Here is a 57,671-nt window from a genome sequence, read left to right as displayed (position 1 = left end):
GGAAGCCTTCCTCGGCGACGACGACTCGCTCTTCGCCTTCCCGGAGGTGGCTCAGCTCGCCGCGTTCGTCCGCACCGACGACGCGCACGACCTCGGCGACCATCCCGCGTGGCCGGTGGTGACCGACCTGACGGTCGCGGAGCTGACGCCCGAGGAGGCCCAGCGCTACGACATCATCGGCGTGCCCGAGCTGGCGGCGGAGGACACCGACCAGTGGACGGTCGGCGAGCTGGCCGAGATCGTCGGCATCGTCCGCTCGATCGCCGAGGTGTGCGACCTCGAGGTCGTCGAGGAGGTCCTCGATTCCGCGCCCGGCTTCGCTCTGCTCGACCAGGGCACGCTGCCGTTCGTCGGCCGCGAGGGCGGGAAGCTCTGGCAGCAGCTCGTCGACACGATCGCCGAGCGGTGGGACGACGTCATCGACGCCCTCGACGACCTGGTCACGACGCCCCGGGTCGACATGGCGGCGCTCGCGGCGGCCGAGAAGGAGGCCGAGGAGCTGGCCGCCCAGCAGGAGGCCGACGCCCTGGTGGGCGACGACGACGGGGTCGACGACCGCGAGCTCGACGCCCTGGAGGACGACCGGGACGACGACCGGGACGACCTGCCGGACGACGACGACACCGTGCGGCCGCTCGCCGCCGACGAGGAGCAGGCCGGCGAGGACGCCGAGGAGATTCCGGACGACGAGCCGGAACCGACGTTCTGGGAGCAGGTCGGCATCGACCCCATCCGGATCGTGACCGGCGACGGCGAGCTGCTGACCCTGCGCTGCTACCTCGACGACCGGCCGATCTTCCTCGGTGCGGACGGCGAGATCGACACGTTCCCGACCCGCGGGGCGCTCATGCGGTTCGTCGCCGACGGCGCCGAGGGCAACGACATGGCCACGGTCTCCACGTGGGCGGACGTCGTGGAGCGCGCCGCGGCCCGCGAGCTGGAGATCGAGGTCGACCCCCTCAACGTCTACGTGCTGCCCGGGCTGGACGACGACATCGCCGAGGGGCCGCTGGCGGTCGACCCGACCCAGCTGGAGCAGGCCGTCGAGCTCGTGCGCGACGTGGCCGACTGGGCGGGTGACGACGCGCCCCGCGAGGCGCTTGCCGAGTCGCAGAGCCTCGGGTGGCTGGTGTCGTTCGTGACCCGGCCCGATCCCACCCGCATGGCTCCGAGCCCCCCGTTCGACGCCGACGCCGCCACGTGGCGGGAGCTCGTCGACGACCTGGAGAAGCGGCTGATCCGCCGGTAGCGGTCAGCGGGGCCGGGTGTTCCCGCTCGGTCCGTCGCTGTGCGACAACCGCTTCGCGAAGCAGTCGCCGGGCGCCAGGGCCTTGGTGACGCACCACGCGTTCGCGGCCTCGGCGGTGTCGAACGGCTCGGCGGCCAGCGTCACCCAGTACCCCTGGCCGCGGAAGCTCGTGAACCGCTCCGACCGGGTCAGCACGCTGCTCGGCACCCGCTCCTGCCACGACTGGAAGTCGCTCAGCACCGCGGCGGCGTCGTAGCGGGTGCCGACGACGACGTCGCCCTCCCGCTTCGACGACAGCTGCGGGATCCACTTGCCGACGAGCGACTCGACGGTGGCGGCGTCCCCGTCGAGCTGCTGCTGCAGGAGGTCCGCCGGAGCTGCGGCGGCCGACGGCGGGATCGACGGCGCGGCCGACGGCAACGGTGGGACCATCGCGGGCGACGGGGCCGCGACCGCGGTCGGCAACGGCGCGGGGGTACCGGTCGCCACGTCTTTGGCCCTGCCGAGCCCCAGACCGACAGCCGCCGCACCGCCCCCGACGATCAACACCGCGAGCACGGCACCGGCGATGAGTGCCGGCCGCGGGCCGCGGTGTCCGGACCGGGGCGGAGGCGGAGGCGGGCGCCGCGGACCCGGACCGGACGCGAGCGGAGCCGGGAGAACCTGGGGCGGGGGCCGCCAGTCAGGCCGAGGGCCGGGGGCCGGAACGGGCGCGGGATCGAAGCCGTAGACCGGGGCCGGGCCAACGACGGGCGTCCCGCAGGCGCCGCAGAACTGGCCCCCGGGCGTCAAGGGGGCCCGACATCCGACACACGTCGCCACGACCTGCAGTCACCGCCTCGCCGCACCACGCCACCGGTCGGCATCACAATCGCGGCCCGGCCTCACGCCGTCAATGCGGCGTAGCCCGGCTTGATCACATCGTCGATGAGGGCGAGCCGGTCGTCGAAGTGGATGAACGCCGACTTCATGGCGTTCACGGTGAACCAGCGCAGGTCGTCCCAGCCGTACCCGAAGGTCTGCGCGAGCGTGAGCAGCTCGCTCGTCATCGAGCAGCCCGACATCAGGCGGTTGTCGGTGTTGACCGTGACCCGGAAGCGCAGCTTGGCGAGTAGACCGATCGGGTGGTCGGCGATCGAGGAGGCCGCGCCCGTGTGCACGTTCGACGTCGGGCACATCTCCAGCGGGATGCGGGTGTCGCGCACGTAGGCGGCGAGGCGGCCGAGGCGGGGCTCGCCGTGCTCGTCGAGGGTGATGTCGTCGACGATCCGCACCCCGTGCCCGAGCCGGTGGGCGCCGCACCACTGGATGGCCTCCCAGATCGACGGCAGCCCGAACGCCTCGCCCGCGTGGATGGTGACGTGCGCGTTCTGCTGGCGGACGTACTCGAACGCGTCGAGGTGGCGGGTGGGCGGGAAGCCCTTCTCGGCGCCCGCGATGTCGAAGCCGACCACACCGACGTCGCGGTAGCGCACGGCCAGCTCGGCGATCTCCCGGGACCGTGCGGCGTGGCGCATCGCGGTGAGCAGGCAGCCGACCCGGATCCGCCTGCCGTTGGCCAGGGCCGTCGCGGTGCCCTGCCGGAAGCCCTCGAGCACGGCCTCGACCACGGCCTCGAGGCTCAGGCCGTCTTCGACGTGCAGCTCCGGCGCGAAACGCACCTCGGCGTAGACCACCCCGTCGGCAGCCAGGTCCTCGGCGCACTCGGCCGCGACCCGGACGAGTGCGTCCGGGGTCTGCATGACGGCGACGGTGTGGCCGAACGTCTCCAGGTACCGCTCGAGCGAGCCCGAGTGGGCGGCACCGAGGAACCAGGCGGCCAGCTCGGCCGGGTCGCGGGACGGCAGGGCGGTGTAACCCACGGCGTCGGCCAGCTCGACGACGGTGCCAGGCCGCAGTCCCCCGTCCAGGTGGTCGTGCAGGAGCACCTTCGGGGCGTCCCGGATGCTCTCGACGGTCAGCGGCACGGACGCGGATACAGACACCCCGTCACCGTAGAACACCGCCGAGCAGGTGTTTTCGGCGGGCGAAACTGCTCCGATCGGGGTGAAGAGACCAAACGGGGACGCGCCGTGTGGGTGATTCAGCCGTGTCGCTACATTTTCTCCCGCTCCCCTTCCCGCACAACAGGAAGCTCCGTTCCCCATGAGTGCAGACACGGCCATGTCGTTCGACCGCATGCGCGGCATGCTCAACCGCGCCGCGGAGATCCGCGAGAGCGAACAGCAGCAGGTCTTCGACTCGCTCGACGAGATCCACGCACGTCTCGCTGCCCTCGACGCGCTCGGCACCATGCGCAAGCGGCTGTCCGAGCTGCCCGACCGCACCGAGGTCAGCGTGCTGGCCGAGCGGCTCGACGAGACCGTGGCCAAGCTGGACGCACAGGACGCCGCGATTGCGGCGATCATGCGGGCGGTCGAGGCGATCCCGGACAAGCTGGCGAAGCCGTTCGCGCAGCTTGACGGCCGGCTCGACGGCATGGCGGGGCGCATGGAGGGCATCTCGGGCCGGATGGACGGCCTCGACGACCGCCTCGGCGGCCTGCACAAGCGCATCGACGAGCTCGACCACCGCCTCGACCGGCACGAGATGCGGCTCGACGCCATGCCGACGTCGGTGGGCACCCCGATCCGCGAGAAGATCGACGCGGTCGAGCGGGTCGTCCGCGAGCAGCTCGACGCCAGCACCCGGGCCATGGACGAGAGCGCCGAAGGCGTGCGCAACCTGCTCGGCGACACGAGCATCGGGCTGCACCGCCGCCTGGAAGACCTCGCCGGGCGGCCCGCAATCGATCCCACCGAGCCGCTGGCCTCGATCACTCAGCGCCTCGAGGCGCTCGCGACCCGGCTGGACACGCTGGACGAGGGCATGTCGGGGCGGCTGGGCACGCTCGGCGGGTCCCTTGAGGGCCGGCTCGCCAGGCTGGAGTCGGAGGTGGGCGACCGCCCGGACCGCGCGACCGTCACCGCGCTGGTGGAGGGGGCACACTCCGCGTCCGAGCAGCGCAACGCCGGCCAGCTCGACGAGGCGATGGCGACCTTCGCCGAGATCATCCTCGGCCGGGGCTCGTCCGTGCAGAACCCGCCGCCCCCGCCGCGGCCGACCCAGCGCCGGACGCCGCGCGCCAAGGTCAAGTCACCGAACGGCTCGTCGGCGGCGCACACCGAGCTCGTGGGCGACGACCCCGACGAGTGATCGAGCTTCGATCCACAGCGGACGAGCGGCACAGCCGTCGGATAGGTTCCGACGAACGTGCCGCTCGTCCGTTTTCGGCGTCAGGGACGCAGAGTGTCGCCGATGAGCGCGGGGCGCCACGGAGCCGGGCCGTCGACCACCACCACGCCGCCGTCCAGCGCGGCGAGCGCGCCCGGTACGGCGTCCGGCGTGTCCGTGTGCAGCTCCAGCAGAGGCTGACCGGCCTCGACGGTGTCGCCGAGACCGACGAGCAGCCGCACCCCCGCCGCCGCCTGCACGGCGTGTTCCTTGCGCGCCCGGCCGGCTCCGAGCCGCCAGGCCGCGAGACCGACCGCCAACGCGTCGCACCGCCCGATCATCCCTGCGCGCTCCGCCCGCAGCTCCTCGACGTGCGTCGCCACCGGTAGCGGTGCCGACGGATCGCCACCCTGCGCGGCGATCATCGCCTCCCACACGGGGTAGGCCGCTCCCGACGCGAGCACCTTCGCGGGGTCGGCGTCGATCCCGGCCAGCGCCAGCATCTCCTCGGCCAGGACGACGGTCAGGGTCACCACGTCCGGGGGGCCGCCGCCGCGGAGAACCTCGACCGACTCGGCCACCTCCAGCGCGTTGCCCACCGCCCGGCCCAGCGGCACGGACATGTCGGTGAGCACCGCCGTGGTGCGCAGTCCGTGCGCCGTGCCGATGTCGACCATCGCCGCGGCCAGCTCGCGGGCCTGCTCCGCGGTCTTCATGAAGGCGCCCGAGCCCGACTTCACGTCGAGCACCAGGCCGTCCGTCCCCTCGGCGATCTTCTTGCTCATGATCGAGCTGGCGATCAGCGGGATCGACTCGACGGTGCCGGTGACGTCGCGCAGCGCGTAGAGCTTGCGGTCGGCAGGCGCCAGTGTCGGCGTGGTCGCACAGATCACCGCACCGACGTCGGCGAGCTGGGCCGCGATCTCGTCCAGGGAGAGCTCCGCGCGCCAGCCGGGGATGGACTCCAGCTTGTCCAGCGTGCCGCCCGTGTGCCCCAGCCCGCGCCCGGACAGCTGCGGCACCGCCGCTCCGCACGCCGCCACCAGCGGGGCGAGCGGCAGAGTGATCTTGTCGCCCACCCCGCCGGTGGAGTGCTTGTCCACCAGCGGCCTGCCGACGTCCGGCAGGGCGAGCCGCTCCCCTGAGTCGATCATCGCGGCGGTCCAGCGGGCGACCTCGCCGGGATCCATGCCGTTGAGCAGGATCGCCATGGCGAGCGCCGCCATCTGCTCGTCCGCGACGTCGCCGCGGGTGTACGCGGCGACGACCCAGTCGATCTGCTCGTCCGTGAGGCGCTCGCGGTCCCGCTTCGCGCGGATGACGTCGACTGCACTGATCATGCGGGTGCCCCCGGGCCCGTCGGCAGGTCGTCCGGTCCGAACGCGTCGGGCAGCACCTCGGAGAGCGGCACCACCCCGCGCGGGGTGTCGAGCAGGCAGTCCGGCCCGCCGAACTCGTAGAGCACCTGCCGGCACCGCCCGCACGGCATCAGCAGCTCTCCCGTTCCGGACCGGCAGGCGACGGCCGTGAGCCGACCACCCCCGGTGAGCCGTAGCTGCCCGACCAGGGTGCACTCGGCGCACAGACCGAGGCCGTACGAGGCGTTCTCGACGTTGCACCCGCTGACGACCCTGCCGTCGTCGCACATGGCGGCGGCGCCGACCTGCAGGCCGGAGTACGGGCAGTACGCCGCCGACGCCGCCCGGACCGCGGTGGCGCGCAGCGCGTCCCAGTCCGGCGCGGTGATCGATGCGGTGCTCGACTCAGTCACCTTCGCCTCTCCGGTACTCCTCGCCCGCCGTCGCTGGGGGACGCAGGTACTGCGCGGCGACGGCGAGCACCACCAGCGTCACCAGCTGCGGGGCGTACGACGCGAACTCCCGCGGGACGGTGTCGATCGACCAGTAGACCGCGTACACGACCACGCCGGCTCCCAGCGCGACGGCAGCGGGCACCCAGGCGCGCCGGGCGACCCAGTACACCGCGACGACCACGGCGATCAGCGTGGCGGTGTAGAGCAGAGCGTGCACCGCCTCCCCGCCGGCGCGCAGCTGCAACCCGTCGACGTAGCCGAACAGCGCCGAGCCGGCGAGCAGCCCTGCGGGGCGCCAGTTGCCGAAGATCATCGCCGCGAGGCCGATGTAGCCGCGGCCGCCGGTCTGGCCCTCCAGGTAGCCCAGCTGCCCCGGGTTCAGCACCAGCGCGGCCCCGCCGAGCCCGGCCAGCCCGCCGGAGATCAGCACACCGAAGTACTTGTACCGGTAGACGTTCACGCCGAGCGACTCGGCGGCCACCGGGTTCTCGCCGCACGAGCGCAGTCGCAGCCCGAACCGGGTGTGCCAGAGCAGGTAGTAGCTGATCGGGACGAGCGCGAACCCGATCACGACCAGCGGGGTCAGGTCCGTGACGAGCCCCCCGAGCAGGCCCGCGACGTCCGAGACGACCACCCGCTGCTGGTCCTCCAGCGCGGCCGCACCCTGGGACAGGCCCGGGATCGAGAACTCGGTGAACCCCTCGACCCGAGGAGATTCGCGCGGGTTGCTGGTGATCGGCACGAACACCAGCGACGCCAGGTACTTCGTGACGCCCAGGCCGAGCAGCGTGATCGCGACGCCGGACACGATGTGGTTGACGGCGAACGTCACCGTGGCGACGGCGTGCAGCAGCCCGCCCAGCGCACCGAAGACGATCCCGCCCAGCAGCGCCGCCCACGGTCCCCACTGGTAGCCGGCCCACGCCGCACCCCAGGTGCCGAGGATCATCATGCCCTCGAGCCCGATGTTGACCACGCCGGCGCGCTCGGACCACAGCCCGCCGAGTCCGGCGAGCAGGATCGGCAGCAGCAGCCGGACCGCCGCCTGGGCGGTGCCGCTCGACGTCAGCTGCACCTGGCCGGTCAGGGTCACGGTGACCGCCAGGATCGCGATCCCGATCGCCACCACGAGCGCCGAGCGCGCCCATCCGGGTAGGCGCCGGCCCCGCAGCGGCCCGGTCGGTGCTTTCCGCTCCGCCACCGCCGTCACGACCCGGCCCCCGTCGATCCGGCCCCGGCTGATCCGACTCCGGCCGGCTCCGCGGCACGGGCGCGCAGCTGCGCGGCGACCCGCCGCTGCTCGGCGGCCAGCTCGTAGCGCCGGACGATCTCGTAGGCCACGACCACGGACAGCACGATCGATCCCTGCATGATCAGCACGATCTCGCGCGGCACGCCCACGTTGTCCAGGGCCAGCGCGGACTTGTCGAGGAACGCCCAGAGCAGCGCCCCGATGGCGATCCCGACGGGGTGGTTGCGGCCCAGCAGCGCGATCGCGATGCCGGTGAAGCCGTAGCCCGTCGGGGAGTTGAGCGTGTAGGCGAGGTCGCGGCCGAGCAGCTCGGGCAGCCCCACCAGGCCGGCGACGGCGCCGGACAGGAGCAGCGCGATGATCACCATGCGCCGTGAGTTCACCCCGCCTGCCGCCGCCGCGGTGGGCGACTCGCCGGAGGCCTTGAGGTCGAAGCCGAAGCGCGTGCGTTCGAGCAGGAACCAGTACGCCACCCCGAGCGCCGCCGACAGGAAGATCAGGCCGAAGATCCGGCCGAAGTCGCCGAGCGGGATCCCGGGCACCTGGCCGCTCGGGGCGATCGGCTGGGTGGAGATGTTGTTGCCGCGCAGCACCCCGAACGCGTCGGTGCTGATCAGGAAGGCGATCAGACCCGTCGCCACGAAGTTCAGCATGATCGTCGAGATGACCTCGCTGACCCCGCGGTAGGCCTTGAGCAGTGCCGCGATCCCGGCCCACGCCGCACCGGTGAGCGCGCCGACCAGCAGTATCACCAGGGTGTGCAGCACCGGCGGCAGCGCGACGGCCCCGCCGACGATCGCGGCGACGCAGGCGGCCAGCCGGTACTGGCCCTCGATGCCGATGTTGAACAGCTTCATCTGGAAGCCGATGGCCACGGCGAGCGCGGCGAGGTAGTACACGGCCGCGCTGTTGACGATGTCGACCGCCGTGGTGCCCTCACCGACCTGCGTGATCATCACGGCCAGCGCGGTGAGCGGGTTGTCGCCGCTGACCAGCAGGGCGACCGCGCACAGCAGCGCCGCGAAGAGCACCGCGAGGGCGGGCGGGAGCAGGACGGTGCGGACCCGGTTCACGAGGCCGCCTCCCCGTCCGCCCCGGTCATCGCGGCGCCCAGCTCCTCGGGCGTGACCGTCGCCGGGTCCGCCGTCGCCACCAGGCGCCCGCGCAGGATCACCGCGATGGAGTCGGACAGCCCGATCAGCTCGTCCAGGTCCGCGCTGATCAGGAGCACCGCGAGGCCGGCGGCCCGGGCCTTGCGCAGCTCCTCCCAGATGCCGGCCTGGGCGCCCACGTCCACGCCGCGGGTGGGGTGCGACGCGATGAGCAGCACGGGGTCGCCCGAGAGTTCGCGGCCGACGACGAGCTTCTGCTGGTTGCCGCCCGAGAGCGCGGCGGCGGGCACGTCGACGCCCGGGGTGCGCACGTCGAACTCGGCGACGATGCGCTCGGTGTCGCGGCGCGCCGCGGGCAGGTCCAGCAGCCCCAGCCGACCGGGCCGCGCCACCGGGGGCCGGGTCTGGTAGCCGAGGATGCGGTTCGCCCACAGCGGCTGCGAGGCGAGCAGCCCGTGGCGGGTGCGGTCTTCGGGGACGTAGCCGATCCCGGCCTCGCGGCGGGCCAGCGTGCTCGCGCGGCTCACGTCCTTGCCCGCCAGCACGACCCGCCCCGCACCGGCGTGCCGCATCCCCATGATCGTCTCGACGAGCTCCGTCTGGCCGTTGCCCTCGACCCCGGCGATGCCGAGCACCTCGCCCGCGTGCACCACCAGGTCGACGTCCGCCAGCAGCGGACGCCCCGCCTCCGCGGCCAGCGTGAGGCCCTCGACGCGCAGCACCTCCCGGTCCGTGACCGTGGACTCGCGCGTGCCGGGGTCCGGCAGCTCGCTGCCGACCATCATCTCCGCCAGCTCGCGACTGGTGACGGTGCGCGGGTCCGCGGTGCCCACACTCGTGCCCCGGCGGATCACCGTGATGCTGTCCGCGATCGCGCGCACCTCGTCCAGCTTGTGCGAGATGAACAGGAACGTGTAGCCCTCGGCCTTCATGCCGCGCAGGGTGGCGAACAGCTCGTCGACCTCCTGCGGGACGAGGACGGCCGTCGGCTCGTCCAGGATCACGGTGCGCGCGCCCCGGTAGAGCACCTTGAGGATCTCCACGCGCTGCCGGTCCGCCACACCCAGGCGCTCCAGCAGCACGCCCGGCTCGGTGCGCAGGCCGACGACCCGGGCCAGCTCGCCGATCCGGGCGCGGGCCCGGGCGCCGATGCCGTGCGAGGCCTCGGCGCCGAGCAGCACGTTCTCGGCGACCGTGAGGTTGTCGGCGAGCATGAAGTGCTGGTGCACCATCCCGATGCCGGCCCGGATCGCGTCGGCCGGCGAACGGAACGCCACATCGGCCCCGTCGACCCGGATCGTGCCCTCGTCCGGCCGCTGCATGCCGTAGAGGATCTTCATCAGCGTCGACTTGCCGGCGCCGTTCTCCCCGCACAGCGCGTGCACCTCGCCGTGGCGCACCTGCAGGTGGATGTCGTCGTTCGCGACGACGCCGGGGAACCGCTTGGTGATCCCGACCAGCTCGACGGCGTACCCGTCGCCGTCCGCCGCTGTCGACTCCGTCATGCCTCCCCCGGCGCCCCCGTCGGTCCCCGCCCCGCCGCTACGGCGTGCTGGGCACCGTGACCTGACCGCTGATGATCGACGCCTTGTAGGCGTCGAGCTGCGGGGCGATGTCCGCGACGTGGTCGCCGGTGGTGGCGTAGCCCACGCCGTCCACCTTCAGGTCGAAGACCTTCGGCAACGTCGACCGGTCGCCCGCGGCGGAGGCGTTGATGTAGTCGTACACCGCGACGTCCACGCGCTTGAGCATCGAGGTGAGGATCCGCTCGTCCGTCGGCGGCGTGGCCGTCTTCGCCTGGTCCGAGTCGACGCCGATCGCCCACTTCGGAGCCTGCGCGGTGCTGGCCGCGGAGACGGCCTCGAACACACCCTTACCGGAGGCACCGGAGGCGTGGTAGATCACGTCCGCGCCGCCGTCGAGCTGGCCGCGCGTCACCTCCGTCGCCTTCGCGGGGTCGTTGAAGCCGGTGAAGTCGCCTGCCGGCGTGAGGTACTTGGCGTCGATCTGGATGTCCGGTGCGACGGCCTTGGCGCCCGCCTCGTAGCCCGCCTCGAACTTCTGGATCAGGGGCGTCTCGACCCCGCCCACGAAGCCGATCTTGCAGGCCGTGGTCTTCAGGGCCGCCGCGGCGCCGACCAGGAACGAACCCTGCTCCTCGGCGAACACGAGCGGCGTGACGTTCGGCAGGTCCACCGTGTTGTCGTCCACGATCGCGAAGTTCACCTGCGGGTTCTCGGCGGCGACGGTCTGGGTGGCGGTGGCGTACTTGAAGCCGACCGCGACGATCGGGTTGAACCCGTCTGAGACGAGCTGGCGCAACCGGGTGGCCGCGGCGTCTTCGCTCTCGTTCGGGGCCGCCGACAGCTCGCGGGTGTTCTCCTTGACCAGGTTGAGCTCGTTGATCGCACGCTCAAGGCCGGCCGCGGCGGCGTCGTTGAACGACTGGTCGCCCCGTCCGCCGATGTCGTAGGCGAGCCCGACCTTGAGCCCCGACGCGTCCGACTTCGCGGCCGCGGGGGCCGTACTGGCGGCCGCGCCTGCGGCTGCCGGGGCGGCGTTGCGCGTGCACTGCGTGCCGCCGGCCGTCGCGCCCCCGCCGGCCGAGGGCGTGCCGGTGTCGCGGGCACAACCCGTCACCACCAGGGCACTGGACAGCACCGCAGCCGCCAGCGCGAAGCCTCGTCTAGTCCGCACGTCACGCGCCTTCCGCTCCGGCCGACCCGCCACTCGGGTCCGGCAGACGACGGGAACGTAGCCGAGACCACCGACATCCACAGGATCGGCGCGAGAGCCGTGACCGAATCGTCGGCTTGTCCGCGCCCGCGTCGTCGACCGGTCCGCGTTGTGAACTGAACGCGGCCCGGCGAGACTGCGAGGCGTGGCAGTGGCGCGGATCCCGACAGCCCTGGCCGCCGTTCTCCTCGCGGTGCTCCCGATGCTGCTCGGCGTGTCACCGGCGGCCGCCGACGCGGGGTGCCCGGGCGCGCAGGTGCCACCTCCTCCGGCCGCGGTCGAGGAGACCGCTCCGGGCGTCGTCGTCCCGGCCCCCTTGCCGTGGCCGTTGGCTCCAGTAGGTGGTGCCGCGCTCGGCGCCTGCGGCGACGTCCTCGGGCCCGGCGACCCGGCCCTGCCCCCTGAGGTGACCGCCGCGGGCTTCGTCCTGGCCGACCTCGACACCGGCGCGGTGCTCGCCGCCCGCGCCCCGCACGCGCGTCAACGCCCGGCGTCGACGCTCAAGGTGCTCACCGCCATGGTCGCGATCGACCGGCTCGATCCCGAAGCCCAGGTGGCCGGCGCCCCGGAAGACCTCTCGATCGACGGCAGCCGGGCCGGGATCGGGCCCGGCGGCACGTACACGGTCCGGCAGCTGCTGACGGGCCTGCTGCTCAACTCCGGCAACGACACGGCTCAGGCGCTGGCCCGGGCGATGGGCGGCGACGCACCGACCGTGGCGGCGATGACCGAGAAGGCACAGCAGCTCGGTGCGCTCGACACGCGACCGGCCACCCCGTCCGGACTCGACGGGCCGGGCATGGCGACGTCGGCCTACGACCTCGTGGTGCTGTTCCGGCACGCGATGGGTGAGCCGCTGTTCGCCCAGACCATCGCGACGCGCGAGATCCCGTTCCCCGGGTACGGCGACCGGCCCGGGTTCGTGCTGTCGAACGCCAACCCGCTGCTCGCCCGCTACCCCGGCACGCTGGGCAGCAAGACCGGCTTCACCGACGCCGCGCGGCACACGATCGTCGCGGCGGCGGAGCGCAACGGGCGGCGGCTGGTGGTGTCGCTGGTGCGGGCCGAGAACACCCCGATCGTGAACTGGCGCCAGGCCGCGGCCTTGCTCGACTACGGGTTCGCGCTGCCGGCGGACGCCCCGAGCGTGGGGACGGTGGTGGACGCCGCGCCGCCCCCGCCGACGGCCTCCGCGGGCACGTCGAGCCCGTCCGGCACGTTCACCGGCCCGGTGGCCCAGGGCGTGAGCCTCCCCGGCGGCGTACTGGTGCCCGGCGGAACCGCGACGATCGTCGGTGCCGCGGGCGCGGCGGTGGCGGGTCTGCTGCTCGCCGTTGCCGTGACCCGCGGCCGCCGCCGACAACGCCCTGCCTCCGACCCGTCGGCCCGCCATCGCCGCCCGTGAGCGGGCAGTTCAGCGGCGGCGGCCGAAGGCGCGGAGGCCGAGCAGTGCGGTGACGGCGCCCATGCCGAGCAGGCCGACGGTCGTCGCGTTGTTCGGGCCCGACCGCACGACGACCTCGGGTCGGATCACCGCAGGCGCCGGGATCGGGGCCGGGGCCTCCTTCTCGACGCCCGGAGCCGTCGCCGCCCACGCCGTCACGAACAGGATGAAGCGCGACACGAAGTTGACGAACACGAGCAGACCGAGCAGCGACCCGAACACAGCGCCGCTCGGCGAGCTCGTCACGCTGCTCAGGTAGACGGTCATGACCTGCTTGAGGATCTCGAAGCCGACCGCCCCGAGGACCGCGGCCCTGACCGCGCTGCGGATCGGCGTGTGCTGGCGCGGCAGCCGGGCGATGACCCAGAGGAACACCAGGAAGTTCGCGACGAGGCCCAGCACGATCCCGAGCAGGCCCAGCAGGAACTGCGCCCAGCCCTGGTCGCCGAGGCCGACGAACTCCAGCACCGTGGCCGCGAAGCCCGACGCGAGGCCGGTGATCGCGAACGAGCCGACGAGCGCGATGCCGAGGCCGAACAGCGCGAGCAGGTCGAACAGCAGGCGCTTGGGCATCGCGGGCGGCTCCGGCGACTGCGCCCACTGCTCCGAGAGCGCCTCCCGCAGGTTCGTCATCCACCCGATGCCCGAGTACAGCGCGGTGAGCAGGCCGAAACCGGCCACCGTGTTCCGTTGCGCGATGGCCTGGTCGATGATCGGGTTGACCGTCTCGGCCAGGTTGGGCGGCAGGGCTGCATTGATCGCCTGGCGGATCTCGTCCAGCAGGGCCGGGTTGAAGAACAGCACGTAGCCGGCGACGGCGAACGCGATCATCAGCAGCGGTACCAGCGACAGGATCGAGAAGAACGTGATCGCTGCCGCGTAGTGGTCACCGTGGTGGTCGGTGTAGCGGGCGCCGGCCCGGACCAGGTGGTCCAGCCACGCGTAGCGGGCCCGGAACTGCTCGAGCTTGGTCGGCTTGGCGTCGCCGTCCTTCTGCTCTCCGGCACGGACCTCCGCGGCGACCCGTTCGGACGCGGCCCGATCGGCCTCGGCCCGGTCCGATACAGCGGTCACGGCGTACTCCTCAGGGGTGTGCGGGCGGCAGGAACCCGATCTTCTCGTGGACGGTGGCGAGCGTCGACGCAGCCACGCCGCGAGCCCGCTCGGCCCCCCGCGCGAGAATGCGGTCGAGCTCGGCCGGGTCGTCCAGATATGCCCGTACCCGTTCCCGCAGCGGCGACACGAAGTCCGCGACGACGGCGGCGAGGTCCTTCTTGAGGTCGCCGTAGCCGCGGCCGACGTACTCGCCCTCGATCTCGGCGATCTTCCGCCCGCTCAGTGCCGAGTAGATCACCAGGAGGTTCGAGATCCCGGGCTTGGCCGCCGGGTCGTAGCGGATCTCCCGCTCGGTGTCGGTGACGGCCGAGCGGATCTTCCTGGCCGAGACCTTCGGGTCGTCGAGCAGCTCGACGATCCCGCCGGGGCTCGACGCCGACTTGCTCATCTTCGCCGTGGGGTCCTGGAGGTCCTGGATCTTCGCCGCGCCCACGGGGATGTAGGGCTCCGGCACCACGAACGCCTTCCCGAAGCGGGTGTTGAACCGCTGCGCCAGGTCGCGGGTGAGCTCCAGGTGCTGGCGCTGGTCCTCGCCGACCGGGACGCGGTCGGCCTGGTAGAGCAGGACGTCGGCGGCCATCAGGATCGGGTAGGTGAACAGCCCGACCGTGGCCCGTTCCGTGCCCTGCTTGACGGTCTTGTCCTTGAACTGGGTCATCCGGCTCGCCTCGCCGAACCCGGTGATGCAGCCGAGCACCCACTCCAGCTGCGCGTGCTCGGGCACGTGCGACTGGACGAAGAGCGTGCACCGGTCCGGATCGAGCCCCAGCGCGAGGAGCTGCGCCGCGGCGTTGCGCGTGCGGGCGGCGAGGGTCTTCGGGTCGTGGTCGACCGTGATCGCGTGCAGGTCCGGGACGAAGTAGAACGCGTCGTGGTCGTCCTGCAGGGCCACCCACTGCCGGACCGCGCCGAGGTAGTTGCCGAGGTGGAAGGAGTCGGCGGTCGGCTGGATACCGGACAGGACCCGCGGTCGACGGTCGGTCGGCGTGCTCATGGCCCCATTGTCCCGCCCCCGGCGACCCGATTCCCCCGGGTCCCGGCCGTCGTCCTCGCACAGGCACAGGCCGCTCCGCAGAGGTCCCGTCGTCGGCGCAGGGGCGATCGCCTCTGCGAGGAGGTACGCCGTTCTGCGAGGACGGTGGGCTACTCCGCGCGAGGAGCCCGCGGTGGGCCCGCGACGTCCGCGTCGTCGGCCTGCTCGGGCTCGGCCCGGTGCACCTCGACCACACCCGAGTCGAGGTCGATCGGTCCGAGGCGCCAGCCCTGGCCGTCGCCGGCCTCGCCCGCCTCGGACCGCAGCTTGCGCGACGGGAACATCTCGCCGAGGACACCCATGCCGGCCACGCTACGCGCGGCGCGGAGCCTGCCGCACCGGCTCAGGCCACCCACCACCAGTCGTCGCCGAGCGGGAAGCGGGGCGTGAGCGGGTCGCCGAAGCCGTCGATCACCTCCGGGCGCCCGGGCGGGATGCGGGCGAAGCCGGCCGCACCGTCCGGGATGCCGACGTAGGCCGGCGCGAGCAGCACGGCGCGGTCGCCGACCCCGCCGACCCGCGCGAGCTCGCCGGCCAGGACCGCCGCACGACCAGCCGGCCCACCACGACCAGGGTCGCCGTCACCGCGACCACCCACAACCCGCCCAGCACGGGCCAGGCGGCGACCCAGAGCCAGGAGTAGAGCGGGAGCTCGAAGAACCAGCCGAGCGCGAGGCTGGCCCAGGTCGCCGCAACCACCGCGAACCAGACCGGGGCGACGCCTCGCGACACACCGGCCGGGGAAGCGTCCCCGCCGCTGGTCATCCCGGGGTGACCAGCGGCGGCCGGGACCTCGACATCAGGCCGTGTGCAGCGGTAGCAGGCGGGGCCGCGCCGCGGCCGCCGGCTCCAGGCGCGCGACCGGCTCCCGGTACGTGGTGCTGCGCTGGCGCACGGGCCGGCCCGCCGCGCTGGCGATCGCCGCCAGCTCGGTGACCGTGCGCGCCGACCCGTTCTCCGAGCCCGCCATCCGGCTGATCGTCTCCTCCATGAGCGTGCCGCCCATGTCGTCCGCACCGCCGCGCAGGACGTCCGCCGCGAGCTCGTCGCCGAGCTTGACCCACGAGACCTGCACGTGGTCGATCCGCCCGTGCAGGGCCAGCCGGGCGAAGGCGTGCACCGCACGGTTGTCGCGCTCGGTGGGCCCCGGCCGGGCCAGCCCGGCCAGGTAGATCGGCGCGTTGTGGTGCACGAACGGCAGCGGCACGAACTCGGTGAAGCCGCCTGTCTCGTCCTGGATCCCGGCCAGCGTGCGGAGGTGCCCGAGCCAGTGCCGCGGCTCGTCGACGTGGCCGTACATCATCGTGGAGCTCGACGGGATGCCGAGCCGGTGCGCGGTCGACACCACGTCCACCCACTGCGCGGCCGGCAGCTTGCCCTTGGTGAGCACCCAGCGGACCTCGTCGTCGAGGATCTCCGCCGCCGTGCCGGGGATCGAGCCGAGCCCGGCGTCGCGCAGCTCGGTGAGCCACTCCTCGATCGACACCCCGGCCTTGGCCGCCGCGGAGACGATCTCCATCGGCGAGAACGCGTGGACGTGCATGCCGGGGACGGCGGCGCGGACGGCCCGCACCAGGTCCGCGTAGAACGTGACGGGCAGCTGCGGGTCGATCCCGCCCTGCATGCACACCTCGGTGGCGCCCGCCTGCGCCGCCTCGACGGCCCGGGCGGCGACCTCGTCGAGCGACAGCCGGAACGCGTCGGCGTCGCGCTCGCGCTGCGCGAACGCGCAGAACCGGCAGCCCACGTAGCAGACGTTCGAGAAGTTGATGTTGCGGTTGACGACGTAGGTCACTTCGTCGCCGACGACGTCGCGGCGCAGGTCGTCGGCCGCCTTCGCCATCTCCTCGAGCGCGGCGCCCTCGGCGAGGATCAGCGCCATCGCGGCGTCCGTGTTCGCGGGGTCGAGCAGAGCGGCGGGATCGGACGACGCGAGGGCGAGCCCGGCACGGACGTCGGCGTCCAACCGCACGGGTGCACCCTGCCGCGTGGCGTCGAGCTGCTCGCGGAGCGAGTCCCAGTCGCCGTAGACCGACGCGAAGTCGCCGCGGCGATCCAGGGTGCGGCCGGTGGTGTCGATGCTCTCGTTGAGGTCGACCCGGCCGGTGGAGGCGAACCCGCCGTCCGGCTCCTGCCACGGGCGGCCCTCCGGGACGGCGTCCACGCGCGCGAGGCCGGTCTCGGGGTCGGCGAGCGCGGCCACGTGCGCCTGCAGCCGGGTGTCGATCCAGGGCGAGCCCGCCCGCACGTACCGCGGGTACACCGTTAGCCGTTCCTGGAGCGTGAACCCGGCCTCGGCCGACCGTGCGGCCAGCTCGTCGATGGCCGGCCAGGGACGTTCGGGGTTCACGTGGTCCGCCGTCACCGGCGAGACGCCGCCCCAGTCGTCGATACCGGCGCGGAGCATGAGCCCGAACTCGTCGCCGACGAGGTTCGGCGGCGCCTGCAGCCGCATCTTCGGCCCGAGCACCAGTCGGGCGACGGCGATCGTGGCGGCGAGGTCGTCGAGGTCGGCGTCCGGATCGTTCGCCATGGCGGTGTCCGGCTTCGCCCGGAAGTTCTGGACGATCGTCTCCTGGACGTGCCCGGCGGCCCGCGCCGCCGCGCGGATCGCGAACAGCGCCTCGGCCCGCTCGACGCGCGTCTCCCCGATGCCGATCAGGATGCCGGTGGTGAAGGGCACGCCGACGCGCCCGGCGTCGGTGAGCGTGCGCACCCGGACGGCGGGCTCCTTGTCCGGGCTGCCGAAGTGCGGGCCTCCGGGCTCGCTCCACAGCCGCGTGGCCGTGGTCTCGAGCATCATCCCCATGCTCGGCGCGACCGGCTTGAGCCGCGTGAGCTCCTCCCAGCTCATGACGCCGGGGTTGAGGTGCGGGAGCAGCCCGGTCTCCTCGAGCACGGCGATCGCGCAGGCGCGCACGTACTCCAAGGTGGAGTGGTAGCCGCGGGCCTCGAGCCACTCGCGTGCGGCCGGCCAGCGCTCCTCGGGCCGGTCGCCGAGCGTGAACAGCGCTTCCTTGCAGCCTGCCGCCGCGCCGGCGCGGGCGATCTCCAGGACCTCGTCGCGCTCGAGGAAGGCCGCGGGCAGCCGGTGCGGGACGGTGACGAAGGTGCAGTAGTGGCAGCGATCGCGACAGAGCCGGGTGAGCGGGATGAACACCTTGCGGGAGTAGGTGACGACGCCCGGGCGGCCCGCGTCGACCAGGCCGGCGTCGCGCACGCGGCCGGCCGCGGCGAGCAGCTCGTCGAGCTGTTCGCCCCGGGCGGCGAGCAGGACGGACGCCTCGGTGACGTCGAGTGCAACCCCGTCGCGGACCCGGCGCAGTGCCCGGCGCAGCGCCGAGGCAGAGGGGGTGGCAGCGGACGGTGACGTTCCGGACGAAACCGCCCCGGGGGTCGCGGGCGGCGGGGGGATCGGCTTGTCGGCCATGACTGCACCTTATGTCGGCCCACCGACGGTCCGCGTCCGGCTGATCATCGCCTCGGTCACGCAAGCCGGTTGTGGGATGGGCAAGGGTCGCCGGGCGGGCCACCATGGCGTCATGCGCGGACTTCGCGCGGCATTCCGGCCCGCGCGCGGCGCCGAACCGCAGCAGCGCCACCGACGGCGCGTGACGTGGCCGTTGTCGATCGCGCTGCTGCTCTGCCTCGCGGGCTGCGCCGCGGCGGTCGTGGCACCTCCGGCGCCGCCGGGCACGCGGACGGTCACGCTGCACACCCCGGACGGCGACCGCAGCGCGATCGTGCACCGGGCGGCGTCGGCCGCGCCCGGAGCTCCGCTGGTCGTGGTGCTGCACGGCGCCCGTGGCACCGCCCGCGACATGCGCGCGAAGCTGGGCTGGGACGCGCTGGCCGACCGCGAGCGACTCGTGGTGGCCTACCCGGACGGGCTCGACCACACCTGGAACGCGGGGCGGTGCTGCGGCTCGGCCCGCGACCGGAAGGTCGACGACGTGGGCTTTCTCGACGAGCTGGTCGCGACGCTCCGGCGGGACGACGGCGTCGGCGCCGTGTACGCGGTGGGGTTCTCCAACGGCGCGATGATGAGCTACGCGTGGGCCTGCGCCCGGCCGGGCGCGCTCGCCGGGATCGGGCCCGTCGCGGGTGCCCTGACCGTCGACTGTCCCGCCCCGGCGCCGTTGACGGTGGTGGCGGTGCACGGGACGCGCGACGAGCGGGTGCCGTTCGAGGGCGGCCGGGGGCCTTCCGGCGTCGACTTCCGCTCGTTCGACGCCTCGCTGGCCCCGTTCCGGACCGCCGCCGCCTGCCCGGCCACCGGAGTGCAGGCCGTCGCCGCCCCCGCCCGGGTCGACGACCGCTCCTGCGACGGGCATGCCGTGGTGAGCGACGTCGTCGACGGGTTCACCCACGTGTGGCCCGGCGCCGGCCCCGCGGCGGGGACGACGACCGGGCCACTGGACGCGACCGGCTTCCTGTGGGCGCACCTGCAGGGGTGACCCCGCTGCTCAGCGCGGCCCGGCGAGCCCCTCGGCGGTGTCGTCCTCGGCGATGGCGGCCCGTCCGGCTTCCAGGCGGGTGACCGGGACGCGGAAGGGACTGCACGAGACGTAGTCGAGGCCGACGTCGTGGAAGAAGTGCACCGACTCGGGATCACCGCCGTGCTCGCCGCACACCCCGATCTTCAACCCGGGCCGGGCGGCGCGGCCCTCCTCGGTGGCGATGCGGACCAGCCGCCCGACCCCGATGGCGTCGAGGGTCTCGAACGGCGACACCGTGAACACCCCGACGTCGAGGTAGTGGGCGAAGAACGCCGCCTCCACGTCGTCGCGGGAGAACCCCCACGCGGTCTGGGTGAGGTCGTTGGTGCCGAAGGAGAAGAAGTCCGCGGCCTCGGCGATCCGGCCCGCCGTGAGCGCGGCACGCGGCAGCTCGATCATGGTGCCGATCGGGATGTCGAGGCGCACCCCCCGCTGCGCGGCGACCTCGGCGAGCACCGTGTCGGCCTGGTCGCGGATCAGGTGCAGCTCCATCACCGACCCGACCAGCGGCACCATGATCTCCACCTGCGGGTTCCCGCCCGCGGTGATCCGATCCGCCGCCGCCTCGGCGGCCGCGCGCACCTGCATCGCGAACAGGCCCGGGATCGTCAGCCCCAATCGGACACCGCGCAGCCCGAGCATCGGGTTGGACTCGTGCAGGCGCTCAACGGCGGCCAGCAGCTTGTCGTCGTGGGCGGTGTCCTCACCGCGCTCGCGCGCGACGGCCACCTTGACTGCCAGCTCGGTGCGGTCGGGCAGGAACTCGTGCAGCGGCGGGTCGAGCAGCCGCACCGTCACCGGCAGCCCGTCCATCGCCTCGAACAACTCGACGAAGTCGCCCCGCTGCAGCGGAACCAGGGCCTCCAGGGCCGCGTCGCGCACCTCGGCCGAGTCGGCGAGGACCAGCCGCTCGATCAGCACGCGGCGGTCGCCGAGGAACATGTGCTCGGTGCGGCACAACCCGATGCCCTGCGCGCCGAGCCGGCGGGCGCGGGCGGCGTCGTCGGCGGTGTCGGCGTTGGCCCGCACCCGCAGCCGCCGGGCCGCGTCGGCGTGGGTGAGGATCGTGTCGACCGCGCGCACGAGGTCGGCGGTCTCCTCGTCGAGGCCGGCCCCGTTCCCGCCGCCGTCGGCGCCGGCGAGCGTGGCGTCCAGGCCGTGCTCCAGGTAGTCGACCACCGGCGAGGTCACCACCGGTACGTCGCCCAGGAACACCTCGCCGGTCGTCCCGTCGATGGCGATGACGTCGCCCTCGTTGATCACGACGTCCCCCACCCGCGCCGTGCGGGTGCGGACGTCCACGTCGATCGCCTCGGCGCCGCAGACGCACGTCCGACCCATGCCGCGGGCGACCACTGCCGCGTGGCTGGTCTTGCCGCCGCGGCTGGTCAACACCCCGTTCGCGGCGATCATGCCCTCGAGGTCGTCCGGGTTGGTCTCCCGGCGCACCAAAACGACCGACTCCCCCGCCGCGTGCCGCTTGACGGCCACTGCCGAGTCGAACACCGCCGCCCCCACCGCCGCGCCCGGCGACGCCGCAAGCCCCTTGGCCAGCAGCTTCTTCTCCGCCGCCGGGTCGAACTGGGGGAACATCAGCCGGGCCAGCTGCTCGCCGGTCACCCGGGTCAACGCCTCGTCCAGCGTGATCAGCTGCTCGTCGACGAGCTGCGCGGCGATCCGGAACGCCGCCCCGGCCGTCCGCTTCCCCACGCGGGTCTGCAGCATCCACAGCTTGCCGCGCTCGACGGTGAACTCGATGTCGCACAGGTCCCGGTAGTGGGTCTCCAGGCGGCGCATCACGCCGAACAGCTGCCGCGCCGACGCCGGGTCGCGCTCGGCCATGTCGTCGAGGGTCAGGGTGTTGCGGATGCCGGCGACGACGTCCTCACCCTGGGCGTTGGGCAGGTAGTCGCCGTAGTGGCCCTGCTTGCCCGACGCCGGGTCGCGGGTGAAGCAGACACCGGTGCCGGAGTCGCCGCCCAGGTTGCCGAACACCATCGTGCACACGTTCACCGCGGTGCCCAGGTCGTTCGGGATCCGCTCGCGGCGCCGGTACAGCCGCGCCCGCTCGGTGTTCCACGAGTCGAACACCGCCTTCATCGCCAGGTCGAGCTGCTCGCGCGGGTGCTGCGGGAACGGCCTGCCCGTCTGCTCCTGCACGATCTTCTTGTACGAGTCGATCAGCTCGTCGAGGTCGTCAGCGGTCAGGTCGACGTCGTCGGTGATGCCTCGGTCCTTCTTCAGGTCGTCCATCGCGTCGGCGAACAGCGCACCCTCGATGTCGAGCACCGTCCTGCCGAACATGGCGATCAGGCGCCGGTAGGAGTCGCGGGCGAACCGCGCATCACCCGAGATCTGGGTCAACCCGTGCACCGAGGCATCGTTCAACCCGACGTTGAGAACGGTCTCCATCATCCCCGGCATCGAGAACTTCGCCCCCGAACGCACCGACACCAGCAGCGGATCCTCCGGATCCCCCAACTGCCGCCCGATCCGGTCCTCCAACGCGCGCAACGCCCGAGTCACCTGCACCCGCAACTCCGGCGGCACCGCGCCATCAACCAGATACCGCCGACACGCCTCAGTCGTCACCGTGAACCCCGGCGGCACCGGCAACCCCAACCGCGTCATCTCCGCCAGGTTCGCGCCCTTACCCCCCAACAGGTCCTTCTCGTCCTTACCGCCCTCGGTGAACTCGAACACGTACTTCGGCATGAGACGACCCCGCAGCTCTGAAGTGGCGACGATGACAAGACCCGGGAGCGCTGCCCCAGCCGCGCTCCGTACTGCTGCGCGATCAGCCTAGGGCGCGGAGCAACGGTGAACGAGAGCTCAGTCACAACATCCGGCGCATCACCAGGCGCGGGAGCTTGCTCGCGACGGCGTCCGTGCTCCCCGCCACCTCGAACCCGGCCTTCTCGAACATCGCCCGCGTGCCGACGAACGCCATCGTCAGGTCGATCCGCCCCGATCCCGGGTCGACCGGATAGCTCTCGACGGCGGGCGCGCCCCGCGATGCGGCGTGGGCGACCGCGCCGTCGATCAGGGGCGTCGTGTACCCGCGCTTGCGGTGACCGCCCCGGATGACGACGCAGATGATGCTCCACACGGGCAGGTCGTCGAGCGGTCGTATCAACCGCGACCGGCTCAGCCGCGTGTTCTCCGACCGCGGGCCGACGCTGCACCAGCCCACCGGCTCGCCGTCGGCGTACCCGATCACTCCCGGCGGGTTCTCCCGGCCGCACAGTGCACGGAACGCCTCCTCGCGGCTCCCGCCACCGAGCTCCGTGATCTCGCCGGCGGTCAGCCGGTGCGACAGGCACCAGCAGTGGCTCGCGCGCCGGTTGGGGTTCACGACCGCGACGAAGTCGTCGACCCGGTCCGGTGTGACGGGACGGGTGTCGAAGGTCATCCGACGAGCCAAGCGAGAGCGGCTCGGTGGGTCAACCCGGAGCGGTCCGGTCACCGACTCGGGCGCCCGAACTCCGGGACGTCATCACGCAGCACGGGCGCGCCGCGCTACTCGGCGGGCGGGCGGCGCCCGCCGTGACGCTGGGGCCGGTGCCGGCCTGGCCCTCTGCGCCCGCCGGGCGGCTTCCGCCTTGGCGTTCGCGATGACCTTCTCGGGACTGATTCCTATTGCGTTCATCCAGCGCGCGCGCAGGCCGCGAAGCTTGCCGGCCGACAGGGTCGCGTAGGCATCGCGCAGCTGGGCCCAGCTCGTCTCGCCGGCCTCGCACTCGCGGCTGAGGGCGGCCAGGAACTGCAGCTCGGCGGACACCAGAGCGTCCACCAGTCGGTGCCGCTTGTCGTGCAGTAGTCCGATCTTGTCGTGAAGAAGTCCGATGTGCTGCGCGGACGCGCGCAGCGGCTCAGGCAGGGTCATGCCGCCACCTCCAAGGGTGTGCTTGTCGCCCGGACGGGCAGCCGTGAACAGGATGTCCTCGGTGTCGCTCCTCGCGGCTTTAGTTAACTATAGTTATCAAATCGGCATATTGCTAAGGATGGTAAGCAGTTCAACTCCGAGGGCGGCTCATGCAACGTCCGCGGGCTCACCGCCGGTGACCGCGACCAACTCGGTGAACGTCGTCGGGAAGACGGCGTGCGGGATGCCGCCGGCCGCCCAGATCTCGGGGTACTGCGCCAGGTCCCGGTCGACCAGCGTGCGCAACGGCGCGGGATGCCCGACGGGCGCCACACCGCCGATCGACTGGCCCGTCGCGGCACGCACGAAGTCCGGGGACGCCCGGCGTACCCGCCCGGCCCCGACCAGGGCAGCGATCTTCCCGGTGTCCACCCGGTGCGCCCCGGACGTGAGGACGAGCAGCGGAGCGCCGTCGGCGTCGAACACCAGCGAGTTGGCGATCTGTCCGACCTCGACGCCGAGAGCGGCGGCGGCCGCCGCAGCGGTCGTCACGGCATCGGGCAGCACCTGCAGGCCGTCGAGGGCCCGCGGCGCCGCACCTCCGGCACGCAGGTGGGCGAGAACCAGGTCGACGTTGCGGTGGGTGGAACCGGTCATCCCCGCATCAGACCACGCCCGGTCAAGCGGGTTCGCTACCCGCAGTTCGTGCCCGGCATCGGGGTGAGGAACTGGTCGGCGGCCCAGCGGTCGCCCTCCAGCTCACGGAACCCGCCGGTGACGGTGGTCGTGCCGTCGACGACCGCGCCCTCGGAGAGCACCTCGACCTGGGCGGCGTCCGTGCTCGGGGCCGACCGCACGCGCAACTCGGCGGCGGAGACCCGCAGCTGGCAGCCGGTGGACCCGTCCGCCGTGCGGATCGCGCTGGTGCTGTTGTCGGCCGGGGCGTCGAGCATCGCGAGGATCGTGAGGACGATCCCGCTGATGAAGACGAGCCCCCACCCCCGGATCTGCCACGGCTTCTTGAGGGAGGCCGTCCACTTCGCCGCCATGCCGCTTCGCCTCCCGGACGCAGGGTCGACCTCCGACGGTAGCCGACCGGCCACAGCTGCGTGAAGTAGAGACGGGGCGGGGCGGCGTACCGCCCCGCCCGGCCGTCAGCCGTTGGCGGTCTTGAGGTTCTCGTCCAGGGTGGCCAGGAAGTCCTCGGTGGTGAGGAAGGGCGCGTCCTTGTCGATCAGCAGCGCGAGGTCCTTGGTCATCTTGCCGCTCTCGACGGTCTTGATGACGACGTCCTCGAGCTTGTTTGCGAAGGCCGTCACCTCGGGCGTGTTGTCCAGCTTGCCGCGGTGCGCGAGCCCGCGGGTCCAGGCGTAGATCGACGCGATCGGGTTCGTCGAGGTCGGCTTGCCGGCCTGGTGCTGGCGGTAGTGCCGGGTGACGGTGCCGTGCGCGGCCTCCGCCTCGACGGTGCGGCCGTCCGGGGTCATCAGCACGCTGGTCATGAGGCCCAGCGACCCGAAGCCCTGCGCGACGATGTCGGACTGCACGTCGCCGTCGTAGTTCTTGCAGGCCCAGACGTAGCCGCCCTCCCACTTGAGCGCGGCGGCGACCATGTCGTCGATCAGGCGGTGCTCGTAGGTGAGGCCCTTGGCCTCGAACCGGTCCTTGAACTCCGACTCGAAGATCTCCTCGAACAGGTCCTTGAAGCGGCCGTCGTAGGCCTTGAGGATCGTGTTCTTCGTGGACAGGTAGACCGGGTACTCGCGGTTGAGGCCGTAGTTCAGCGAGGCCCGCGCGAAGTCGCGGATCGACGCGTCGAGGTTGTACATCGACAGCGCGACGCCGGGGCCGGGGGCCTGGAACACCTCGTGCTCGATGGGCGCCGACCCGTCCTTCGGGGTGAACGTGATCGTCAGGGTGCCCTCGCCCGGGAACCGGAAGTCGGTGGCGCGGTACTGGTCGCCGTACGCGTGACGGCCGACGACGATCGGCTGCGTCCAGTGCGGCACCAGGCGCGGGATGTTGGAGATGATGATCGGCTCGCGGAAGATCACGCCGCCGAGGATGTTGCGGATCGTCCCGTTCGGGGAGCGGTACATCCGCTTGAGACCGAACTCCTCGACGCGGGCCTCGTCCGGGGTGATCGTTGCGCACTTCACACCCACGCCGTGCTTCTTGATCGCGTTCGCGGCGTCGACGGTGATCTGGTCGTCCGTCTTGTCGCGCGCCTCGATGCCGAGGTCGTAGTACTCCAGGTTCACGTCGAGGTACGGGTGGATCAGCTTGTCCTTGATGAACTGCCAGATGATCCGGGTCATCTCGTCGCCGTCGAGCTCGACGACGGTGCCCTCGACCTTGATCTTCGCCATGTCGGCCCTCCGCTCGCTCCGCTGCTGCTCGAGACGGAGCCTACTGACGGGGTCCGACAGCGCCGGGCGGAGCGGGCTTCGTCACCCCACGGTCAATGAGCCCCGAGTGATCGTCACGGCGAGCAGGACCACCGCGAGGCCCAGTCCCGAGTAGGCGAGGATGTCGAGGACCTTGCTGCGGATCGCGAGCAGGCCCGCGCGGTCCGGTGGCAGTGCGGCGCGCAGCGCGGCGGCGATCAGCAGGGCGGCGCCGAGCGTCACCGAGCCCTCGCGCCAGTGTGCGGTCGCCACGCGCAGCAGGCCGACGACCGCGACGGCCAGCACGACGATCATCGGCCACTCGACCGGCAGCCGGGAACGCAGCGAGCGCGGCGCGGATGTCACGCGGTCATTCTCGCAGCCGCCCCGGCGCACCGTCACGGCCGCGCACGCCGGCACAGGCGTGGGAGCATGCGCGCCGTCCGTCCCACCCACCGACGCGTCCGGAGAGTCATGGAGATCGCAGGTTCGGCCGCGCTGGTCACCGGGGCCGCGTCGGGGCTCGGCGCCGCCACCGCCGCCGCGCTCGCCGCGCGCGGCGTCACCGTCTACGGGCTGGACCTGGAGAAGGCGGTGGCGGGCACGACCGCCCCCGACGGCGTGACGCTGCTTCCGGCCGACGTCACCGAGGAGTCCGGGGTGCGTGAGTCGCTGGCCCGGATCGACGATGACGGGCAGCAGCTGCGGCTGGCGGTCAACTGCGCGGGCATCGCACCGTCGGCCCGGATCGTGTCCCGGCGCGGCCCGCACGACCTCGACCTGTTCCGGACGGTCGTCGGGGTCAACCTCGTCGGGACGTTCAACGTGCTGCGGCTCGCCGCCGACGCGATGAGCCGGCTCCCGGCGGACACCGACGGGCAGCGCGGGGTGATCGTCAACACCGCCTCGATCGCGGCGTTCGAGGCCCAGATCGGCCAGGTCGCCTACGCCGCGTCGAAGGCCGGCGTCGCCGGGATGACGGTGACCGCCGCCCGCGACCTCGCGCAGCACGGGATCCGGGTGGTCGCGATCGCGCCGGGGATCGTCGACACGCCGATGATGGCGGGGATGTCCGACGAGGTGCGGGCGGGGCTCGCGGCGAGCGTGCCGTTCCCGCAGCGGCTCGCCCGACCCGACGAGTACGCCCGGCTGGTGCTGATGATCGCCGCCCACGACTACCTCAACGGCGAGACGATCCGGATGGACGGCGCGCTGCGTATGGGCCCGCGGTAATGGTCACCCGATCCGCAGGCCGTGGGCGGCGGCGAAGGCGAGCGCGGTCTCGATGTCGACGGTCGTGCCCGCGAGCTGTGCCCCGCGGAGTGCGTCGGCGTCGAGCCGCGCCCCGCGCAGGTCCGCCCCGTCGAACCGGGTGCCGTGCAGACGGGCACCGCCGAGGTCCGTGCCACGCAGGTCGGCCTCGCGCAGGTCCGCGTCGACGAGGTTCACCTCTCGCATCCGCAGACCGGACAGGTCGGTGCGGCGCAGGTCGACTCCGCCCAGCGCGGCCAGCGTGAGGTCGGAGTCGGTGAGCGTCAGCGGGCGTACCCGGCTGTCGCGCACGGTGCTGCCGAGCAGCGAACACCCGGCGAAACTCGCGTCGCTCAAGGTGGTGCGCTCGAACGTGCACGACCGGAAGGCGCTCCCCCGGTGTGCCGACTCGCCGAGGTCCGCGCCGCGGAATGCGCAGCCGTCGAAGGTGCACCGCTCCGTGACGAGCCCGCGCAGGTCCGCGTCGTGGAAGGTGCAGTCGACGAACCGGCGCCCGCTCCACGTCCGACCACACGCCGCGGGGCCGTCGAGCACGAGATCGGAGAGGTCGAGGTCGGCGTACTCGGTGTCGTCGGCGAGCAGGGTCTCGATGTCGGCAGGACGGTCGGGCACGTCGCCGAGCCTGCCAGGCGCGCTTCAGCGGAAGTCACGCGACTTCACCGGCACCGCGAGCACCAACCGCGCCAGCCGGTCCGCCACCAGGTTCAGCACCCCCTCCTCGCTGCGTTCCAGCCGGCCGCGCACCAGCAGCGCGGCGCTGCCCAGCGCCACCTTCCGGTAGCGCAGCCACAACCCCTCCGAGCAGGTGACGTTGAGCATGCCGGTCTCGTCTTCCAGGTTGAGGAACGTGACCCCGCCGGCCGTGGCGGGCCGCTGCCGGTGGGTGACCAGGCCGCCGACCAGCACCCGCGGCGGGGCGTCCGGGCCCGCGGCCAGGCCCACGGCGTCGAGACGGTCGATCGAGATCGCCCCGAACCGGTCCAGCCGCTCGCGCAGGTGCACGATCGGATGGCTGTCCGGCGAGACCCCGGTGGCCCACACGTCGGCGACGGTGAGCTCGGCGTCGGTCATCCCCGGCAGCGCGGGTGCGTCGAGACCGACGGCGGTGCCCGGCAACTGGTCCGGCCGCACCGCGGCGACCACCCCCGCCGCCCACAGCGCCGCGCGCCGGTCCACGCCGAACGACCCGAGCGCCCCGGCCGTGGCCAGCGCCTCGGCCTGGGGGACCGTGAGGCGGACGCGGCGGGCCAGGTCGGCCAGGTCCCGATAGGGACCGTTCGCTGCGCGCTCCGCCTCGATCCGCTCGGCGAGCTTCTCCCCGACGTTGCGGATGTCGGTCATCCCCAGCCGGACCGCGTGCCCGCCGGTGCTGTGCGCGTCCGGTTGCAGCACGGCCCGGGCCCCACCGAGATTGACGTCCGGGCCGCGCACCCGGACCCCGTGCCTGCGGGCGTCGGCCACCAACGACTGCGGCGAGTAGAAACCCATCGGCTGGGCGTTGAGCAGCGCCGCGCAGAACGCCGAGGGGTGGTAGAGCTTGAACCAGGCGCTGTAGTAGACCAGCGACGCGAAGCTGATCGAGTGGCTCTCCGGGAAGCCGAAGTTCGCGAACGCCAGCATCCGGTCGAAGATCTTGTCGGCCAGCGCGCCCTCGATCCCGTTGACCGCCATCCCGGCGTAGAACCGCCCGCGCAGCCGCTCCATCCGCTCGGTCGAGCGCTTCGATCCCATCGCCCGGCGCAGTTCGTCGGCGTCGGCCGGGGAGAACCCCGCGACGTCGATCGCGACCTGCATGAGCTGCTCCTGGAACAGCGGCACCCCGAGGGTCTTGCGCAGGGCGTTCTCCAGCAGCGGGTGCTCGTAGTCCCACTCCTCCAGCTTGTTGCGCCGCCGGATGTAGGGATGCACCGAACCGCCCTGGATCGGGCCCGGCCGGATCAGCGCGACCTCGACGACCAGGTCGTAGAACTTCCGCGGACGCAGCCGCGGGAGGGTGGCCATCTGCGCCCGTGACTCGACCTGGAACACCCCGACCGAATCGGCCCGCGCGAGCATCGCGTAGACCTCGGGATCGACCGGCTGCAGCTCGTGCAGCTCGAGGCGGCGGCCGTGGTGCTCCGCAACCAGGTCGATCATCAGGTGCAGCGCGGTGAGCATGCCCAGCCCGAGCAGGTCGAACTTCACCAGCCCGGCCGCCGCGCAGTCGTCCTTGTCCCACTGCACCACCGTGCGGCCGTCCATGCGGGCCCACTCGACCGGGACCACCTCCGCCACCGGGCGGTCGCAGATGACCATGCCGCCGGAGTGGATGCCGAGGTGGCGGGGGAAGCCGAGGAGCTGGTTCGCCAGCTCCCCGACCTGCTCGGGCATGCCCTGGACCTCCCCGCCCTCCATGCCGTTGCCCCCGATCCCGTGCCAGCGCTCGATCTGCTTGCTCCACGCGTCCTGCTGGCCCGGCGAGAAACCCAGCGCCTTCGCGACGTCGCGCACCGCCGACCGGGGCCGGTAGCTGATCACGTTCGCCACCTGCGCCGCCCGGTCGCGCCCGTAGCGGCTGTAGACGTACTGGATGACCTCCTCGCGACGTCCCGACTCGATGTCGAGATCGATGTCCGGGTAGCCGTCGCGGGCCGGGGACAGGAACCGCTCGAACAGCAGGCCGTGCGCCACCGCGTCGACGTTCGTGATCCCGAGCGCGTAGCAGACCGCGGAGTTCGCCGCCGAGCCTCGGCCCTGGCAGAGGATGCCCGACGCGCGGCAGAAGGCCACGATGTCGTGCACGATCAGGAAGTAGCCGGGGAAGTTCCGGGCCTCGATGACCTCCAGCTCCCGCTCCACCGTGGTGACGGCCTCGGGATTCTCGGTGTAGCTGCCGTAGCGCTCCTGCACCCCGCGCCGGGTGAGCTCGCGCAGCCACTGGGCCTCCGTGCGGTTCGGCGGGGTCTCGAACGGGGGTAGGTCCGGAGCGACCAGGTCGATCGCGAACGCGCACGCCGCGCCGAACTCCGCCGCGCGCGCCACCGCCCCGGGATGGCGCGCGTCGAACCGGGCCGCCATCTCCGCACCCGACCGCAGGTACGCGGTGCCCGCGGGCGGCAGCCACCCGTCGGCGTCGTCCAGACTGCGCCGGGCCCGCACCGCCGCCAGGGCCGTGGCCAGCGGGAACCGCTCCGGTACGGCGTAGTGCGCGGCTGTGCTGGCGACCGTGGGCAGCCCGGCGTCGGCGGCGAGGGCGGCCAGGGCGTCGTTGACCTCGGCGTCCGTGGGCAGCGCTCCGTAGGAGAGCTCGACCGCGACGGCGTCCGACCCGAACCGCTCGACCAGGCCGCGGAGCGCAGCGGCTGCCGCCGCACGGCCGCCCCGCTCGAGCGCCTGCCGCACCGCGCCCTTGCGGCAGCCGGTGAGCACGAGCACGTGCCCGTCCGTGTCGGCGACGACCTCCTCGAGGTCGTAGACCGGACGCCCCTTCTCCTGCCCGGCGAGTTGGGCGGTGCTGATCGTGCGGCAGAGCCCCCGGTAGCCGTCGGGATCGCGGGCGAGCAGGAGCAGGTGACTGCCCTCGGGATCGGCCACTCCGTTCTGAGGCGCGGTGAGGCCCAGCGACAGCTCCGCGCCGAAGACGGTGCCGATGTTCAGCTCGGCGGCGGCCTCGGCGAACCGGACCACGCCGTACATGCCGTCGTGGTCGGTGAGCGCGAGCGCCTCCAGGCCCAGGCGTGCGGCCTGCTCGACCAGCTCTTCGGGATGGCTCGCACCGTCCAGGAAGCTGAAGTTCGAGTGGCAGTGCAGCTCGGCGTACGGCACGCGCGGTCCCGGGGCGGGCGCGGGGAGGTCGGTGCGCCGGTACGGCTCCCGCTTGCGCGACCAGGCCGGCGAATCGCCCCCGTCGGCCTCCGCACCACCCGACAGACTCGAGCCGGTACGACCGGAGAGCGCGGCCTCCAGCTCGGACCACGGCACGTCAGGATTGCTCAACCCCATGCCCGGGACTCTACTCGAACAGACGTTCGAATCTCTGGGTCGAACAGGAGTTGTCCACAGCCCGACCCACGGCCGCACAACCCGCCCCGGACCGACACGGACCCGCCGTCCCTGCGGGCGCAGGCCGAGTCCGGGACACCTCCGTAGGCTCCCGGCATGCGCCCTCTCTCCCTGCGCGCCACGCCGCTCCGGGTACTGGCGCTGAGCGCCGTCGGCCTGGCCATGGCCTGCTCTGCGCCGTCATCCCCGCCGCCTCCCACACCGGCGACCCCGGCGCCCACCGCGACGGCGGCACCGACCCCGGACGCCACGCTCCCGGACCGGCTGGTCGCCGAGGTGACCGGCGACGGAGCGTTCCGCCACCTGGAAGAGCTGCAGCGCATCGCCGACGCCAACAGCGGCAACCGGGCGCTGGCCACGCCCGGCTACGACGCGAGCGTGGAGTACGTCGCGCGGACACTGCGCGACGCGGGCTACACCGTGGAGACGCCCGAGTTCCCTGCACGGTCGTTCTCGGCGCAGGAGGTCCGTCTCACGGTGGACGGCGCGCTGACCGCGTCGTCCGTGCTCAGCTTCTCCCCCGCCACTCCGGCGGGCGGCATCACCGCGCCGCTGGCCGTGCTGACCCAGGACGAGACCTCGGGTTGCGAGGCCGCCGACTTCGCGAACGTCCCGGCGGGCGCCGTGGTGCTGGCGCGGCGGGGAGGGTGTCCGTTCGGGGTCAAGTCGGCGAACGCCGGCGCAGCGCGGGCGGCCGCGGTGCTCGTGGCCAACAACCAGGACGGCCCGCTGGACCAGGCCACCCTCGGCGACGTCGCCAACGTGCTCCCGACCGTGGGCCTGAGCAAGGCCGACGGCGACGCACTCGCCGGACGGGCGGGCGTCGCGGTGAACCTCGTGCTGGCGACGACGATCGAGGACCGGACGAGCCGCAACGTCGTCGCCCAGACCACGACCGGCAACCCGGACAACGTGGTGATGGCCGGCGCGCACCTGGACTCGGTGCAGGCGGGGCCGGGGATCAACGACAACGGCTCGGGCACCGCGGCCCTGCTGGAGACGGCCGTGCGGCTCGGCGGTGCTCCCGCGGTGGCGAACGCGGTGCGGTTCGCGTTCTGGGGCGCCGAGGAGGAGGGACTGATCGGCTCGACGCAGTACGTCGCCGGGCTCTCGGACGCCGACCGCCAGAAGATCTCGCTGTACCTCAACCTGGACATGGTGGGCTCGCCGAACGCCGGCTACCTCGCCTACGACGGCGACAACTCGGACAACGAGGGGGCCGGGCCCGGACCGGAGGGGTCGGCGACCGTCGAGCGCGTGCTCCTCGAGCGGCTCGCGACGACGGGCGTGACCGGCGAGGGCACCGATTTCGACGGCCGCTCGGACTACGGCCCGTTCATCGCCGCCGGGATCCCGGCGGGCGGGCTGTTCACCGGAGCCGAGGAGATCAAGACCCCGGAGCAGGCGCAGCGCTGGGGCGGCACGGCCGGCCAGCCGTACGACCGCTGCTACCACCAGGCCTGCGACCGCATCGACGGGATCGACCGGACGGCGCTGGACCGCAACACCGACGCCGTGGCGGGCACGATCGGCCGCTTCGCGCTCTCCACCGACGGCATCCCGGCGTGACGGACACTGCTCAGTCGTAGACACCGGCGACCTCCCAGCGGCCGGCGCGCGCGAACAGCAGGAACGCGGCGCCGTCCGCGCGGAGCACCTGCAGCCTGCTGCCCGCCATGCCGTCCGGTGCCCACCACCGCTGCGCGACCGGCCACGGCCCGGCCCAGCCGTGCACGTCCCGGGGCGGGCCGCCGTCGACGGCGAGCGTCCGCGGTGCCGCGGTGAGCAGGTCAGGGGTGGCGAGGTGCACGGGATCCCCGGCGGCGTCGCACAGGTCGGCAGGCAGCGGGTCCGGGGGGACGACGGCGGGCGAGGGCGCGGGCAGCCGGCCGGGCCAGGGCGGCGGTGGCTCCCGCACCGGCGACCCTGATGCGCGGCCGGCCTCACCGCCCGACGCCGCCGGGACCCGGCTCGCGGCCTCGTCGCGGTCGTCCCCCCAGGGCACCAGCCGGACCCGCTCCGCGGGCTCCCGGCCACCGGTGAGCACCGCGGTGACCACCGCCTCCGGCCCGAGCAGCGCCTGCACGCGCACCAACGCACGGCCCGCCCGCTCGTCCGCCTCTCCGACGTCGCCCCACAGACCCAGTTGCAGCGCGCCCGCACCGACCGTCTCCTCGGGCACCAGCTGCAGCCTGTCGACGGCTCCGCGTCCGCCCCGGACGAGCCAGGAGTCGAGCTGCCAGCGGACGCGGTCCGCGGTGCCGGACGGCGTGAGCGGCTCGGCGCACCGCCAGACGCGGTGCAGTTCCTCCCCCGACGTCGTGCGCGCCCCGACCCCCAGGCGCGTGCACGACAACCCGTGCGCCGCCAGCACCCCGTGCAGCCGCTGCGCCAGCGTCCGGGCGGCGAAGGCTGCGGCGTCCACCCTGTCCACCGGCGGGTCCAGCTCCAGCTCGACGGCCAGCTCCGCGGGGGGCCACCGGCGGACCGGCGGCCGCGGGTCCAGGCCGCGCGCCAGCCGGTGCGCGAGCACGGCGTCCGCCCCGAACCGCGACGCCACGTCGCCGGCCGCCAGCGCACCGAACGCTCCCAGACTCCGCAACCCGAGCCGGCTCAGCAGCCCGACCAGCTCGGACCGGTCCACCTCCGGCTCGCGGTCCAGCTCCTCCACCTCCAGCGGGGCGAGGAAGGCAGGAGTGTCGCCCGGCGCGACGGCCACGCCGCGCCGGGCGGCGAGCACCGCGGCGAACAGCCCCTCCGCGATCCCCGCCTGGCACTCCACCCCGGCGCGACCCGCCACCTGGTCCACGAGCCGCTCCGCAGCCGCGAGCTCGCCCCCGAAGTACCCCGCCGGGCCCTGGACGGGCAACGCCAGCAAGCCCGGCCGGATCACCTCCACTCCCGGCGCCAGCTCCTCGACGGCCTCGACGACCGGCTCGAACATCCGGGCGTCGCGGTCGGCGTCGCGGGCCAGCACGACGAGCTCGGGGCACCGAGCCTGGGCCTCGCGCCTCCGCAGCCCGCGCCGCACCCCGGCGGCGCGGGCGACGGCCGAGCAGGCGAGCACCCGGTTCGCGACGACCACGGCGGCAGGCCGGTCCGGAGTGAGGTGCGCGGCCCGCGCCGCGGCGGTGACCGGCCAGTCCGGCGACCAGAGCGCGAGCACCCGCACGGGCACGGTCATCCCGCCTCCCGGTCCGCGATCGGCCGGTCGACCGCCGAGGCGTCGCCCTCGACGTCGACCGCGAGCCGGCCCGCGACCCCGGGGAGGAGCAGCCGGGCGCTACGGCCCGCAGGAGCGACACCGCGCCCACGCAGCCGCACGCACACCCGCCGCGTGCGCAACCGCCCGACGTCGCCGCTCCCGGCGCCCACGCCCCGCCATCCGCCCTGCTCGCAGGTCAGCTCGAGGTCCGCCCCCGGCCACGGGCCCAGCGGCAGCAGCACCGCACCGCGCTGCCGGGCCCGGGCGGCCAGACGCGCGCGGTCGCTGCTGTGCAGCACCCGACCCGCCACGACCACGAGATCCAGCCCGTCCAGCAGAGCCGCGGTGACCGCCACCAGGTCCGCCCCGGGATACGGGACCAGCGCCAGGCGCTCGAGCGCGACCCCGGCCTCGGCCGCGGCCACGAGTCCGAGGTCCGGGCGACCGATCACTCCGGCCCAGGCGCCACCGTCCGAGGCCTCGGCGAGCAGTGCGAGCACCAGCGAGGTGGCCCCCACCGTTCCCGTGACCGCCACCGTCGTGCCCCGGCGCAACCCGCCGCCCGGAAGCAATGTGGCCAGTGGCGCACCCACCGGGAGCACCCGGCCGTCCGCTCCCGGCTCGGCAGCCGGACGCGGCCCCGCCGCCCGGTCTTCCAGGCGCCGCAGCAGCCCCCGGGCCGTCGCCAACCGGTGCGCGGTGTCGGCCTCCCCGCCGACAACCGAGCCGGTTGCCGCCGCTCCCTCGCCCACGCGCACGCCTCCCGGCCACCGCAGTCGTGGGGAGACGACCGTTCGAACTGATGTTCGAATCGTAGCGAGGGCGAGGCTCCGGCTCAACCCCGGAGCACGCTCCGAGGCTCAGTGGGCGAAGTGGCGCGTCCCCGTCAGGTACATCGCCACGCCCGCGGCGGCCGCGGCCTCGACGACCAGGTTGTCGCGCACCGAGCCGCCCGGCTGGACGACCGCCCGTACCCCGGCCTCCAGCAGCACCTCGAGCCCGTCGGGGAACGGGAAGAACGCGTCGGAGGCGGCCACCGAACCGCGAGCCCGGTCGCCGGCCCGCGCCACCGCGAGGCGCGCCGAGTCGACCCGGTTGACCTGCCCCATCCCGATGCCGACGGCCGCCCCGTCCGACGCCAGCAGGATCGCGTTCGACTTCACGGCCCGGCAGGCCCGCCAGGCGAAGGCGAGGTCGGCCAGGACGTCGTCCGGAACGGGATCGCCCGTGGCCAGCGTCCACGAGGCGGGGGAGTCGCCGGGGGCGTCGACCAGGTCGCGCTGCTGCAGGAGCAGGCCACCGGAGATCGGCCGCATCTCGGCCCCGCCCCGCGCTCCCCCGTCGGACAGGCGCAGCAGCCGGACGTTCTTCTTCCTGGTGAGGATCTCCAGCGCCTCAGGCGCGTAGGACGGCGCCAGCACCACCTCGGTGAAGACCTCGGCCACCTGCTCGGCCATCGCCGCGCCGACCTCGCGGTTCGTCGCGATCACGCCGCCGAACGCGCTCACCGGGTCCGTCGCGTGCGCCTTGCGGTGCGCCTCGGCGACGTCCGCGCCGACCGCGATCCCGCACGGGTTGGTGTGCTTGATGACCGCCACGCAGGTGAGGTCGCCGTGGTCGTGCGCCGCCCGCCACGCGGCGTCGGCATCGACGTAGTTGTTGTACGACATCTCCTTGCCGTGCAACTGCTCCGCGCCGGCCAGCCCGCCCCTGCCCGCGGTGTACAGCGCGGCGGCCTGGTGCGGGTTCTCGCCGTAGCGCAGCGTCGAGGCCCGCTCCCACGTGGCGCCGACCCAGGCCGGGAACGGGCCGTCGCCCTCGGGCGCCAGCACGTTGCCCATCCAGGAGGCGACGGCGACGTCGTAGGTGGCGGTGTGCCGGAAGGCCGCCGCGGCGAGCCGGCGGCGGTCGGCGAGGGTGAACCCGCCGGCCTCGACCTGCTCGAGCACCCATCCGTAGCGGGTGGGGTCGACCACCACGGCCGCGCTGTCGTGGTTCTTGGCACTCGCGCGCACCATAGCCGGGCCGCCGATGTCGATCTGCTCGACGCACTCGTCGGGCGCCGCACCGGAGGCCACCGTCTCGGTGAACGGGTAGAGGTTCGCCACGAGCAGCTCGAACGGGGCGACGCCGAGCTCGTCGAGCTGCGCGAGGTGCTCGGGACGGCGGGTGTCGGCGAGCAGCCCGGCGTGGACCTTCGGGTGCAGGGTCTTGACGCGGCCGTCGAGGCACTCGGGGAAGCCCGTCAGCTCCTCGACGGGGGTGACCGGGACGCCGGCGTCCGCGATCCGCTGCGCCGTCGAGCCGGTGGAGACGATCTCCACACCGAGCTTGTGCAGCCCCTCGGCCAGTTCCGTGAGCCCTGCCTTGTCGTAGACGCTCACCAGTGCCCGGCGCACCGGACGCCGCTCGTCAGCTCGCGCCGACGGTTCGCTCGCACGCTCGCTCACGGGATCGTCACCTCTCGTCCGCTCACGCTGGCGCCGTCGCGGGCCAGCGCGGCGACGGTGCCCACGAGCAACCGCCGCTCCTCGATCTTGATGCGTTCGTGCAGCGTGTCCGCCGTGTCGCCGGGGTGCACCTCGACGGCGGCCTGGGCCAGCACCGGACCGGTGTCGACACCGTCGTCGACCAGGTGCACCGTGGCTCCGGTGACCTTCACGCCGTAGGCGAGGGTGTCGGCGACGGGATGGGCGCCGGGGAAGGCGGGCAGCAGCGCCGGATGCGTGTTGACCATCGGGCAGCCGATCTCCTTGAGGAAGTCCGCTCCGAGGATCTTCATGAAGCCGGCACTGACGACGAGGTCGGGCTGATACGCGACGACCGCCTCGGTGACCGCGGCGTTCCATGCCGCCCGGTCGGGGTGCGCTGGGACCGGCTCGACGAAGGTCGGAACCCCGGCGCGTTCGGCGCGGGCCAGGCCCTCGATCCCGGCGCGGTCAGCCCCGACCGCGACGACCTCGGCCGGGTAACCGGGCTCGGCGGCGGCGTCCAGCAGCGCCTGGAGCAGGGTCCCGGAGCCGGACACCAGCACCACGACCCGCGCCGGTACGGGCAGCTGCACCCGATAGGTGCTGCTCGGCTGCGGCACGCGCGGCTCCTCGGTCTGACGGCGACGTGCGGGGACTGCCCACAGCCTAGGTTGAGGGCGGGGTCACCCCGCTCCCGGCCGTCCGCCCTGCCGCATGAGCACCGAGACGCGCAACTCGGCGTACCGGAACGCGCAAGTCGCCGAGGACAGATGCGCAACTCGCCGCCCGGGGTGTCCTACCGCGCGTCGTCCTCGCGGGCCGCGCGCTCTGCCGCGGCCCGCTCCGCGACGAGGTCGGCCACGGTGCGGGGGCGCTTCGGGGCGGGCGGTTCGGCAACCCGGCCGGCCCGGCGGCGGAACACCTTCCGGCGCGGCGGAGCGACGGCCGCAGCGGGCGCTGCGTCGACGTCGACCGCCTCGACGGGCGGGGCGTCGCGTTCCGCGTCGGTGTCGTCGGTGTCGTCGGTGTCGTCGGTGTCGTCGTCTTCGTCGTCGAGGTCGTCCACTGCGGGCGTGTCCACCTCGTCGTCGTCCACCGGCTCGGCGCTCTCGTCGGCCTCCTCCTCGGCCTCGACCTCGTCCTCGACCTCGGCCTCGACCTCGGCCTCGACCTCGTCCTCGGCGTGTTCCGCGGCCGACTCGGCCGACTCCTCCGCGGGCGGTCGGACACCCTCGTCGACCACCTCGGCGTACTCCGGGTTCTCGTCCGGGCGCCGCAGGATCGCGACGACCGCCGCCACGCCCCCGATCCAGAGCAGCGTCGCGGGAGCCACCAGCTCCGGAGGGAAGCGCACCGGGTCGTACGGGCCGGCGGCGAGCCGGCCACCGGCCAGCAGGGCGAGCAGCGTGGCGCCCGACGCCGCGACCAGCCCGGCGACGACCGTCGCGCGGATCCGGTCTGCAGGCACCGGCAGCGCCCGCCGGACCGACAGCCCGACGAGCAGGCCCACGATCACGGGCAGGGCGAGCACCGCGGGCGCCCACACCGGTGGCACGCCCGTCGGCAGGGCCGCCAGCAGCGGGAACGACGACGGCACGCCCGGCCTCGCGTCGAAGGGCGACATGGTCGCCGTCCCCACGGAGAACCCCGCGCCGACTGCCCAGCTGAGCGCCCCGACCGCGGCGTTGGGCAGGTAGGCCAACCCGAGCAGGGTGACGCCGAGGCCGTCGCCGAACGTCGGTGCGAGCGCGCGGTAGGCCGTCACCATCCGGGGCGCAGCGGTGACCAGTCCCACCACCAGCAGCACCGACGCCACGGCGGTGAGACCGGCCAGCGCGAGCGCACCGCCCCGCATCCCGACCCGCAACCACGCCGGACCCGTCCGCCACTCGGGCGGCAGACCGCAGGAGCGCAACATTCCGGTCAGGGCCGCGGAACCCGCGAGCAGGCCGGCGCCGACCATCGCCGCCCACGGCTGCGCGGCCACCTCGGCCGCCCGGGGCAGCAGCGCGCTGCCGAGCACGGCGACCGCGGCGTGTGCGCCCGCGATCCCGACCAGGACCGGCCCGCCGTCGTGCCGGAGCCGGCCGCCGAGGCGCCGCAGCGCCCACCCGGCGCCCAGCGCGACGACGGCGAACAGCACCGCCGTGGGCAGCAACGGCAGCACGCTGAACGGCTGGCCCGACAGCACGAGCGGGATCTGGTGCGCGGCCAGCCAGAGCGGGATGGCCGCCGCGAAGGCTCCATCGAACGACAGTCCGTCGCCCGCGGTCCAGCCCACGGCCGCGGCGGCCGGCACGAGCAGGGTGTAACTCGCCAGCACCGTGCCCGTCGCGGCGGAACAGAGGACCCGCAACCGGACGACGCTGTCGGGCTGTGCGGAGCCGGAATCGGCTGCCGGGAGGTCGGTGGGGGGTGCGAGGGAGCGGCTCACGGCGTCCAGCGTCGCAGCGACGGTCGCCACGGCGTGGCAGGCACGCCGACGGGCCGGGTGTCAGGTCGGCTCGACGCCGACGCAGCGGTCAGCGCTTGTCGTCCGGCACGGCCGGGATGGTCCGGGTGTGCTCGCTGTCCGACTCCGCGCCCGGGTCCGGCACCGCCCGGTGCGCGCCCGTGCCCGACCCCGGGAAGGCGCCGGTACCCGGTTCCACCGCGGACCGGTATCCGGACCCGGGCTCCGCGGTACCGGGAACGGGCTCGGTGACGGGGCGCGTCCCTCGCGGCGGCGAGGCGGCCTCACCGGCGGTCCCGGCGCCGACTGCGACCGTGGGGGCCTCCGAGTGGTGCAGGGCCGGGTCGTAGCCGGCAGAGTCGTATCCGGCAGGGCCGTACGGCGGGGGCGGCGGGTAGCCGGGCACGCCGTAGCGCGCTCCGTACTGGGCGTTCTGCGCGTAGGCGTGCTCGCCCGTCCACTGGTCGCCGGGGTTCGGCGCGGGAGGGGCGGCCCCGGGATAGGTGCCGGGGAACGGCTGGCCCGGATACTGCTGCCCGGGGAACTGCGGGCCGCCCGGGTGACCGGCGAACGGCGTCGCCTCGGCCGCCTTGCGCGCCTTCGGCGGCCGCGACCGCACCACGCCGGCCTGCATCAGGGTGGCGCCGATCGCCGCTGCGGCCTCGAGGAGGGCCAGCACCAGTGCGCCGACGACGAGTGCGCTCCCCCCGTCGCCGACCACCGAGCGCAGCAGGAGCAGCGCACCGGTGGTGGTGACGACGGCGGCGGGTGCGAGCACCCGACCTCCCACCGTCGGCAGCGCGACCGACCCCGCGAGCAGGCCGCCGCCGAGCAGGAGCGGTACGACCGGCGACGACGATCCGCCTCCGACGGTCGCGACGAAGGTGACCAGGTAGATCACGAAGCCGAGACCGGCGGCGACGAGCCCGAGCTCGGCGACCGGACCGGGCTGCCCCTTCCGCGCACTCTCGGTCGGCGACGCGGGCGCATCCGGGTCGGGGGTCTCCGGCGTCTCGGCGTTCCGGGTCATCTCGCTCCCTCCCCGCGGCCTTCGCGGGTTGTTCGTCGCGGTCGTTCCCGACGGGCAACGAGCGACGGGCGGGTGAAGTTTCCCGCCCGTCGCCGCAGCGACCGCTACAGGGACGCCACGATCTCGCGCATCAGTGCCGCGGTCTCACTCGGGGTCTTCCCGACCCGGACCCCGGCGGCTTCGAGTGCGTCCTGTTTGGCCTGGGCGGTGCCCGCCGAGCCGGACACGATCGCCCCGGCATGGCCCATGGTCTTGCCCTCGGGGGCGGTGAACCCGGCCACGTAACCCACCACCGGCTTCGACACGTTGGCCTTGACGAACTCCGCGGCCCGTTCCTCGGCGTCGCCGCCGATCTCCCCGATCATCACGATCGCCGCGGTCTCCGGGTCGGCCTCGAACGCCTCGAGCGCGTCGATGTGGGTGGTGCCGATGATCGGGTCGCCGCCGATGCCGATCGCGGTGGAGAACCCGATCTCGCGCAGCTCGTACATCATCTGGTAGGTCAGGGTGCCCGACTTCGACACCAACCCGATCTTCCCCGGGCCGGCGATGTCGGCCGGGATGATCCCCGCATTCGACTTGCCCGGGGAGATGATGCCCGGGCAGTTCGGCCCGATGATTCGCGTCCGGTTACCCGACGCGACCGCGTGCGCCCAGAACCACGCCGCGTCGTGCACCGGGATCCCCTCGGTGATCACCACCGCCAGGCCGATCGCGGCGTCGATCGCCTCGACCACGGCGGCCTTGGCGAAGGCGGGCGGCACGAAGACGACGCTGACGTCCGCGCCGGTCTCCTTCATCGCCTCCTCCACCGACCCGAACACGCTCAGGTCGCGGCCGCCGATCGAGACGGAGGTGCCGGCCTTGCGGGCGTTCACCCCGCCGACGATGTTCGTCCCCGCCGCCAACATCTTCGTGGCGTGCTTGGTGCCCTCGGCGCCGGTCAGGCCCTGCACGATGACCCGGCTGTGCTCGTTCAAAAAGATCGACATGATCAGGCCCCCGCCCCAGAGATACCCGCGGCTGCGAGCTCAGCAGCCTTGTCGGCCGCGTTGTCCATCGTGTCCACCTGCGTGACCAGCGGGTGGTTCGCCTCGTCCAGAATCCGGCGACCCTCGACCACGTTGTTGCCGTCGAGCCGCACGACCAGCGGCTTGCTCGCCGAATCACCGAGGATCTTCAGCGCCTCGACGATCCCGTTCGCGACCGCGTCGCACGCGGTGATCCCACCGAACACGTTGACGAACACGCTCTTCACGTCCGGATCGCCGAGGATCACATCCAGCCCGTCGGCCATCACCTTCGCCGACGCCCCGCCGCCGATGTCGAGGAAGTTCGCCGGCTTCACCCCGCCGTGGCGCTCCCCGGCGTAGGCGACGACGTCCAGGGTCGACATGACCAGTCCGGCGCCGTTGCCGATGATCCCGACCTGCCCGTCGTCGAGCTTCACATAGTTCAGGTTCTTCGCCTTGGCCTTGGCTTCCAGCGGGTTCTCGGTGCGCTCGTCGACCAGGTCGGCGTGCCCGGGGTGGCGGAAGTCGGCGTTGGCGTCGAGGGTGACCTTCCCGTCCAGCGCGACGACCTTGTCCTGCGGGTCACGGACCAGCGGGTTCACCTCGACCAGCGTGGCGTCCTCCGCCACGAAGGTCTCCCACAGCTTCACGATCACGTCCGCGGCCTGGTCCGCCACGATCTCGGGGATCCGCCCCGCGGCGACGATCTCGGCGGCCTTCGCCCGGTCCACCCCGGCGATCGCGTCGATCGGGATCCGGGCCAGCGCCTCGGGCCGCTCCACGGCGAGCTGCTCGATCTCCATGCCGCCATCGGCCGAGCACATCGCCAGGAAGGTGCGGTTGCTCCGGTCGAGCAGGAACGAGAAGTAGTACTCCTCCGCGATGTCGGACGCCTCGGTGACCAACACCCGGTGGACGGTGTGGCCCTTGATGTCCATCCCCAGGATGGCCGCAGCCTTCTCCTGGGTCTCCTCCGGCGAGGTCGCCAGCTTCACCCCACCGGCCTTACCCCGGCCACCGGTCTTCACCTGGGCCTTCACCACCACCGTGCCGCCCAGCTCACGGGCCGCCGCAGCAGCCTCCTCCGGCGTCTCCACGGTTCGACCCGGCAACACCGGAACTCCGTGTGCGGCGAACAGATCCTTCGCCTGGTACTCGTAGAGGTCCACTGGCTCTCCTGCCCCACTTCGACTGCCCACTCCGGCGTGCGCGCGCGTTGGACCGACCCTAGCGACGCCGATCGCACCCGTTCTGACCTGGTCCGGTGACCGTCGTCACCCGTGAGACGGCCCACGGCGAGGGCCCCTGTCAGCCACCCGAACGGTGCAGCAGGCGACGTGTCGACCCCCCGTTTGCCTGACATTCTCACCGGGCGCTACCGTCGTGTCGTCCGTGTCACGAGCCGTGACGGAGACAACGGTGCCTGCCCCGAACGGCGCCGAGGGTTCCCCGCCCATGTCCCCGTCGCAGCCTTGCCTCGAGAAGGGCAGGTCTTGGCGCGCCACCGCTCTCCGAGCGGCGCCCGACCCGAGCCCGGAGAGCTGCGCCCATCGCAGCCGACCGGCTCGCACCGGTTGCCGCCCCCGCCCAGCGCATCCCTGCGCGGGCGCATCACCCTGGCCGCAGCGGCCGCGGGTGCCGTGGTGGCGGCCGGGCAGACCATGATGACCGCCCTCACCGGTCCGGACGTGGTCCCGGTCGCCGCCCTGCTCCCGGTCGCGGACACGAGCACCGATGCGGGTGGAACGGACGCGCTGGGGACCGACGCCATCGGGGCGGAGCAACTCCCGCAGGGAGCGCTGCGGGTGGGGTCGCTGGACGGGAACTTCGGGCCGACCGGACATCTCGACCCGCGATCCGAGGTCGACGTCCGAAACCTCACGAAGGCCGCCGACATCGGTCAGGAGATCGCGAAGCGCACTGCGGTCCTGCGTTCGGCCCTGTCCGACGGGGCGCCGGAGGCCAAGGTCATCGACGGCGAGGCGTTCGTCCGGCCGGCCGTCGGCCGCCTGACCTCGGTGTTCGGCGCTCGTTGGGGCGTGACCCACTACGGCGTCGACATCGCCAACGCCATCGGAACCCCGATCTACGCACTGACCGACGGCGTCGTGACAGAGTCCGGCCCCGCGTCGGGCTTCGGGATGTGGGTGGTCGTCCGCCACCCCGACGGCGAGCGCACCGTCTACGGGCACGTCAACCGCAGCTACGTGACAGTGGGGCAGCCGGTGCGCGCGGGCGAGCACATCGCGGACATCGGCAACCGCGGCTTCTCCACCGGTCCGCACCTGCACCTCGAGGTGTGGGCGCCGGACGGCACCAAGCTCAACCCGGTCACGTGGCTGGCCCGCCACGGCATCCAGCTCTAGGTCTTCCTCCGCCCCAGGACGACGGGTAGCGCGGCGAGCCGGCTCCCCCCGATGCCGCCGTGGCTCACCTGCCGCAGCGCGGCTCGGGGCACGGCCAGCCGCGCGTACGGGAACTCGGTGCGGACCACCTCGGCCACCGCCCGCAGCTCCAGGGACGCCAGCTGGGCTCCGAGGCAGTAGTGGGGACCCGCCCCGAAGGTCAGATCCGGCCCGGTCTCCCGGTGCGGATCGGTGCCCGTACCGAGGATGTCGACGAGCACGGGCGCGCGCGGGGGCAGACGCACTCCGGCGAGCTCGACCTCCTCGACGGTGAACCGCCAGAGGGTGAGCGGCGCAGGCGGGTGGTGCCGCAGCGTCTCCCGCACGAGGTCGTCGAGATCGGCGTCCGCCCGGCCGTCGTCGAGGACGTCGGCGAGCACGAACCCGAGCGCGGGGTCGGTGGTGATCTGCCCCGGGAAGATCAGCCCGAACAGCAGGTAGTGCAGCTGGTCGCGGGTGATCTCCGCGGGAACCCGGTCGCGCAGCTCCGCCGCGAACCCGCTGCGGCCGTCCGTGAGGCCCGCGGCGGCCAGGTCGGCGAAGGTCGCCATCGCGCGCCCGGGCCCCTCGGGACCGGTGAACATCGCCCGGCACGCGCCCAGCGCGTCGTCGACGCGGTCGGCCGGGATGCCGAGCAGCTCGAGCAGCACGGCAACCGGGTAGCGCGCGGTGAAGTCCGCCGCGAGATCGACCGGATCCTCGCCCGCCACCGCCGACAGCATTCCGATGGCCAGTTCCGTCATGAATCCGTAGTGCGCCCGCAGCCGGCGCGCCGTGAACAACGGCGCATGTGCCTGGCGCAACGCGGCGTGAGCCGGGCCGTCCAGGGTGGTCAGCGACGGCACGGCCGCGGCCGGCGGTTCGAGCCCGGCCACGGGGGGATCCCACGCAGGCGGCGCCCAGGCCGGATCCTTGGTGATGCGGGGGTCGACGAGCGCCGCACGGGCGACGGCCTCGTCGGTGACGATCCACACCGACCCTCCGGCCGGAGCCTCGACCCGGACCACCGGCCCGGCCGCGCGGAGCGGGGCGCGGGCGGGATCGGGCTCGTCGACGCCCCGGTCCACCGGGGCGAACGGAGCGAGAGCGGCAGCCGGGTCCGTCATGCCCCGACCGTATGGCGCATTCCGGCCAGTTCCCGGCCGGAACCGGCCCGGGACCTACAGCTTGGTGAGCGGCACCCCGCCGATCAGCATCAGCCGCACGGTTCCCGCGCTGCCGAAGTCGATCGTCACCGTCGCCCGCGCCCCGACCCCGTCGGACGCCACGACCGTGCCGAGGCCGTACTTGTCGTGGTTCACCCGGTCGCCCACCTCGAGGTGCAGCGACGGCGTCAGCGTCCGCTCGGGCACCTTCCAGCTGCCGCGATCTGGCCCAAGAGATCCGACGCTGCCGGACCGCCGGCCGAACCCGAACCGGCCCACCGGCGCGGCGCGCTCCGGCTCGGACCGCTTCCAGTCGACCAACGTCGCCGGTACCTCGTCGAGGAACCGCGACGCCGGGTTCGCGTTCGGCTGCCCGAAGGACGAGCGCATCAGCGCACGGGACAGGTAGAGCCGCTCACGGGCCCTGGTGATCCCGACGTACGCGAGCCGGCGCTCCTCGGCCAGCTCCGCCGGATCCGACATGGCGCGCAGGTGCGGGAACACCCCGTCCTCCAGGCCCGTCAGGAAGACGACCGGGAACTCCAGGCCCTTGGCCGTGTGCAGGGTCATCAGCGTGACCATGCCCTCGTCGTCGTCCGGGATCGAGTCGGCGTCGGCCACCAGCGCGACCCGCTCGAGGAACGCCGCGAGCGACCCGGGCTCGGGCTCCCCCGTGGCGTCGTCCGCGGGCGCGAGCGCGGCGTTCTCCAGACCAGCGTTCTCCAGCGCCTCGTCGACGGCGAGGTCCGCGACCGCCGCGTCGCCCGCGAACTCGCGGGCGACCGTGACCAGCTCGGCGAGGTTCTCCGCCCGGGAGGCGTCCTGTGGGTCGTCGCTCGCCTCCAGCTCGGCGGTGTAGCCGGTGCGGGCGTAGACCGCCTCGAGCAGCTCGGCCGTCCCCTCCCCCTGGTCGACGAGCTCGCGCAGGCCGTCGAGCAGCCGGACGAAGCCGGCGATGCACCGCTGCGAGCGCGTGGCCAGCGCCCCCATCCGCTCGGGCTGCTCGGCCGCGACCCGCAGCGCGGCGGCGAAGGAGATCCGCTCGCGATCGGCGTACTGCGCGACCAGTTCCTCCGCCCGCTCGCCGATCCCGCGCCGGGGCACATTGAGGATGCGCCGCAGGCTGACGGTGTCGTCCGGGTTCGACAGCACCCGCAGGTAGGCCAGTGCGTCGCGGATCTCCCGGCGCTCGTAGAAGCGGACCCCGCCGACGACCCGGTACGGCAGCCCGACGCGCAGGAACACGTCTTCGAACACCCGCGACTGGGCGTTCGTCCGGTAGAAGATCGCGACGTCGCAGTTACGGATCTCGCTGTTGTCGACCAGCCGGTCGATCTCGCCCGCGACGAACGCGGCCTCGTCGTGCTCGTTGTCCGCGACGTAGCCGATCACCTTCGGCCCGTCGCCCGCGGACGTCCACAGGCGCTTGTCGCGGCGGTCCGTGTTGCGGGCGATGACAGCGTTCGCGGCCGAGAGGATCGTCTGGGTGGAGCGGTAGTTCTGCTCCAGCAGCACGGTGCGCGCGTTCGGGAAGTCGCGCTCGAACTCGGTGATGTTGCGGATGCTCGCGCCGCGGAAGGCGTAGATCGACTGGTCGGCGTCGCCGACCACGCACAGCTCGCCGGGCTCGGCGCCGGCGTACGCGGGCGCGACCAGCTCGCGGACCAGCACGTACTGCGCGTGGTTCGTGTCCTGGTACTCGTCGACGAGCACGTGCCGGAACCGGCGGCGGTAGTACTCCGCGACGGCAGGCAGCCGCTGCAGCAGCGCGACCGTCTCCATGATCAGGTCGTCGAAGTCGAAGGCGTTCGCCGAGCGCAGCCGCGCCTGGTAGAGGCCGTAGACCTCGGCGACCTTCCGCTCGAACTCGTTCGTCGCGCGCTCGACGGCGTCGTCCGGGCCCAGCAGCTCGTTCTTGAGGTTCGAGATCTGCGCGGCCAGCCCGCGTGCGGCGAACTTCTTGGGGTCGAGCTCGAGGTCGCGGGCGACGAGGCCGACAAGCCGGCGGGTGTCGTCGGCGTCGTAGACGGAGAACTGGCTGCGCATGCCGAGGTGCTTGGCCTCGCGGCGCAGGATCCGCACGCACATCGAGTGGAACGTGGACACCCACATCGCCATCGACCGGCGACCCACCAGAGCGTCGACCCGCTCCTTCATCTCGGCCGCGGCCTTATTGGTGAAGGTGATCGACATGATCTCGCCGGGGTGCACGTGCCGCTCGGCGAGGAGCCAGCCGATGCGGTGGGTGAGCACGCGCGTCTTGCCCGACCCCGCCCCCGCGACGATCAGCAGCGGCGAGCCGGCGTGCACGACGGCCTCCACCTGGCGCGGGTTCAGCCCCTCCAGCAGAGCCGCGCCGCGGGCGGTGCGGGGTGTGACGGAGGGCCTGACATCCGACCCGGTGGCGGGGAGTTCGAACAGCGCGCTCATCGAACGGTGACGGTACGCCCGTTCCCCGACAGTCCTTGCGTGTGGCACACTGCCGACGTGCGACACACTCGGCGATTTTTCTACGGGCACCGGACACCGGTTCCCGTCGCCGCCTGAGCACATCAGACCCACGACGCCCCGGAGTCCATCGGACCCCGGGGCGTCGTCGTGTCCGGGCCGGTGAAGCTCCGGACACCAGGAGGAGATCATGAGCGTGACCAGTGACGAGACGGTCGAGGCGGCTCCGGTACGAATCCCGGCCGCCGAGGAGATCGCCGAGCTTCGGGTGGAGATCGACCACCTCGACGCGGAGATCCTCCGGCTGGTGAAACGGCGGAGCGAGGTCTCGCGCCTCATCGGAGCCGCCCGCATGGCGGCCGGCGGGCCGCGGATCGTCTACAACCGGGAGATGGCCGTGCTGGCGCGGTTCCGGGAACTGGGTGCCGAAGGTCGTGAGCTCGGGATGCTCCTGCTGCGGCTGGGCCGTGGGCGCCTGGGAGGACGCTGAAAGCTTTACGCGGTCCCGGTGCCGGCCGTGGCAGTCTGGGAGACATGGGAGCGCTTGTCGGGATCGTCGCAGGGTTGATCGCCCTGCTGGGGCTGCTCGTGGCACTGGGCAACGCCGGGTATCTCGCCATGCTCAGCTCGGCTGCCCGCAAGCGGGGCATCTCCGGGGAGAGCACGGCGGTGTTCGTCAAGGAGCGTCGCGGGACCGCGGTCGGCACCACGGCTGTCGCGGCGATCGGTCTGCTGCTGACGCTCGGCGGCTCGGTGCCCGTCGACCTGCTCGGCGCAATCCTCGCAGCTGGTGGCGGAGTGGCCGCCAAGCGGGCGCTGGACGGCACGCGGAACCGGTTCCGCGGCGAGATCTGATCCGCGCGGAGTGCGCACGTAGGGTGCCTGCGTGTCGACACCTCTGCGGTCGGTCCGCGTCCGGACCGACGTCACCCGCGTGCTCGTGGTCACCGCGCACCCCGACGACGTCGACTTCGGCGCCGCAGGAACGGTCGCGACGTGGACCGCCGACGGCATCGAGGTCGCGTACTGCATCTGCACCTCCGGCGACGCCGGGGGCTTCGACGCGACACCGCGCGACGAGATGGGCCCCTTGCGGGAGGCCGAGCAGCGGGCCGCCGCCAAGGAGGTCGGCGTCTCCGACGTGCGGTTCCTCGGCTACTCCGACGGCCGCCTGACCCCGACCCTTGGGCTGCGCCGCGACATCAGCCGGGAGATCCGCCGCTTCCGTCCTCAGCGGGTCCTGACCCAGTCGCCGGAGATCTGGTGGCGTCGCCTCCCCGCCTCGCACCCGGACCACCGCGCGACCGGTGATGCCGCTATCGCCGCCGTCTACCCCGACGCGCGCAACCCGTTCGCCCATCCGGAGCTGCTCGCCGACGAGGGCCTGGAACCGTGGGCCGTCAGCGAGCTCTGGCTCATGGCTGCGCCCGACGAGCGCATCGACCACGTCGTCGACATCACCGACACCGTTGGGCGCAAAGTCGCGGCACTTCGCGCGCACGCCAGCCAGACCGCCCACCTACCGGACCTCGACCAACGAATCCGCAGCCTGGGCGGTACGTGGGCCCACCGCTTCGGACTGACCGCCGGGCGCTTCGGCGAGGCGTTCCAGATTGTGTCGATCGATTGACGGTCGGTGATCGAAGGTGAACGGCGTCACACTTCCGTAGTGGCCGCGACAAGCGGTCGGCAAGAAGTTTCTCGCTCTCCGTGTCGTGCTGTACACATCCGGTGTTCAGATCGGCGGAACGCGGGAGGGGTCGGCGCAGTGGCAGCCACGAGGGGCGACGGACGGACCGATGAGCCGGTGAGCGTCGCCGAGCTGTGCCGGCGGCTCGGCCCCGTGCCGGCCACGGCGGACAGCATCGCGACCGGAGCGACGCCGTTGCTCATCGGCGACCTGCTGCGGCGGGAGGGTCGCCCGGAGGTCGGGCCGGACCCGTTCGCCCCCGCCCCGGTCGTGGCGGTGCCCGAGGCCCGCAGGGCTCCGTCCCCGAGGCCCGTGCAGGACGACGACCCGGCCGCCGTCCCGGCGCCCCACCGCCGCGGCGAGGCGTGCAAGACGGCCCTGGGCGCCGGTGGCCTCGTCGTCGCCGGGTCCGTTCTCGGCGCGGCGCTGTTGGCTGCCGCGGGGGTCGGCGGCGCCCTCCCCGTCCCGCAGGGCGACGACGGGACCGGACAGTTCCAGGGCCAGGGCACGCTGCGGACCCCGGGCACCGCGTACGGCTCGGTGAACGGGCGCCACGTCGTGTCGGGTGCCGGGCTGGTGCGGGCGGTCAACTACTACCTGCCGTTCACCCGGAGCCCCGCACCCAGGGCCGCCCCGAGGACCGTGGCCGGACCCGCCGTCCTACCGGCCTCGGCCCCGGTCGCACGCGCAGCGGTGCCGGCCCAGGCCTCCGCCCCGGCTTCCGGGAATCCCGTGACCGGGCTCCCTCCGGTGGGCGGGCTGACGCCGCCGGCCGCTCCGGTCACCGAGGCCGTCGCCCCGATCGTCACCGGTGTCGCCGAAACCGTCACGCCGGTCACCGAGGCCCTCGGTCCGGTCGTCGGTGGGGTGACGCAGACCGTCACGCCGATCGTCAATGGCGTCGCCCCGGTCATCGGCGGTGTCACGCAGACCGTCAAGCCGGTGACCCAGGTCCTCGGTCCGGTCGTCACCCCGGTCGCGGCGGCGGTCGCACCCGCCGTGGCCGGGGTGGGGGGCATCGTGGAGCCCGTCGCGGAAACCGCAGCACCGATCGTCAACTCGGTAGCCGCGCCGCTCGTGCGGGCTGCCGCACCGCTCCTCGACCCCGTTCTGCAGGTCGCGACTCCGGTCGTCGACGCCGTGGCGCCGGCGTCTCGGCCGATCCTGGCCGCGGCGGCGCCCGCCACCGGACCGGTACTGGCCGCGGCGCAGCCGGCCGTGGGGCAGGTCCTGGACGCAGCGGGACCCGGTCTCGCCGCCGTGGGTCCGCTCGTGCAGCCCCTGCAGGAGCTCGCCGAACCGGTCGCGACGCAGGTCGGTGCCACCGGGCTGCCGCAGGGCGACGTGTCGACGCTGCCGACGCAGGCGATCCCGATGGTGCAGTCCACGACCGACGGCGCCACCTCCGCGCTGCACGACGCGACCGCTGCCACAGGCTCCGTCGTCGAAGGCGCGACCGGAACCATCGGGGCCGCCACCGACGCCGTGGCACCGTCCGCGCTCCGGGCGACCGACCTCCCCACCATGCGGCTCCCGGTCGCGGGCGAGGCCCGCACGCCGCTCGTGGCGGACGACTCCCCCACGACACCGCTCCGGATCGTCCAGCCGGCGGACGAGCCCGGCCCGTCGGTCGACTCCCCCACGCTCCCGCTGAGGATCGTCCAGCCCGCGCGTCCCGACACCGACGGTGCACAGACGGACGACGTCCGGAGCGACGGCGGCGCGCAGGAGCGCACCGAGGATCAGGACAGCGGTCGCGACTCCTCACGCAGCAACGAGTCCGACGGGTCCGAGCCGTCGAGCACGTCCGGGTCCGACGGTGGCGGCCTCAGCAACGCGGTGTCCTCCGTCATCGGCGGACTGCCGGGCCGCTGAGCCTCACGCGCTCTCAGACGAGCCGGCGGTCCGACGCCCAGCGCGACAGCTCGTACCGGTTCGACAGCTGCGTCTTGCGCAGCACGCTCGAGACGTGCGTCTCCACCGTCTTCACCGAGATGAACAGCTCGCCCGCGATCTCGCGGTAGGAGTAGCCACGGGCGAGCAGCCGCAGGACGTCGCGCTCCCGCCGCGTCAGGAGGTCCAGCTCGGGATCCGTGGGCGGGGCGGCGCCGGGGCGGTCGGAGAACGCGTCGAGCACGAAACCGGCGAGCCGGGGTGAGAACACCGGGTCGCCCGCGCGGACGCGCCGGACCGCGTCGGCGAGTTCCCGGCCCGAGATCGTCTTGGTGACGTACCCCCGGGCCCCCGCGCGGATCACCGCGATCACGTCTTCGGCCGCGTCGGAGACGCTGAGGGCCAGGAACACGACGTCCGGGAGCGCCGGGCGGACCTTGCGCAACACCTCGGCGCCGCCGCCGTCGGGCATGTGGACGTCGAGCAGCACGACGTCCGGGCGCAGGTGCGCGATCCCGGCGACGGCCTCGGCGACCGAGCCGGCCTCGCCGACCACCGTCACGTCGGGGACGCTGCGGTCCAGCTCGGCGCGCACACCCGAGCGGAACAGGGCGTGGTCGTCGACGAGGAACACCCTCACCGGGGCCGGCTCCGTCATGGTGCGTGCTCCTTCTCCTCCACCGCGGCCACCTCGACCGCGGCGTCCTCGACCGGGAGGGTGGCGACCGGCATCCGCAGATGCACCTCGGTGCCGTCGCCCGGCTGCGTGCGCAACCGGACCGTCCCGCCGTGCCGCGTCATCCTGCCGCGTACCGAGTCGGCCAGGCCGTGCCGGTCGTCGGGGACGGCGTCGGGCTCGAACCCGGCACCGCGGTCGCGGACGAAGACGTTCACCTCGTCCGGCTCGACCTCGGCGTACACGCTCACCTCGTCCACCCCGGCGTGCTTGGCCGCGTTCACCATCGCCTCGCGGCTGGCCAGCACGAGCGCGCGCAGGTCGTCGTCCAGCGCCCGGTCCCCGCCGACGACGACGGGGCGCACCGTCAACGCGTACGTGTCCTCGACCTCGGCGGCCGCGGCGGCGAGCGCCTCGGTCAGACCGGCGTCGGCCGGGGTCGACGCCCCCGGGCGCCGGTAGCCGCCGGGCCCGTAGAGCCAGGTCCGCAGCTCGCGCTCCTGCCCGCGGGCCAGCCTCGCCACCTCGCGCGGCGAGTCGGACTGACGCTGGATCAGCGCGAGGGTCTGCAGGACGGAGTCGTGCAGGTGCGCCGCGATCTCCGCACGCTCGGTCTCGCGGATGCGTTCGCGGCGCTCCTCCCCGAGGTCGCGCACCAGCCGCACCCACCACGGCACGGTGATCACCGCGACGCCGACGAGCGTGGCGAGCACCGCGAGCAGCCCGAACTGGACCTGCCCCATGTCGAGGTTGCCCAGCAGGAACACCGCGATCCCGGCGGCCACGAACAGCGCGCCGGCGACCACGCGCAGCAGCGCCGCCCGCCACCCCGTGCGCGCGCCCGCACCGGCCCACCGGCGGCGCTGGGCCTCGTCGGCCTCCCGCCAAACGACGGCGGCACCGGCGATCGCGACGCCCAGCGGCCCGACGACCCAGCCGATCGCCGAGTTGCCCAGTGCGGAGGCGGCGAGGCCGACGCCCAGCCCGAGCGCGGCGAGCCCGAGCGCCTGCTGGCGCTCCCGCCCCGACACCGTGCGCTCGACGGTGGCCGACTCCTGCCGGACGAAGATCCAGAGCAGCCCGTAGGCGAGCACCCCGGCGCCGCTCACGGCCATCAGCGCGACGAACGCCGCGCGCACCCACAGCACCTTCACGCCGAGGTGGTCGGCGACGCCGCCGGCCACGCCCGCCACCAGCCGGCCGGACCGGCGGCGGTGCAGTGCTCCCGCGGGCGGTGGCACCGCCACCCGTGCCGCGGAGGTGGGAACAGGGCTGGTCACGCTCTCATCGTCACACGGACCCGGGGGCCTGCCATCGGGGTCGCCGCGCCGATTTCTCAGGGTGTCCCCTGATGTCGGGGGCGGCGGGCCGGGCCAGCCTGGGAGCCATGAACGGTTCGGACGTGCACAGCACGCTGCGGGAGATGTGGGACACCCGCCCCGCCCGGCCTCGGGAAGGCCGGCAGATCGCCGGCGTCGCCGCGGCCATCGCACGCCGCTACGACATCGATCCCGTGCTCGTCCGGGTGGGCTTCGTCGTCGCGGCTTTCTACGGCATCGGCGCGGCGCTCTACATCGCCGGCTGGGTGCTCCTTCCCGACGAGCCCGGTCCCGCGATCTCGTCGGGCCGCCGCCGACTGAAGCCATGGCTGCTGATCCTGCTCGGTGTCGCGGCAGTGGCCGGCCTCGGTGGGGTGTCGCACTCGCACGGCGGCGTCCTCCTGCCGCTCGCGGCGGTCGCCGCCCTGCTGTTCCTGCTGCACCGCAGCCGCAGCGGCCGGGGAATCGCCGGGCCCGGCAGGCCTGCACCCACACCGGAGGCACCGACCACGCCGACCGCGGCCGACGGGAGCCCGCAGAACGCCGGCGTGACCCCGCCGGCCTGGGACCCGCTCGGCGCCGCCCCCTTCGCCTGGGACCTGCCCGAGCCCGGCCCCGTGCCTGCAGCCGCACCACCGCGCCGCTCGCGGGTGACCCCGGTGACGCTGGCCGTCGCGCTGCTCGCCGGCGGGGTGACCGCACTCGTGCTGCTCGCCGCGGGCGGCCTGACCGACCTGCCCGTGCTGTTCGGAGTGCTGCTCTCGGTGCTCGGCGGCGGCCTCGTCGTGGGGGCGTTCACCCGCTCGGGCCGCGGTCTCATCCCGGTCGCCCTCCTGGTCGGGGCGCTGACCTGGGGCGCGCTCGCCGCGCCGCTGGACCGCATCGCCGCCGGACCGCCGCAGGAACTGCAGCTCGCGCCGACGACTCCGGCCGCGCTCGCGCCGCAGTACCGCAACGACGTCGGCTCGATCGAGCTGGACCTGCGCCAGATGGACCTGACCGTGCCGGCGGGAGCGCCCGTGACACCGGTCGCGACCTCGATCGACGCCGGGTTGGGCTCCGTGGAGATCTGGGTGCCGCGCGACGCGGACGTCCGCTTCACCGGCGAGTCCGGCCTGGGCTCGGTGGAGTTCGACGACCAGGAGAACGACGGCCCCGGCGCCAAGCTCAGCGTGAACGACCTGGGTGCCGACGGCATCGCCTCCGGACGGCCGATCGTGCTCGACGTGCACGCGGGCGTCGGGTCGGTGGAGGTGCACCGTGGCTGAGCCGGTGAGCGGGGCCAGGGATGACGAGGAGATCGGCCGGGAAAGGGGCACGGAGATGGACAGCGCCATCGGCGACGTGATCACGACGGAGGAGCCGGCACGTCCCCGGCGCCGGGGGCCCGACCCGCTCACCCTGATCGTCGGTCTGGCGACCCTGGTCATGGCGGTGTTCGCCTTCGTCGGCGAACTGCCCGACCTCAGCGGGTTCGACCCGCGGTGGCTGCTCGCGGGCGGGGCGGCCGTGGTCGGTCTGGTACTGCTGGTCGGCAACCTGCGCGGCCGTTCGGGGGGACGGCGCGGGGACGGCTGACCGGCTCGCGAGGTCGGTTGGGGAGCCGGCCTCGAGGTGAGCGAACGCGGCGTTGGGTAAGTCTGACTTACCGAACGCCGCGTTCGCTCCGTCATGTCGACGTCGCGCCGCCGGCTACTCCCACTCGATGGTGCCTGGCGGCTTGCTGGTGACGTCCAGCACCACCCGGTTGACCTCCGCCACCTCGTTCGTGATCCGCGTCGAGATCCGCTCCAGCACGTCGTACGGCAGGCGCGTCCAGTCGGCGGTCATCGCGTCCTCGGAGCTGACCGGACGCAGCACGATCGGATGTCCGTAGGTGCGGCCGTCGCCCTGCACACCGACGCTGCGCACGTCGGCCAGCAGCACCACCGGGCACTGCCAGATCTCGCGGTCCAGCCCGGCGTAGGTCAGCTCCTCGCGGGCGATCGCGTCGGCGGCGCGGAGGGTCTCGAGCCGGTCCGCGGTGACCTCGCCGATGATCCGGATCCCGAGGCCCGGGCCGGGGAAGGGCTGGCGGTACACGATCTCGTCGGGCAGGCCCAGCTCGGCGCCGACCTTGCGCACCTCGTCCTTGAACAGCGCGCGCAGCGGCTCGACGAGCGCGAACTCGATGTCGTCGGGCAGCCCGCCGACGTTGTGGTGGCTCTTGATCGTGGCGGTGCCGGATCCCCCGCCGGACTCGACGACGTCCGGGTACAGCGTCCCCTGGACCAGGAAGCCGACGTGCTCGCCCGGCGGAGCCTCGGCGGAGCCGCCATCCGACACAGCGGTGAGGACCTCGGCCGTGGCCGCCTCGAACACTCGGATGAACTCCCGGCCGATCGTCTTGCGCTTGGTCTCGGGGTCGGTCACGCCGGCCAGCGCCTTGAGGAAGCGCTCGCGGGCGTCCGAGGTGTGCAGCTTCGCGCCCGTGGCGGCGACGAAGTCCTTCTCCACCTGCTCGCGCTCACCGGCGCGCAGCAGCCCGTGGTCGACGAACACGCACGTCAGCCGGTTGCCGATCGCCCGTTGGACGAGCGCGGCCGCGACCGCGGAGTCGACGCCCCCGGACAGGCCGCAGATCGCCCGCCCGTCACCGACCTGCTCGCGGATCGCCGCGACCGTCTCCTCGATGATCGAGGAGATCGTCCAGCCCGGGGCGACCCCGGCGACGTCGTGCAGGAAGCGGCGCAGCACCTGCTGGCCGTGCGGGGAGTGCCCGACCTCCGGGTGGTACTGCACGCCCGCGAGCCGCCGCCCACGGTCCTCGAACGCCGCGACGGCCGCCCGCTCCGACGCCGCCGTCACCGTGAAGCCCTCCGGCGCGCGGACGACCGAGTCGCCGTGGCTCATCCACACCGGGTGCCGGGCCGGCAGGCCCTCGTGCAGGGACCCGGCGTCGTCGGCGACGGTCAGCTCGGTGCGGCCGTACTCGCGCGTTCCGTCCGGGACGACCTCGCCACCGAGGGCCTGGGCCATCGCCTGGAAGCCGTAGCAGAGCCCGAGCACCGGCACGCCCGAGGTGAAGAGCCGGGGGTCGACGGACGGTGCTCCCGGCTCGTAGACGCTCGACGGCCCGCCGGAAAGGATCAGCGCCGCAGGCTCACGGGCGAGGATCTCGTCGACGGGGGTGTCGCCGGGCACGATCTCGGAGTAGACCTGCGCCTCCCGCACCCGGCGGGCGATCAGCTGGGCGTACTGCGCCCCGTAGTCGACGACGAGGACGGTGGGCGGTTGCACCCCGCCCAGGGTAGTCAGCGACTTCCCCGTGACCTTCCCCGCTCCGGCCCACGTCCGTGTTCCCGCCCAACGGGACCGGGTACCAGGCGACGTGCGCGCGTTCACCTGCCCCGACTGTTCCTCCCTCGTCCCCTTCGAGGGCACCCGCTGCCTGGTCAGCGACTCCGACCTCGGGTACTCGCGGGCGGACCGCGGGATGCTCGTGCTGCGCGACGGGCGGACCGACGGCGGACTGGTCCGGTGCGTGAACGCCGGCATCGCCGCGTGCAACTGGCTCACGACGCCCGACCGGCCGCTGTGCGACTGCTGCGCGCTCACCCGCACCCGGCCGGCGGACGGGGACACCGCCGCACTGGCCACGTTCGCGCGCACCGAGGCCGCCAAGCGCCGGCTGCTCTACCAGCTCGACGACCTCGATCTGCCGGTCGTCGGCCGGGACGCTGCGAATGGGGGGATCCCCGGGGCGGCCTGGCCTTCGACCTGCTCTCCAGCGCGCACGAGAACGTGACCATCGGGCACGCCTCCGGGCTGGTGACCATCGACCTGGCCGAGGGCGACGACGGCTACCGCGAGCAGCTCCGGATCCGCCTCGCCGAGCCCTACCGCACGATGCTCGGGCACCTTCGCCACGAGACGGGCCACTGGTACTGGGAGGTGCTGGTCGACCGCCCGGGCAACACCGACGCGTTCCGTGCCCTGTTCGGCGACGAGTCCGTGAACTACGCCGACGCCCTGCAGCAGCACTACGGGGGCGAGCCGCCTGCCGGGTGGGAGCAGGAGTACGTCTCGACCTACGCCACGGCCCACCCGTGGGAGGACTGGGCCGAGTCGTTCGCCCACTACCTGCACATCCGCGACACCGAACAGACGGCGGCGGCCTACGGCCTGGTGGTCGAGGGCCCGGACGCCAAGGCGCCGGCGGCCGCGCCGTTGGAGGCGGTGCCCAGCGAACGGCCCGCGACCTTCGACGAGATCGTCGAGACCTGGCTGCCGCTGACCTACGCCCTCAACGCGGTGAACCGCAGCATGGGCGCGCACGACCTCTACCCGTTCGTCCTGGCCCCGAAGGTGCTCGGGAAGCTGCGGTTCGTGCACGACCTCGTGCAGGCGCGCATCCCGTACCGGACACCGGACGAGGCGGTCGCCGCGGCGAGCGCGTGAGCATCAGGGTTGGCGGGCTCGTCTCTGCAGAGTGACGGCGTCGAGCAGCAGCGCGACCCCGAGCACGCAGGCGACCGCCGTGCAGAAGCCGCCGACGACGTCGGTCGGGTAGTGCGCGCCGGCGACGACCATCCCCGTGCCGACCGCGCCGCCCGCCACCACCGCGCTCGCGGCGGCGAGCAGCAGGGTCTCCTGCGCGCGGAGTTCGAGCGCGGCGGCCAGCAGCAGCGCGCAGACCAACGCGAGCGACGTCGCACCGCCCGTGTGCCCGCTGGGGAAGGCCAACGACTCCTCGCGGCCGATCGTCCGGTCCACGACGGGCTTGCCGAACGTGGTGACGAGCCCCGTCAGCCCGGGGCCTGCGACGGCGAGCAGCGCCGCGCGGGGCTTGCGGGCCAGGAGACACAGGAGCGCGAGCGCCCCGGCCGCGACCGTGACGACCGGCGGCGAGC

At 73.4% G+C, this 57,671-nt stretch carries 51 protein-coding genes (2 of these 51 cut by a window edge); 15 read left to right on the top strand and 36 right to left on the bottom strand.

The annotated features are described in order from the left end of the window. Positions 1-1,249, top strand: partial view of a primosomal protein gene (locus tag RM445_RS04355; RefSeq protein WP_311554684.1) — the 3' portion only. It extends 95 nt beyond the left edge of the window; the window shows 1,249 of its 1,344 coding nt (coding positions 96-1,344); its start codon lies off the left edge, out of view; its stop codon occupies positions 1,247-1,249. A gap of 3 nt (positions 1,250-1,252) precedes the next feature. Here the strand turns inward: RM445_RS04355 and RM445_RS04350 are convergent, their stop codons facing one another. Both RM445_RS04350 and RM445_RS04345 read right to left on the bottom strand, forming a co-directional pair. Then, complete coding sequence (locus RM445_RS04350; RefSeq protein WP_311554683.1) at positions 1,253-1,807, bottom strand: zinc ribbon domain-containing protein; 555 nt, start codon at positions 1,805-1,807, stop codon at positions 1,253-1,255. 326 nt (positions 1,808-2,133) lie between these two features. Beyond that, positions 2,134-3,234, bottom strand: a complete 1,101-nt coding sequence (locus tag RM445_RS04345; protein WP_311554682.1) for an adenosine deaminase — start codon at positions 3,232-3,234, stop codon at positions 2,134-2,136. A 160-nt stretch (positions 3,235-3,394) separates the two neighbouring features. Here RM445_RS04345 and RM445_RS04340 point away from each other — a divergent pair, with 160 nt between their 5' ends. Continuing rightward, positions 3,395-4,444 carry a coiled-coil domain-containing protein gene (locus RM445_RS04340; protein ID WP_311554681.1) on the top strand — a complete coding sequence of 350 codons (1,050 nt, stop codon included), beginning with the start codon at positions 3,395-3,397 and terminating at the stop codon, positions 4,442-4,444. An 80-nt stretch (positions 4,445-4,524) separates the two neighbouring features. On the opposite strand, the gene RM445_RS04335 is transcribed toward RM445_RS04340, so the two are convergent. Genes RM445_RS04335 through RM445_RS04310 form a run of 6 tightly spaced genes read right to left on the bottom strand, consistent with a single transcriptional unit; the run spans position 4,525 to position 11,336 of the window. After that, a complete protein-coding gene (locus RM445_RS04335) occupies positions 4,525-5,802 on the bottom strand; it encodes a thymidine phosphorylase (protein ID WP_311554680.1) in 1,278 nt (425 codons plus the stop codon). Continuing rightward, entirely contained in the window at positions 5,799-6,233 is a 435-nt protein-coding gene (locus tag RM445_RS04330; protein WP_397469222.1) for a cytidine deaminase, read from the bottom strand. Before RM445_RS04330 ends, RM445_RS04335 begins: the two co-directional genes overlap by 4 nt. After that, positions 6,226-7,485, bottom strand: coding sequence for an ABC transporter permease (locus RM445_RS04325; RefSeq protein WP_397469221.1), 1,260 nt, complete (start codon positions 7,483-7,485; stop codon positions 6,226-6,228). Before RM445_RS04325 ends, RM445_RS04330 begins: the two co-directional genes overlap by 8 nt. Beyond that, entirely contained in the window at positions 7,482-8,600 is a 1,119-nt protein-coding gene (locus RM445_RS04320) for an ABC transporter permease (protein WP_311554678.1), read from the bottom strand. Before RM445_RS04320 ends, RM445_RS04325 begins: the two co-directional genes overlap by 4 nt. After that, positions 8,597-10,144 carry an ABC transporter ATP-binding protein gene (locus tag RM445_RS04315; RefSeq protein WP_311554677.1) on the bottom strand — a complete coding sequence of 516 codons (1,548 nt, stop codon included), beginning with the start codon at positions 10,142-10,144 and terminating at the stop codon, positions 8,597-8,599. Before RM445_RS04315 ends, RM445_RS04320 begins: the two co-directional genes overlap by 4 nt. A gap of 37 nt (positions 10,145-10,181) precedes the next feature. Beyond that, positions 10,182-11,336, bottom strand: a complete 1,155-nt coding sequence (locus tag RM445_RS04310) for a BMP family lipoprotein (RefSeq protein WP_311554676.1) — start codon at positions 11,334-11,336, stop codon at positions 10,182-10,184. A gap of 184 nt (positions 11,337-11,520) precedes the next feature. Between RM445_RS04310 and RM445_RS04305 the strand changes: the two genes are divergently transcribed. Beyond that, a complete protein-coding gene (locus RM445_RS04305; RefSeq protein WP_311554675.1) occupies positions 11,521-12,780 on the top strand; it encodes a D-alanyl-D-alanine carboxypeptidase family protein in 1,260 nt (419 codons plus the stop codon). Positions 12,781-12,789: 9 nt separating this feature from the next. On the opposite strand, the gene yhjD is transcribed toward RM445_RS04305, so the two are convergent. From yhjD to RM445_RS04280, 5 genes are all read right to left on the bottom strand, one after another. Further along, complete coding sequence (gene yhjD, locus RM445_RS04300; RefSeq protein ID WP_311554674.1) at positions 12,790-13,893, bottom strand: inner membrane protein YhjD; 1,104 nt, start codon at positions 13,891-13,893, stop codon at positions 12,790-12,792. Positions 13,894-13,903: 10 nt separating this feature from the next. Further along, the gene (gene trpS, locus RM445_RS04295) at positions 13,904-14,929 is read right to left on the bottom strand and encodes a tryptophan--tRNA ligase (RefSeq protein WP_311554673.1); all 1,026 of its coding nucleotides are present in this window, start codon (positions 14,927-14,929) and stop codon (positions 13,904-13,906) included. Between the two features lie 149 nt (positions 14,930-15,078). Continuing rightward, a complete protein-coding gene (locus tag RM445_RS04290) occupies positions 15,079-15,270 on the bottom strand; it encodes a hypothetical protein (protein ID WP_311554672.1) in 192 nt (63 codons plus the stop codon). Positions 15,271-15,311: 41 nt separating this feature from the next. Continuing rightward, positions 15,312-15,566, bottom strand: a complete 255-nt coding sequence (locus RM445_RS04285; protein ID WP_311554671.1) for a hypothetical protein — start codon at positions 15,564-15,566, stop codon at positions 15,312-15,314. A gap of 201 nt (positions 15,567-15,767) precedes the next feature. Beyond that, positions 15,768-18,398, bottom strand: coding sequence for a bifunctional FO biosynthesis protein CofGH (locus tag RM445_RS04280; protein ID WP_311554670.1), 2,631 nt, complete (start codon positions 18,396-18,398; stop codon positions 15,768-15,770). 112 nt (positions 18,399-18,510) lie between these two features. Between RM445_RS04280 and RM445_RS04275 the strand changes: the two genes are divergently transcribed. Further along, positions 18,511-19,425 (top strand): alpha/beta hydrolase family esterase, encoded by a 915-nt coding sequence (locus RM445_RS04275; protein WP_311554669.1) that lies wholly within the window; start codon positions 18,511-18,513, stop codon positions 19,423-19,425. 9 nt (positions 19,426-19,434) lie between these two features. Here RM445_RS04275 and ppdK read toward each other — a convergent pair whose 3' ends face one another. From ppdK to RM445_RS04240, 7 genes are all read right to left on the bottom strand, one after another. Then, positions 19,435-22,182, bottom strand: a complete 2,748-nt coding sequence (ppdK, locus tag RM445_RS04270) for a pyruvate, phosphate dikinase (RefSeq protein ID WP_311554668.1) — start codon at positions 22,180-22,182, stop codon at positions 19,435-19,437. 121 nt (positions 22,183-22,303) lie between these two features. Then, on the bottom strand, positions 22,304-22,879 hold the full coding sequence (locus RM445_RS04265; protein WP_311554667.1) for a GNAT family N-acetyltransferase: 576 nt from the start codon (positions 22,877-22,879) through the stop codon (positions 22,304-22,306). Between the two features lie 84 nt (positions 22,880-22,963). Beyond that, positions 22,964-23,353 (bottom strand): hypothetical protein, encoded by a 390-nt coding sequence (locus RM445_RS04260; RefSeq protein WP_311554666.1) that lies wholly within the window; start codon positions 23,351-23,353, stop codon positions 22,964-22,966. Between the two features lie 147 nt (positions 23,354-23,500). After that, on the bottom strand, positions 23,501-23,989 hold the full coding sequence (locus RM445_RS04255; RefSeq protein WP_311554665.1) for a YbaK/EbsC family protein: 489 nt from the start codon (positions 23,987-23,989) through the stop codon (positions 23,501-23,503). A gap of 35 nt (positions 23,990-24,024) precedes the next feature. Next, entirely contained in the window at positions 24,025-24,381 is a 357-nt protein-coding gene (locus RM445_RS04250) for an SH3 domain-containing protein (RefSeq protein ID WP_311554664.1), read from the bottom strand. Positions 24,382-24,486: 105 nt separating this feature from the next. Further along, positions 24,487-25,701: an NADP-dependent isocitrate dehydrogenase gene (locus tag RM445_RS04245; protein WP_311554663.1), complete on the bottom strand. Its 1,215-nt coding sequence runs from the start codon at positions 25,699-25,701 to the stop codon at positions 24,487-24,489. A gap of 81 nt (positions 25,702-25,782) precedes the next feature. Then, positions 25,783-26,085 carry a DUF3017 domain-containing protein gene (locus RM445_RS04240; protein WP_311554662.1) on the bottom strand — a complete coding sequence of 101 codons (303 nt, stop codon included), beginning with the start codon at positions 26,083-26,085 and terminating at the stop codon, positions 25,783-25,785. 108 nt (positions 26,086-26,193) lie between these two features. On the opposite strand from RM445_RS04240, the gene RM445_RS04235 reads away from it, so the two are divergent. Beyond that, the gene (locus RM445_RS04235; protein WP_311554660.1) at positions 26,194-26,952 is read left to right on the top strand and encodes an SDR family NAD(P)-dependent oxidoreductase; all 759 of its coding nucleotides are present in this window, start codon (positions 26,194-26,196) and stop codon (positions 26,950-26,952) included. Positions 26,953-26,955: 3 nt separating this feature from the next. Here RM445_RS04235 and RM445_RS04230 read toward each other — a convergent pair whose 3' ends face one another. Together RM445_RS04230 and RM445_RS04225 are read right to left on the bottom strand one after the other, a co-directional pair. Further along, positions 26,956-27,525 (bottom strand): pentapeptide repeat-containing protein, encoded by a 570-nt coding sequence (locus tag RM445_RS04230; protein ID WP_311554914.1) that lies wholly within the window; start codon positions 27,523-27,525, stop codon positions 26,956-26,958. A 102-nt stretch (positions 27,526-27,627) separates the two neighbouring features. Next, on the bottom strand, positions 27,628-30,972 hold the full coding sequence (locus tag RM445_RS04225; RefSeq protein ID WP_311554659.1) for an error-prone DNA polymerase: 3,345 nt from the start codon (positions 30,970-30,972) through the stop codon (positions 27,628-27,630). 156 nt (positions 30,973-31,128) lie between these two features. Here RM445_RS04225 and RM445_RS04220 point away from each other — a divergent pair, with 156 nt between their 5' ends. Beyond that, positions 31,129-32,601 carry a M28 family metallopeptidase gene (locus RM445_RS04220; RefSeq protein WP_311554658.1) on the top strand — a complete coding sequence of 491 codons (1,473 nt, stop codon included), beginning with the start codon at positions 31,129-31,131 and terminating at the stop codon, positions 32,599-32,601. A gap of 10 nt (positions 32,602-32,611) precedes the next feature. Here RM445_RS04220 and RM445_RS04215 read toward each other — a convergent pair whose 3' ends face one another. From RM445_RS04215 to sucC, 8 genes are all read right to left on the bottom strand, one after another. Continuing rightward, positions 32,612-34,216, bottom strand: coding sequence for a DNA polymerase Y family protein (locus RM445_RS04215; RefSeq protein WP_311554657.1), 1,605 nt, complete (start codon positions 34,214-34,216; stop codon positions 32,612-32,614). Then, positions 34,213-34,989, bottom strand: coding sequence for a serine/threonine-protein kinase (locus tag RM445_RS04210; protein WP_397469220.1), 777 nt, complete (start codon positions 34,987-34,989; stop codon positions 34,213-34,215). The genes RM445_RS04215 and RM445_RS04210 overlap by 4 nt, the downstream gene beginning before the upstream one ends. A gap of 108 nt (positions 34,990-35,097) precedes the next feature. Beyond that, complete coding sequence (purH, locus tag RM445_RS04205) at positions 35,098-36,687, bottom strand: bifunctional phosphoribosylaminoimidazolecarboxamide formyltransferase/IMP cyclohydrolase (protein ID WP_311554656.1); 1,590 nt, start codon at positions 36,685-36,687, stop codon at positions 35,098-35,100. After that, a complete protein-coding gene (gene purN / locus RM445_RS04200; protein WP_311554912.1) occupies positions 36,684-37,301 on the bottom strand; it encodes a phosphoribosylglycinamide formyltransferase in 618 nt (205 codons plus the stop codon). The genes purH and purN overlap by 4 nt, the downstream gene beginning before the upstream one ends. 203 nt (positions 37,302-37,504) lie before the next feature. Further along, complete coding sequence (locus RM445_RS04195; RefSeq protein WP_311554655.1) at positions 37,505-39,142, bottom strand: cell division protein PerM; 1,638 nt, start codon at positions 39,140-39,142, stop codon at positions 37,505-37,507. Positions 39,143-39,230: 88 nt separating this feature from the next. Continuing rightward, positions 39,231-40,190 (bottom strand): DUF5336 domain-containing protein, encoded by a 960-nt coding sequence (locus tag RM445_RS04190; RefSeq protein WP_311554654.1) that lies wholly within the window; start codon positions 40,188-40,190, stop codon positions 39,231-39,233. 104 nt (positions 40,191-40,294) lie between these two features. Then, positions 40,295-41,182 (bottom strand): succinate--CoA ligase subunit alpha, encoded by an 888-nt coding sequence (sucD, locus tag RM445_RS04185; protein WP_311554653.1) that lies wholly within the window; start codon positions 41,180-41,182, stop codon positions 40,295-40,297. A gap of 2 nt (positions 41,183-41,184) precedes the next feature. Further along, positions 41,185-42,372: an ADP-forming succinate--CoA ligase subunit beta gene (gene sucC / locus RM445_RS04180; protein ID WP_311554652.1), complete on the bottom strand. Its 1,188-nt coding sequence runs from the start codon at positions 42,370-42,372 to the stop codon at positions 41,185-41,187. 405 nt (positions 42,373-42,777) lie between these two features. On the opposite strand from sucC, the gene RM445_RS04175 reads away from it, so the two are divergent. Beyond that, positions 42,778-43,569, top strand: coding sequence for a M23 family metallopeptidase (locus RM445_RS04175; protein WP_311554651.1), 792 nt, complete (start codon positions 42,778-42,780; stop codon positions 43,567-43,569). On the opposite strand, the gene RM445_RS04170 is transcribed toward RM445_RS04175, so the two are convergent. Together RM445_RS04170 and pcrA are read right to left on the bottom strand one after the other, a co-directional pair. Next, on the bottom strand, positions 43,566-44,714 hold the full coding sequence (locus RM445_RS04170; RefSeq protein ID WP_311554648.1) for a cytochrome P450 family protein: 1,149 nt from the start codon (positions 44,712-44,714) through the stop codon (positions 43,566-43,568). The genes RM445_RS04175 and RM445_RS04170 overlap by 4 nt on opposite strands. Positions 44,715-44,768: 54 nt before the next feature. Next, complete coding sequence (gene pcrA / locus RM445_RS04165) at positions 44,769-47,183, bottom strand: DNA helicase PcrA (RefSeq protein WP_311554646.1); 2,415 nt, start codon at positions 47,181-47,183, stop codon at positions 44,769-44,771. Between the two features lie 208 nt (positions 47,184-47,391). On the opposite strand from pcrA, the gene RM445_RS04160 reads away from it, so the two are divergent. From RM445_RS04160 to RM445_RS04145, 4 genes are all read left to right on the top strand, one after another. Next, entirely contained in the window at positions 47,392-47,691 is a 300-nt protein-coding gene (locus RM445_RS04160; protein ID WP_311554645.1) for a chorismate mutase, read from the top strand. A gap of 44 nt (positions 47,692-47,735) precedes the next feature. Next, complete coding sequence (locus RM445_RS04155; protein WP_311554643.1) at positions 47,736-48,056, top strand: hypothetical protein; 321 nt, start codon at positions 47,736-47,738, stop codon at positions 48,054-48,056. Positions 48,057-48,087: 31 nt separating this feature from the next. Beyond that, positions 48,088-48,831 (top strand): PIG-L deacetylase family protein, encoded by a 744-nt coding sequence (locus RM445_RS04150; protein WP_311554642.1) that lies wholly within the window; start codon positions 48,088-48,090, stop codon positions 48,829-48,831. A 138-nt stretch (positions 48,832-48,969) separates the two neighbouring features. Next, the gene (locus tag RM445_RS04145) at positions 48,970-50,766 is read left to right on the top strand and encodes a hypothetical protein (protein ID WP_311554640.1); all 1,797 of its coding nucleotides are present in this window, start codon (positions 48,970-48,972) and stop codon (positions 50,764-50,766) included. A 13-nt stretch (positions 50,767-50,779) separates the two neighbouring features. Here RM445_RS04145 and RM445_RS04140 read toward each other — a convergent pair whose 3' ends face one another. Together RM445_RS04140 and RM445_RS04135 are read right to left on the bottom strand one after the other, a co-directional pair. Continuing rightward, a complete protein-coding gene (locus RM445_RS04140; RefSeq protein WP_311554639.1) occupies positions 50,780-51,442 on the bottom strand; it encodes a response regulator transcription factor in 663 nt (220 codons plus the stop codon). Further along, positions 51,439-52,740 carry an ATP-binding protein gene (locus RM445_RS04135; protein ID WP_311554638.1) on the bottom strand — a complete coding sequence of 434 codons (1,302 nt, stop codon included), beginning with the start codon at positions 52,738-52,740 and terminating at the stop codon, positions 51,439-51,441. The genes RM445_RS04140 and RM445_RS04135 overlap by 4 nt, the downstream gene beginning before the upstream one ends. A gap of 107 nt (positions 52,741-52,847) precedes the next feature. On the opposite strand from RM445_RS04135, the gene RM445_RS04130 reads away from it, so the two are divergent. Both RM445_RS04130 and RM445_RS04125 read left to right on the top strand, forming a co-directional pair. After that, positions 52,848-54,047 carry a PspC domain-containing protein gene (locus tag RM445_RS04130; protein WP_311554637.1) on the top strand — a complete coding sequence of 400 codons (1,200 nt, stop codon included), beginning with the start codon at positions 52,848-52,850 and terminating at the stop codon, positions 54,045-54,047. Next, positions 54,040-54,357, top strand: a complete 318-nt coding sequence (locus RM445_RS04125) for a hypothetical protein (protein ID WP_311554636.1) — start codon at positions 54,040-54,042, stop codon at positions 54,355-54,357. Before RM445_RS04130 ends, RM445_RS04125 begins: the two co-directional genes overlap by 8 nt. Positions 54,358-54,471: 114 nt before the next feature. On the opposite strand, the gene guaA is transcribed toward RM445_RS04125, so the two are convergent. Then, complete coding sequence (guaA, locus tag RM445_RS04120) at positions 54,472-56,058, bottom strand: glutamine-hydrolyzing GMP synthase (protein WP_311554635.1); 1,587 nt, start codon at positions 56,056-56,058, stop codon at positions 54,472-54,474. Positions 56,059-56,086: 28 nt separating this feature from the next. On the opposite strand from guaA, the gene RM445_RS04115 reads away from it, so the two are divergent. Together RM445_RS04115 and RM445_RS04110 are read left to right on the top strand one after the other, a co-directional pair. Beyond that, positions 56,087-56,566 (top strand): zinc-ribbon domain-containing protein, encoded by a 480-nt coding sequence (locus RM445_RS04115; RefSeq protein ID WP_311554634.1) that lies wholly within the window; start codon positions 56,087-56,089, stop codon positions 56,564-56,566. Continuing rightward, positions 56,563-57,219, top strand: a complete 657-nt coding sequence (locus RM445_RS04110; protein ID WP_311554633.1) for a putative zinc-binding metallopeptidase — start codon at positions 56,563-56,565, stop codon at positions 57,217-57,219. The genes RM445_RS04115 and RM445_RS04110 overlap by 4 nt, the downstream gene beginning before the upstream one ends. Positions 57,220-57,222: 3 nt before the next feature. On the opposite strand, the gene RM445_RS04105 is transcribed toward RM445_RS04110, so the two are convergent. Continuing rightward, positions 57,223-57,671, bottom strand: the 3' portion of a protein-coding gene (locus RM445_RS04105; protein WP_311554632.1) for a phosphatase PAP2 family protein. The gene runs 208 nt beyond the window's last position; the window shows 449 of its 657 coding nt (coding positions 209-657); the start codon falls outside the window, past its right edge; the stop codon is at positions 57,223-57,225.

It is taken from the genome of Pseudonocardia charpentierae, from assembly GCF_031845345.1.
Lineage (GTDB): Bacteria > Actinomycetota > Actinomycetes > Mycobacteriales > Pseudonocardiaceae > Pseudonocardia > Pseudonocardia charpentierae.
Note: the sequence above shows the minus strand (reverse complement) of the source record. Positions and strands in the feature narration are given on the sequence as shown.

Coding starts and splice junctions, on each gene's coding strand:
- RM445_RS04340 (WP_311554681.1), top strand. CDS start 3,395: ATGAGTGCAGACACGGCCATGTCGTTCGACCGCATGCGCGGCATGCTC.
- RM445_RS04335 (WP_311554680.1), bottom strand. CDS start 5,802: ATGATCAGTGCAGTCGACGTCATCCGCGCGAAGCGGGACCGCGAGCGC.
- RM445_RS04315 (WP_311554677.1), bottom strand. CDS start 10,144: ATGACGGAGTCGACAGCGGCGGACGGCGACGGGTACGCCGTCGAGCTG.
- trpS (WP_311554673.1), bottom strand. CDS start 14,929: ATGAGCACGCCGACCGACCGTCGACCGCGGGTCCTGTCCGGTATCCAG.
- RM445_RS04290 (WP_311554672.1), bottom strand. CDS start 15,270: ATGGGTGTCCTCGGCGAGATGTTCCCGTCGCGCAAGCTGCGGTCCGAG.
- RM445_RS04280 (WP_311554670.1), bottom strand. CDS start 18,398: ATGGCCGACAAGCCGATCCCCCCGCCGCCCGCGACCCCCGGGGCGGTT.
- RM445_RS04275 (WP_311554669.1), top strand. CDS start 18,511: ATGCGCGGACTTCGCGCGGCATTCCGGCCCGCGCGCGGCGCCGAACCG.
- ppdK (WP_311554668.1), bottom strand. CDS start 22,182: ATGCCGAAGTACGTGTTCGAGTTCACCGAGGGCGGTAAGGACGAGAAG.
- RM445_RS04265 (WP_311554667.1), bottom strand. CDS start 22,879: ATGACCTTCGACACCCGTCCCGTCACACCGGACCGGGTCGACGACTTC.
- RM445_RS04260 (WP_311554666.1), bottom strand. CDS start 23,353: ATGACCCTGCCTGAGCCGCTGCGCGCGTCCGCGCAGCACATCGGACTT.
- RM445_RS04255 (WP_311554665.1), bottom strand. CDS start 23,989: ATGACCGGTTCCACCCACCGCAACGTCGACCTGGTTCTCGCCCACCTG.
- RM445_RS04250 (WP_311554664.1), bottom strand. CDS start 24,381: ATGGCGGCGAAGTGGACGGCCTCCCTCAAGAAGCCGTGGCAGATCCGG.
- RM445_RS04245 (WP_311554663.1), bottom strand. CDS start 25,701: ATGGCGAAGATCAAGGTCGAGGGCACCGTCGTCGAGCTCGACGGCGAC.
- RM445_RS04235 (WP_311554660.1), top strand. CDS start 26,194: ATGGAGATCGCAGGTTCGGCCGCGCTGGTCACCGGGGCCGCGTCGGGG.
- RM445_RS04225 (WP_311554659.1), bottom strand. CDS start 30,972: ATGGGGTTGAGCAATCCTGACGTGCCGTGGTCCGAGCTGGAGGCCGCG.
- RM445_RS04220 (WP_311554658.1), top strand. CDS start 31,129: ATGCGCCCTCTCTCCCTGCGCGCCACGCCGCTCCGGGTACTGGCGCTG.
- RM445_RS04215 (WP_311554657.1), bottom strand. CDS start 34,216: ATGACCGTGCCCGTGCGGGTGCTCGCGCTCTGGTCGCCGGACTGGCCG.
- RM445_RS04190 (WP_311554654.1), bottom strand. CDS start 40,190: ATGACCCGGAACGCCGAGACGCCGGAGACCCCCGACCCGGATGCGCCC.
- sucD (WP_311554653.1), bottom strand. CDS start 41,182: ATGTCGATCTTTTTGAACGAGCACAGCCGGGTCATCGTGCAGGGCCTG.
- RM445_RS04170 (WP_311554648.1), bottom strand. CDS start 44,714: ATGACGGACCCGGCTGCCGCTCTCGCTCCGTTCGCCCCGGTGGACCGG.
- pcrA (WP_311554646.1), bottom strand. CDS start 47,183: ATGAGCGCGCTGTTCGAACTCCCCGCCACCGGGTCGGATGTCAGGCCC.
- RM445_RS04160 (WP_311554645.1), top strand. CDS start 47,392: ATGAGCGTGACCAGTGACGAGACGGTCGAGGCGGCTCCGGTACGAATC.
- RM445_RS04155 (WP_311554643.1), top strand. CDS start 47,736: ATGGGAGCGCTTGTCGGGATCGTCGCAGGGTTGATCGCCCTGCTGGGG.
- RM445_RS04140 (WP_311554639.1), bottom strand. CDS start 51,442: ATGACGGAGCCGGCCCCGGTGAGGGTGTTCCTCGTCGACGACCACGCC.
- RM445_RS04130 (WP_311554637.1), top strand. CDS start 52,848: ATGAACGGTTCGGACGTGCACAGCACGCTGCGGGAGATGTGGGACACC.